The 57,111-nt window shown below is 64.2% G+C and carries 49 protein-coding genes, 1 tRNA gene, 1 pseudogene and 1 riboswitch (1 of these 52 only partly in view); of the genes and pseudogenes, 24 read left to right on the top strand and 27 right to left on the bottom strand.

Annotated elements, in window-relative coordinates; genetic code table 11:
• Positions 1-795 carry the 5' portion of an O-succinylhomoserine sulfhydrylase gene (locus CK220_RS25455; protein WP_095814154.1) on the bottom strand. The gene continues 396 nt to the left of window position 1, outside the view, so 795 of the gene's 1,191 nt are visible here — the first part of the coding sequence; it begins with the start codon at positions 793-795; its stop codon lies beyond the left edge, outside the window.
• A 56-nt stretch (positions 796-851) separates the two neighbouring features.
• Positions 852-929, bottom strand: a riboswitch (SAM riboswitch).
• Between the two features lie 134 nt (positions 930-1,063).
• On the opposite strand from CK220_RS25455, the gene CK220_RS25450 reads away from it, so the two are divergent.
• Positions 1,064-2,158 (top strand): 2'-deoxycytidine 5'-triphosphate deaminase, encoded by a 1,095-nt coding sequence (locus tag CK220_RS25450; RefSeq protein ID WP_095814153.1) that lies wholly within the window; start codon positions 1,064-1,066, stop codon positions 2,156-2,158.
• Positions 2,159-2,242: 84 nt separating this feature from the next.
• Positions 2,243-3,010 (top strand): ABC transporter substrate-binding protein, encoded by a 768-nt coding sequence (locus CK220_RS25445; RefSeq protein WP_095814197.1) that lies wholly within the window; start codon positions 2,243-2,245, stop codon positions 3,008-3,010.
• A 48-nt stretch (positions 3,011-3,058) separates the two neighbouring features.
• Here the strand turns inward: CK220_RS25445 and araD1 are convergent, their stop codons facing one another.
• From araD1 to chvE, 4 genes are all read right to left on the bottom strand, one after another.
• Complete coding sequence (gene araD1 / locus CK220_RS25440) at positions 3,059-4,048, bottom strand: AraD1 family protein (protein ID WP_095814196.1); 990 nt, start codon at positions 4,046-4,048, stop codon at positions 3,059-3,061.
• Positions 4,049-4,255: 207 nt separating this feature from the next.
• The gene (gene mmsB / locus CK220_RS25435; protein WP_095814152.1) at positions 4,256-5,548 is read right to left on the bottom strand and encodes a multiple monosaccharide ABC transporter permease; all 1,293 of its coding nucleotides are present in this window, start codon (positions 5,546-5,548) and stop codon (positions 4,256-4,258) included.
• Positions 5,545-7,080: a multiple monosaccharide ABC transporter ATP-binding protein gene (gene mmsA / locus CK220_RS25430; RefSeq protein WP_095814151.1), complete on the bottom strand. Its 1,536-nt coding sequence runs from the start codon at positions 7,078-7,080 to the stop codon at positions 5,545-5,547. Before mmsA ends, mmsB begins: the two co-directional genes overlap by 4 nt.
• A 188-nt stretch (positions 7,081-7,268) precedes the next feature.
• Positions 7,269-8,339: a multiple monosaccharide ABC transporter substrate-binding protein gene (gene chvE / locus CK220_RS25425; protein ID WP_095814150.1), complete on the bottom strand. Its 1,071-nt coding sequence runs from the start codon at positions 8,337-8,339 to the stop codon at positions 7,269-7,271.
• A 292-nt stretch (positions 8,340-8,631) separates the two neighbouring features.
• On the opposite strand from chvE, the gene CK220_RS25420 reads away from it, so the two are divergent.
• Positions 8,632-9,621: a LysR substrate-binding domain-containing protein gene (locus tag CK220_RS25420; protein WP_095814149.1), complete on the top strand. Its 990-nt coding sequence runs from the start codon at positions 8,632-8,634 to the stop codon at positions 9,619-9,621.
• 445 nt (positions 9,622-10,066) lie between these two features.
• On the opposite strand, the gene CK220_RS31625 is transcribed toward CK220_RS25420, so the two are convergent.
• Positions 10,067-10,381, bottom strand: coding sequence for a hypothetical protein (locus tag CK220_RS31625; RefSeq protein ID WP_141245225.1), 315 nt, complete (start codon positions 10,379-10,381; stop codon positions 10,067-10,069).
• Between the two features lie 21 nt (positions 10,382-10,402).
• Here CK220_RS31625 and CK220_RS25410 point away from each other — a divergent pair, with 21 nt between their 5' ends.
• Complete coding sequence (locus CK220_RS25410) at positions 10,403-10,876, top strand: hypothetical protein (protein ID WP_095814147.1); 474 nt, start codon at positions 10,403-10,405, stop codon at positions 10,874-10,876.
• 87 nt (positions 10,877-10,963) lie between these two features.
• Here the strand turns inward: CK220_RS25410 and CK220_RS25405 are convergent.
• A tRNA-Gly gene (locus tag CK220_RS25405) sits at positions 10,964-11,037 on the bottom strand.
• A gap of 190 nt (positions 11,038-11,227) precedes the next feature.
• On the opposite strand from CK220_RS25405, the gene CK220_RS25400 reads away from it, so the two are divergent.
• From CK220_RS25400 to CK220_RS25390, 3 genes are all read left to right on the top strand, one after another.
• Complete coding sequence (locus CK220_RS25400) at positions 11,228-12,163, top strand: hypothetical protein (RefSeq protein WP_141245224.1); 936 nt, start codon at positions 11,228-11,230, stop codon at positions 12,161-12,163.
• Positions 12,142-12,897, top strand: coding sequence for a glycosyltransferase (locus CK220_RS25395; protein WP_095814145.1), 756 nt, complete (start codon positions 12,142-12,144; stop codon positions 12,895-12,897). The genes CK220_RS25400 and CK220_RS25395 overlap by 22 nt, the downstream gene beginning before the upstream one ends.
• 150 nt (positions 12,898-13,047) lie before the next feature.
• Positions 13,048-13,311, top strand: coding sequence for a DUF6460 domain-containing protein (locus CK220_RS25390; protein ID WP_095777454.1), 264 nt, complete (start codon positions 13,048-13,050; stop codon positions 13,309-13,311).
• Positions 13,312-13,322: 11 nt separating this feature from the next.
• Here the strand turns inward: CK220_RS25390 and CK220_RS25385 are convergent, their stop codons facing one another.
• Positions 13,323-14,225 carry a histone deacetylase gene (locus CK220_RS25385; RefSeq protein WP_095814144.1) on the bottom strand — a complete coding sequence of 301 codons (903 nt, stop codon included), beginning with the start codon at positions 14,223-14,225 and terminating at the stop codon, positions 13,323-13,325.
• A 123-nt stretch (positions 14,226-14,348) separates the two neighbouring features.
• Here CK220_RS25385 and CK220_RS25380 point away from each other — a divergent pair.
• Positions 14,349-15,676, top strand: a pseudogene (locus CK220_RS25380) (MATE family efflux transporter).
• On the opposite strand, the gene CK220_RS25375 reads toward CK220_RS25380, so the two are convergent.
• Entirely contained in the window at positions 15,669-16,748 is a 1,080-nt protein-coding gene (locus tag CK220_RS25375) for a quinone-dependent dihydroorotate dehydrogenase (protein WP_095814143.1), read from the bottom strand. The pseudogene CK220_RS25380 and the gene CK220_RS25375 sit on opposite strands and share 8 nt — an antisense overlap.
• Positions 16,745-17,092, bottom strand: a complete 348-nt coding sequence (locus tag CK220_RS25370) for a DUF952 domain-containing protein (RefSeq protein WP_095814142.1) — start codon at positions 17,090-17,092, stop codon at positions 16,745-16,747. Before CK220_RS25370 ends, CK220_RS25375 begins: the two co-directional genes overlap by 4 nt.
• A gap of 114 nt (positions 17,093-17,206) precedes the next feature.
• On the opposite strand from CK220_RS25370, the gene CK220_RS25365 reads away from it, so the two are divergent.
• Together CK220_RS25365 and CK220_RS25360 are read left to right on the top strand one after the other, a co-directional pair.
• Positions 17,207-17,644, top strand: a complete 438-nt coding sequence (locus CK220_RS25365) for a hypothetical protein (protein WP_095814141.1) — start codon at positions 17,207-17,209, stop codon at positions 17,642-17,644.
• A 114-nt stretch (positions 17,645-17,758) separates the two neighbouring features.
• Positions 17,759-18,418 carry a response regulator transcription factor gene (locus CK220_RS25360; protein WP_095814140.1) on the top strand — a complete coding sequence of 220 codons (660 nt, stop codon included), beginning with the start codon at positions 17,759-17,761 and terminating at the stop codon, positions 18,416-18,418.
• Here the strand turns inward: CK220_RS25360 and CK220_RS25355 are convergent, their stop codons facing one another.
• Positions 18,419-21,904, bottom strand: coding sequence for a PAS domain-containing hybrid sensor histidine kinase/response regulator (locus CK220_RS25355; RefSeq protein WP_095814139.1), 3,486 nt, complete (start codon positions 21,902-21,904; stop codon positions 18,419-18,421).
• A 249-nt stretch (positions 21,905-22,153) separates the two neighbouring features.
• On the opposite strand from CK220_RS25355, the gene mscL reads away from it, so the two are divergent.
• Positions 22,154-22,576, top strand: coding sequence for a large conductance mechanosensitive channel protein MscL (gene mscL, locus CK220_RS25350; protein WP_066996877.1), 423 nt, complete (start codon positions 22,154-22,156; stop codon positions 22,574-22,576).
• 104 nt (positions 22,577-22,680) lie between these two features.
• On the top strand, positions 22,681-23,847 hold the full coding sequence (locus tag CK220_RS25345; protein WP_095814138.1) for a pyridoxal phosphate-dependent aminotransferase: 1,167 nt from the start codon (positions 22,681-22,683) through the stop codon (positions 23,845-23,847).
• A 147-nt stretch (positions 23,848-23,994) separates the two neighbouring features.
• Here CK220_RS25345 and hemA read toward each other — a convergent pair whose 3' ends face one another.
• The gene (gene hemA / locus CK220_RS25340; protein WP_095814137.1) at positions 23,995-25,272 is read right to left on the bottom strand and encodes a 5-aminolevulinate synthase; all 1,278 of its coding nucleotides are present in this window, start codon (positions 25,270-25,272) and stop codon (positions 23,995-23,997) included.
• 281 nt (positions 25,273-25,553) lie between these two features.
• Between hemA and galE the strand changes: the two genes are divergently transcribed.
• Complete coding sequence (gene galE / locus CK220_RS25335; protein ID WP_095814136.1) at positions 25,554-26,549, top strand: UDP-glucose 4-epimerase GalE; 996 nt, start codon at positions 25,554-25,556, stop codon at positions 26,547-26,549.
• Between the two features lie 158 nt (positions 26,550-26,707).
• Entirely contained in the window at positions 26,708-27,964 is a 1,257-nt protein-coding gene (locus tag CK220_RS25330; RefSeq protein WP_095814135.1) for a D-amino acid dehydrogenase, read from the top strand.
• Positions 27,965-28,202: 238 nt separating this feature from the next.
• Here CK220_RS25330 and CK220_RS25325 read toward each other — a convergent pair whose 3' ends face one another.
• The 7 genes from CK220_RS25325 to CK220_RS25295 all read right to left on the bottom strand — a co-directional run bounded on the left by CK220_RS25325 (position 28,203) and on the right by CK220_RS25295 (position 35,392).
• On the bottom strand, positions 28,203-29,561 hold the full coding sequence (locus CK220_RS25325; protein WP_095814134.1) for an FGGY-family carbohydrate kinase: 1,359 nt from the start codon (positions 29,559-29,561) through the stop codon (positions 28,203-28,205).
• Positions 29,558-29,872: an L-rhamnose mutarotase gene (gene rhaM / locus CK220_RS25320; protein ID WP_176479203.1), complete on the bottom strand. Its 315-nt coding sequence runs from the start codon at positions 29,870-29,872 to the stop codon at positions 29,558-29,560. Before rhaM ends, CK220_RS25325 begins: the two co-directional genes overlap by 4 nt.
• A complete protein-coding gene (locus CK220_RS25315) occupies positions 29,872-30,873 on the bottom strand; it encodes an ABC transporter permease (protein WP_095814132.1) in 1,002 nt (333 codons plus the stop codon). The genes rhaM and CK220_RS25315 overlap by 1 nt, the downstream gene beginning before the upstream one ends.
• A complete protein-coding gene (locus tag CK220_RS25310; protein WP_095814131.1) occupies positions 30,870-31,847 on the bottom strand; it encodes an ABC transporter permease in 978 nt (325 codons plus the stop codon). The genes CK220_RS25315 and CK220_RS25310 overlap by 4 nt, the downstream gene beginning before the upstream one ends.
• A complete protein-coding gene (locus CK220_RS25305; RefSeq protein ID WP_245429396.1) occupies positions 31,844-33,400 on the bottom strand; it encodes a sugar ABC transporter ATP-binding protein in 1,557 nt (518 codons plus the stop codon). The genes CK220_RS25310 and CK220_RS25305 overlap by 4 nt, the downstream gene beginning before the upstream one ends.
• 131 nt (positions 33,401-33,531) lie before the next feature.
• On the bottom strand, positions 33,532-34,527 hold the full coding sequence (gene rhaS, locus CK220_RS25300) for a rhamnose ABC transporter substrate-binding protein (RefSeq protein ID WP_095814129.1): 996 nt from the start codon (positions 34,525-34,527) through the stop codon (positions 33,532-33,534).
• A gap of 55 nt (positions 34,528-34,582) precedes the next feature.
• Positions 34,583-35,392 (bottom strand): DeoR/GlpR family DNA-binding transcription regulator, encoded by an 810-nt coding sequence (locus CK220_RS25295; protein ID WP_095814128.1) that lies wholly within the window; start codon positions 35,390-35,392, stop codon positions 34,583-34,585.
• Positions 35,393-35,579: 187 nt separating this feature from the next.
• Between CK220_RS25295 and CK220_RS25290 the strand changes: the two genes are divergently transcribed.
• The 3 genes from CK220_RS25290 to ggt all read left to right on the top strand — a co-directional run bounded on the left by CK220_RS25290 (position 35,580) and on the right by ggt (position 40,953).
• On the top strand, positions 35,580-37,682 hold the full coding sequence (locus CK220_RS25290; RefSeq protein ID WP_095814127.1) for a bifunctional rhamnulose-1-phosphate aldolase/short-chain dehydrogenase: 2,103 nt from the start codon (positions 35,580-35,582) through the stop codon (positions 37,680-37,682).
• Between the two features lie 89 nt (positions 37,683-37,771).
• A complete protein-coding gene (gene rhaI / locus CK220_RS25285) occupies positions 37,772-39,064 on the top strand; it encodes an L-rhamnose catabolism isomerase (RefSeq protein ID WP_095814126.1) in 1,293 nt (430 codons plus the stop codon).
• 149 nt (positions 39,065-39,213) lie between these two features.
• Positions 39,214-40,953 (top strand): gamma-glutamyltransferase, encoded by a 1,740-nt coding sequence (gene ggt, locus CK220_RS25280; RefSeq protein WP_095814125.1) that lies wholly within the window; start codon positions 39,214-39,216, stop codon positions 40,951-40,953.
• Here ggt and CK220_RS25275 read toward each other — a convergent pair whose 3' ends face one another.
• The 3 genes from CK220_RS25275 to CK220_RS25265 form a co-directional block, all read right to left on the bottom strand.
• Positions 40,954-41,208 carry a hypothetical protein gene (locus CK220_RS25275; RefSeq protein WP_170950361.1) on the bottom strand — a complete coding sequence of 85 codons (255 nt, stop codon included), beginning with the start codon at positions 41,206-41,208 and terminating at the stop codon, positions 40,954-40,956. It abuts the gene before it with no gap.
• A 251-nt stretch (positions 41,209-41,459) separates the two neighbouring features.
• Positions 41,460-42,809, bottom strand: a complete 1,350-nt coding sequence (locus tag CK220_RS25270; RefSeq protein WP_095814124.1) for a sigma-54 dependent transcriptional regulator — start codon at positions 42,807-42,809, stop codon at positions 41,460-41,462.
• Complete coding sequence (locus CK220_RS25265; protein ID WP_245429395.1) at positions 42,806-44,671, bottom strand: sensor histidine kinase; 1,866 nt, start codon at positions 44,669-44,671, stop codon at positions 42,806-42,808. The genes CK220_RS25270 and CK220_RS25265 overlap by 4 nt, the downstream gene beginning before the upstream one ends.
• A 237-nt stretch (positions 44,672-44,908) precedes the next feature.
• On the opposite strand from CK220_RS25265, the gene CK220_RS25260 reads away from it, so the two are divergent.
• Both CK220_RS25260 and CK220_RS25255 read left to right on the top strand, forming a co-directional pair.
• Positions 44,909-46,243: a dicarboxylate/amino acid:cation symporter gene (locus tag CK220_RS25260; RefSeq protein ID WP_095814195.1), complete on the top strand. Its 1,335-nt coding sequence runs from the start codon at positions 44,909-44,911 to the stop codon at positions 46,241-46,243.
• 208 nt (positions 46,244-46,451) lie between these two features.
• Positions 46,452-47,033 carry a histidine phosphatase family protein gene (locus tag CK220_RS25255; protein ID WP_095814122.1) on the top strand — a complete coding sequence of 194 codons (582 nt, stop codon included), beginning with the start codon at positions 46,452-46,454 and terminating at the stop codon, positions 47,031-47,033.
• Positions 47,034-47,149: 116 nt separating this feature from the next.
• Here the strand turns inward: CK220_RS25255 and CK220_RS25250 are convergent, their stop codons facing one another.
• The 3 genes from CK220_RS25250 to CK220_RS25235 form a co-directional block, all read right to left on the bottom strand.
• Complete coding sequence (locus CK220_RS25250) at positions 47,150-47,914, bottom strand: pseudouridine synthase (RefSeq protein ID WP_095814121.1); 765 nt, start codon at positions 47,912-47,914, stop codon at positions 47,150-47,152.
• Between the two features lie 216 nt (positions 47,915-48,130).
• On the bottom strand, positions 48,131-48,715 hold the full coding sequence (locus CK220_RS25240; protein ID WP_245429394.1) for a hypothetical protein: 585 nt from the start codon (positions 48,713-48,715) through the stop codon (positions 48,131-48,133).
• Between the two features lie 9 nt (positions 48,716-48,724).
• A complete protein-coding gene (locus CK220_RS25235; RefSeq protein ID WP_095814119.1) occupies positions 48,725-49,165 on the bottom strand; it encodes a hypothetical protein in 441 nt (146 codons plus the stop codon).
• A gap of 356 nt (positions 49,166-49,521) precedes the next feature.
• Between CK220_RS25235 and CK220_RS25230 the strand changes: the two genes are divergently transcribed.
• The 5 genes from CK220_RS25230 to CK220_RS25210 are packed head-to-tail and all read left to right on the top strand — an operon-like array spanning position 49,522 to position 55,168.
• Positions 49,522-50,775, top strand: coding sequence for a sarcosine oxidase subunit beta family protein (locus CK220_RS25230; protein ID WP_095814118.1), 1,254 nt, complete (start codon positions 49,522-49,524; stop codon positions 50,773-50,775).
• Between the two features lie 13 nt (positions 50,776-50,788).
• Positions 50,789-51,058: a sarcosine oxidase subunit delta gene (locus CK220_RS25225; protein WP_095814117.1), complete on the top strand. Its 270-nt coding sequence runs from the start codon at positions 50,789-50,791 to the stop codon at positions 51,056-51,058.
• Positions 51,055-53,934: a sarcosine oxidase subunit alpha family protein gene (locus tag CK220_RS25220; protein WP_095814116.1), complete on the top strand. Its 2,880-nt coding sequence runs from the start codon at positions 51,055-51,057 to the stop codon at positions 53,932-53,934. Before CK220_RS25225 ends, CK220_RS25220 begins: the two co-directional genes overlap by 4 nt.
• The gene (locus CK220_RS25215; protein WP_095814115.1) at positions 53,927-54,451 is read left to right on the top strand and encodes a hypothetical protein; all 525 of its coding nucleotides are present in this window, start codon (positions 53,927-53,929) and stop codon (positions 54,449-54,451) included. Before CK220_RS25220 ends, CK220_RS25215 begins: the two co-directional genes overlap by 8 nt.
• A gap of 51 nt (positions 54,452-54,502) precedes the next feature.
• Positions 54,503-55,168 (top strand): TetR/AcrR family transcriptional regulator, encoded by a 666-nt coding sequence (locus CK220_RS25210; RefSeq protein ID WP_095814114.1) that lies wholly within the window; start codon positions 54,503-54,505, stop codon positions 55,166-55,168.
• Positions 55,169-55,236: 68 nt separating this feature from the next.
• Here the strand turns inward: CK220_RS25210 and dhaL are convergent, their stop codons facing one another.
• Entirely contained in the window at positions 55,237-55,845 is a 609-nt protein-coding gene (dhaL, locus tag CK220_RS25205) for a dihydroxyacetone kinase subunit DhaL (protein ID WP_095814113.1), read from the bottom strand.
• 5 nt (positions 55,846-55,850) lie between these two features.
• Positions 55,851-56,858, bottom strand: coding sequence for a dihydroxyacetone kinase subunit DhaK (locus tag CK220_RS25200; protein ID WP_095814112.1), 1,008 nt, complete (start codon positions 56,856-56,858; stop codon positions 55,851-55,853).
• Positions 56,859-57,111: the final 253 nt, after the last annotated feature.

Genomic DNA, 57,111 nt, shown 5'->3' with positions numbered 1-57,111 from the left:
CTGGCGCACGCGCAGCGGCAGCGTCTCGAGGCCTTTCAGCAGCGTCCATGCGTTGAATGGCGACAGGCTCGGGCCGGTGTGCCGGAAATAGTCGTGCAGGTTCTCGTCGATCCACTTCTTGTCCGACAGGATGACGCCGCCGAGGCAGCGGCCTTGTCCGTCGATATGCTTGGTCGCCGAGTAGACCACGATATGGGCGCCGAGCTGCAGGGGCTTCTGCTGCAGCGGCGTCGCAAAGACGTTGTCGACGATCACGCGCGCGCCGATCGAATTGGCGAGGGCGGCGACAGCAGCGATATCGACCACTTCCAGCGTCGGGTTGGTCGGGCTTTCCAGGAAGAACAGCTTGGTGTTCGGCCTGACCGCCTTTTCCCAATTGGCGATGTCGGTGCCGTCGATCAGCGTCGCCTCGATGCCGTAGCGCGGTGCCAGCGTCTCGACCACCCAGCGGCAGGAGCCGAACAGGGCCCGCGCCGCAACGATGTGGTCGCCGGCCTTGACGCTGCAGAGCAGGGCGGCGGACACTGCGGCCATGCCGGAAGCGGTGGCGCGTGCGTCTTCCGCGCCTTCCAGCGCGCACATCCGCTTCTCGAACATATCGACGGTCGGGTTGGCGTAGCGCGAATAGATGAAGCCGGGCTCCTCGCCCTTGAAGCGGGCTTCCGCCGCTTGCGCCGTCTCATAGACATAGCCCTGGGTGAGATACATCGCCTCCGCGGTCTCGCCGAAGCCGGAACGCAGCGTCCCGCCATGCACGAGTGCCGTCTGAGGCTTCCAGTTACGCGTCTTGGTCATCGCCCTGCTTCCAAACACAAAAAAACCGGCCGCGACGTCGCAACCGGTCCATACGGCCTTGCGGCCCGACGGTCCTTTAGCGACTTGTTTAACGTGGCTGCAAGCCGACCGGCCAAATCACCACGGGATAACGACCCTTTAGACCCGCACCGCGCTTGCGTCAATTGCCGGCTTGATTAAGAGGGTTGTACCAGGCAGCTTCCGCAAAAGTGTCCCGCGGTTTTGCGACAGGAACTGCGACGATAATGACAGCGCCCGGAGCCAGACATTGCGGCAGACAGGCATTCTTCCCGATCAGGACATCGCGGCGCTCTTCCAGTCGGGCGCGCTGAAATCGCCGCGCGCGCTCGACACCAACCAGATCCAGCCGGCCAGCCTCGATCTGAGACTGGGCGACAAGGCCTTTCGCGTGCGCGCCTCCTTTCTGCCCGGTCCCGATCATCTGGTGGCCGATAAGCTGGACCGGCTGAAGCTGCATGAGATCAACCTCGCCGAGGGCGCGGTGCTGGAGACGGGCTGCGTCTACATCGTGCCGCTGCAGGAAAGCCTGGCGCTGCCGGCGGAAGTCTCGGCTTCGGCCAATCCGAAGAGCTCGACCGGACGGCTCGACATTTTCACCCGCGTCATGACCGACCGCGGCCATGAGTTCGATAAGATCGCCGCCGGCTATCATGGCCCGCTCTACCTCGAGGTCAGCCCGCGCACCTTCCCGATCGTCGTGCGCGCCGGCTCGCGCCTGTCGCAGATACGCTTCCGCACCGGCAACGCGGTGCTGTCGGAGAATGAGTTGCGTGACCTCCATCACGCCGAGATGCTGGTTGCGACCGAGCCGCCCAACATCTCCGGCGGCGGCATTGCGCTCTCTATCGATCTCGACGGCGACAAGGACGGCCTTGTCGGCTATCGCGGCAAGCACCACACCGGCCTCGTCGACGTCGACAAACGCGCCGCTCAGGATGTGGTCGACTTCTGGGAACCGCTCTACAAGAGCGGGGCCGGCGAGCTGGTGCTCGACCCGGACGAGTTCTACATCCTGGTCTCTCGCGAAGCCGTGCACGTGCCGCCGCTCTATGCCGCCGAGATGACGCCTTTCGATCCGCTGGTCGGCGAGTTCCGCGTCCACTATGCCGGCTTCTTCGATCCGGGCTTCGGCCATTCCGCCGCCGGCGGCAGCGGCAGCCGCGCGGTGCTCGAAGTGCGCAGCCACGAGGTGCCGTTCATCCTCGACCACGGCCAGATCGTCGGCCGCCTCGTCTACGAGCATATGCTGAAGCGGCCGCAGGCGCTCTATGGCAGCGAGCTGGGCTCCAACTATCAGGCGCAGGGGCTGAAGCTCTCCAAGCATTTCCGCGCCGCGCGCTGATCGCCGCAAGCTGTGCTTGCCTGGCTTGGCGCGCCGTGCTTGGCTGGGTCTGACCATGTAGCACCTGAACGCAAGGGGATGAAAATGCGGACATCCAGATGGATCCTGTCGGCCGCGGCCGCCGCCATGCTGGCGCTCGGCGTCGGTTCGGTAGACGCGGCCGAAAAGATCAAGATCGGCACCGAGGGCGCCTATCCGCCCTTCAACACCATCACGCCGGACGGCAAGGTCGAGGGCTTCGACATCGACATCGCCAATGCGCTCTGCGCGCAGATGAAGGTCGAATGCGAGATCGTCACCCAGGATTGGGATGGCATCATTCCGGCCCTGCAGGCCAAGAAATTCGACGCCATCATCGCCTCGATGAGCATCACCGAGGAGCGCAAGAAGCAGGTCGCCTTCACCCACAAATACTATACCACGCCGCTTTCGCTGGTCGCCCTGAAGGACAGCGACATCGCCTCGACCGAGCCGGCCTCGCTTGCCGGCAAGACGGTCGGTGCCCAGGCCTCGACCACCCAGGCCAACTACGCCCAGGACGTCTACGCCAAGGCCGGCGCCGAGGCGAAGCTCTACCCGACCCAGGAAGAGGCGGTCACCGATCTGCTCAACGGCCGTCTCGACGCCGTCATCTCGGACAAGTTCGTGCTGGTCGACTGGATGAAGAAGGCGAGCGACGGCTGCTGCAAGCTGGTCGGCGACGTCAAGGGCACCGAGACCGAGGCCGGCATCGCCGTGCGTCTGGAGGACACAGCGCTTCGCGACAGGCTGAATGCGGCAATCGACGCTATCGTTGCCGACGGCACCTACAAGAAGATCCAGTCGAAATATTTCGACTTCGATATCTATTGAGGTTGAGCAGACTTTCCTTCTCCCACAAGCGGAGAAGGAAAGGCGCCCTTACAGCGCCTTCACCGCCACCTTGATCGGCTTTTCGATCTCCAGCGGGTTGCGCAGCGGCAGGCCGAAATCCCTGGCCTCGATCTCGAACGTGTCGCCTTCCTCGGTCCTGACGCCGTCTGCGAACGAGAGTGTGGCGGTGCCGAACATGTGCACATGCACGTCGCCCGGCTGGCGGAAGGCCGAATATTTGAAGTGGTGGTGCTCGAGATTGGCGATGGTGTGCGACATGTTCGCCTCGCCCGAAAGGAACGGTTTTTCCCAAAGCACTTTGCCGTCGCGCCAGATTCGTGAAGAGCCCCTGATGTCGGCGGGCAGCTCGCCGATCAGGATTTCCGGTCCGAACGAGGCGTTGCGCAGCTTGGAATGGGCGAGGAACAGATAGTTCACGCGTTCTGTCACATGGTCGGAGAATTCATTGGACAGCGTGAAGCCGACGCGGAACGGCGCGCCGTCGTCGCCGATCACATAGATGCCGGCAATCTCCGGCTCCTCGCCGGCGTCCTGCGCGAAGGCTGGCGACATCAGCGCGGCACCGGGCGCCACCGCCATGGTGCCGTTGCCCTTGTAGAACCATTCCGGCTGCACGCCGATCTGGCCCTTGGCCGGCTTGCCGCCCTCCAGCCCCATGCGGAACATCTTCATGGAATCGGTGAGCTGCTCCTCGCCGTCGCTGAGCTTCTTGTGCATGGAATCGCGCGTCGCGGCGGAGCCGAGATGCGTAAGCCCGGTGCCGGTAAGGTGGAGATGCGCGGGGTCGGGATGGTTGATTGGCGACACCAGTCGTCCCTTCTTGTAGACGGCGTCGAGGTCGACCGTCTCGCCATAGCCCTTGCGCTCGATCAGCGCCTCGAGCCCGGTGCCGGTGCGGGCTGCCTCCATCGCCAGCGAATAGACGCTGCGCGCGCCGTTGATGATCCGGGTCTTGCCGCCGCTGCGGGCAACGACGCGGATCGTCTCGGCGTCGTCGAGGATCTGGGAAATCAGCATGATGAACCCTCTCTCTTTTGCCTTGGCCCGGCTGCCCATGGCAAACCTTGACCGGCGCGGCCCGGAACCGATCCGCGCCACGGTTGAAACTCTTCGTCCGGATTGCACTCGCGAGCCTGGTCCTTCCAGGACTTCTTTGCGCCGACGGGTTGCCGGCGGCTTCGCGATCTAGAACCCGTATGCCTCCTTAGTCCTTGCCTCCGGCCTCTACGCCTTGTTCTTGTTGTAGACGTCGAAGATGACGGCGCCGAGCAGCACCAGGCCTTTCACCACCTGCTGCCAGTCGACATTGACGCCCATGATCGACATGCCGTTGTTCATCACGCCCATGATGAAGCCGCCGACCACGGCGCCGATGACCTGTCCGACGCCGCCCATCGCCGAGGCGCCGCCGATGAAGACGGCGGCGATCACGTCGAGTTCGCTGCCGAGGCCGGCGGCCGGGACGGCCTGGCCGAGGCGAGCGGCGATGATCAGTCCGCCGAGCGCCGACAGCACGCCCATGTTGATGAAGACGAGCAGCGTCAGCCTTTCGGTGTTGATGCCCGACAGCTGCGCCGCCTTGGAGTTGCCGCCCATCGCATAGATGCGGCGGCCGATGGTCATGCGCTTGGTGACGAAGACGAACAGCGAGATCAGCACGCCCATCACCAGCAGCACCACCGGCAGTCCCCTGTAGCTGGCGAACTGGAAGACCAGGAACAGCGCCAGCGCGCTGCCGACCAGCGTCTTGATGACGAACAGCGGGAAGGGCTCGGCCTCATAGCCATGCCGTTCGCGCTTACGCCGTGTCCTGAAGCCAAAATAGGCATAGGCCAGCACGGCGATCAGACCGAGCACGATCGTCGTCATGTGCAGCGTAAGGCCGCTGCCGACGATGGTCTTGCCGGCGGCATTCACCGTCGGCGGAATGAGCGTCAGCGGGCCGATGAGGTCCGGGATGAAGCCGGAGCTCAACGCCTTGAAGCTGTCGGGAAGCGGGCCGACCGAAGAGCCGCCGCCAAGCAGCGCCTGGCAGATGCCGCGGAAGATCAGCATACCCGCCAGCGTCACGATGAAGCTCGGTATTCGGTGATAGGCGATCCAATAGCCTTGCGCCGCGCCTATGCCGCCGCCGACGATGAGGCAGATGATTGAAACCACCAGCGGATTGCTGAGCGGACCGAGCGGCCAGATCACCATCATCATTGCGGCAAGCGCGCCGATGAAGCCGGCGACCGATCCCACGCTGAGGTCGATATAGCCGGCGACGATCACCAGCAGCATGCCAAGCGCCATCACGATGATGAACGAGTTCTGCTGCACCAGGTTGCTGAGGTTGACCGGTTTGAACAGCGTGCCGGACGTCGTGTACTGGAAGAACAGCATGATGACGATCAGCGCGATGATCAGGCCGTATTCGCGCAGGTTCGTCGTCAGCGCCGAAACGGCGACACGCGGACCATGCTTGACGTCTTCGGCGACGCCGCTCTGCGGCGCGGGAGCGCTTTCTGTGCTCATGAGGCTTTTTTTCCTTCTCCCCGAACGATGGCGCGCATGATCTTTTCCTGGCTGGCGTCGCTTGCCGCCATTTCGCCGACGATACGCCCTTCGTTCATGACATAGATGCGGTCGGCGATGCCGAGCAATTCCGGCATTTCCGACGAGATGACGACGATTGCCTTTCCCTCGGCGGCGAGGCGGGCGATGATCGTATAGATTTCGTACTTGGCGCCGACGTCAATGCCGCGCGTCGGTTCGTCGAGGATCAGCACTTCCGGGTCGGCGAACAGCCATTTCGACAGCACCACCTTCTGCTGGTTGCCGCCCGAAAGATTGCCGGTCAGCTGATAGACGCTGGATGCTCGGATGTTGGTCTTCTTGCGATAGTCGTTGGCGACGCTCATCTCGCGCATGTCGTCGATGACGCCGCGGCTGGAGACGCCTCCCAAATTGGCGAGCGTGACGTTGTGCTTGATGTGGTCGATGAGGTTGAGGCCAAAGGTCTTGCGGTCCTCGGTGACATAGGCGATCCGGTTCTCCACCGCCTTGCTAACCGTCGAAAGATCGAGAGGCTTACCCCTGAGCAGGACTTCGCCGCTGATATGCCGGCCGTAGGAACGGCCGAACAGGCTCATAGCGAATTCGGTGCGGCCGGCGCCCATCAGCCCGGCAATGCCCACCACCTCGCCTTTGCGCACATTGAGGTTGACGTGCTTGATCACCTGCCGCTCGGCGTGGATCGGATGGTACACTGACCAGTTTTTCACTTCGAAGATAACGTCGCCAATCTGCGGCTCGCGCGGCGGATAGCGGTCGTCGAGCGAGCGGCCGACCATCGAAGTGATGATGCGGTCCTCGCTGATTTCCTTCCTGGGCAAGGTCTCGATGGTGCGCCCGTCGCGGATCACCGTCACCTTGTCAGCAACGCGGTTCACCTCGTTGAGCTTGTGCGAGATCAGGATCGAGGTCATGCCCTGGCGCTTGAACTCGAGCAGGAGATCGAGCAGCGCCTGGCTGTCCTTTTCGCTGAGCGACGCCGTCGGCTCGTCGAGGATGAGGAGCTTCACTTCCTTGCTGAGCGCCTTGGCGATCTCGACCAGCTGCTGCTTGCCGACGCCTATATTGGTGATCAGCGTCTTGGGATCTTCCTTCAAGCCGACTTTGTCGAGCAGGGCCTTGGTGCGCTTCTCGTTGGCGTTCCAGTCGATGACGCCATAGCTGGCGTGCTCGTTGCCGAGGAAGATGTTCTCTGCGATCGACAGCATCGGCACCAGGGCAAGCTCCTGGTGGATGATGACGATGCCGATATGCTCGCTGTCATGGATACCCTTGAAGTGGCATTCCTGGCCGCGAAAGACGATCTCGCCTTCATAGGTACCGGTCGGATAGACGCCCGACAGCACCTTCATCAGCGTCGATTTGCCGGCGCCGTTCTCGCCGACGATGGCGTGGATTTCTCCTTCCTCGACACTGAGGTTGACGTTCGACAGCGCCTTGACGCCGGGGAACGTCTTGGTGATGTCGCGCATCTCCAAAATCGTCGAGCTCATCAGGAATTCGCTCCCTGGCGCATGCCTTCCCATTTCCGGAAAGCGTTATGCGCGTAATCAACATACTGCAGTCCGGCTCGCGCCGCGATGGCGCATGGCGCTGCAGAAGCCGGCAAAAACAATACCGGGGTCGCTTCTGAACGAAAAGGGGCCCTGCGTCGCGCAGGACCCCTCCCTTAAAGGCTGGATTACTTCAGCTCGTCGGCCTTGATGTAGCCGGAGTCGACGACCAGCGCCTGGTAGTTCGACTTGTCGACCTCATGCGGCGTCAAGAGGATCGAGGGAACGACCTTGACGTCGTTGTTGTAGGTCTTGGTGTCGAGGCCGTCCGGCTTGCCGCCGGAGAGCACCTTGTCGACCAGCTGCACGGTGGCCTTGGCCAGCTCGCGGGTATCCTTGAACACGGTCGAATACTGCTCGCCCGAGATGATCAGCTTGACCGAGGCGGTCTCGGCGTCCTGACCGGTCACGATCGGCCAGGGCTGAGCTTCCGTGCCGTAGCCGACAGCGCGCAGCGAGGCGGTGATGCCGCGCGACAGGCCGTCATAGGGCGACAGAACGCCATCGACACGGCTGCCGTCCGAGTAGTTGGCCGAGAGCAGGTTGTCCATGCGGGCCTGGGCGGTGGCAGCGAGCCAGCGCAGCGTGCCGACCTTGTCCATGCCCATCTGGCCCGACTTGATCTTGATCGAGCCGTCATCGATCAGCGGCTGCAGGACCGACATCGCGCCGTTGTAGAAGAAGAAGGCGTTGTTGTCGTCGGGCGAGCCGCCGAACAGCTCGACGTTCCACGGCTTGGTGTTCGGGAAGCGCTCCTTGAGGCCCTTGACCAGGGAATTCGCCTGGATCACGCCGACGCCGAAATTGTCGAAGGTGGTGTAGTAGTCGACGTTCGGGGTCTTCTTGATCAGGCGGTCATAGGCGATGGTGACGACGCCTGCATCATTGGCCTTCTGCAGCGCATCGGCCATGGTGGTGCCGTCGATCGAAGCGATGATCAGCGCCTTCGGGCCTTTCGTGATTTCGTTTTCCAGCTGGCTGAGCTGGTTCGGGATGTCGTCCTGCGCATATTGCAGGTCGACCGTGTAGCCGAGCGCTTCGAGCTGGGATTTGACGGCGTCGCCGTCGTTGATCCAGCGCTGCGAGGTTTTGGTCGGCATCAGCACGCCGACGAGGCCCTTGTCGGCGGCGTGCGCCGAATAGGTCGTGGCGGCAATGCCAAGGGCCGCGACGGCGGCCAGCGTCTTGATAATCTTCACATTACTCTCCCTGGTTGATGGACGCGACACCTCGGGGCTTCGCGGGCCGCGCAGTCGAGCAGGAGCGCAATCGCGCCTCTGTCGGCTTTATCGATCTCCGGTATCCTCCCAATCGGCCCCGCGACGCAGTTTCAATCGATACGATTTTGCTCGTTGCCGATCGCTGCGTCTCGGAACGCGCGAAGGGTGTGTTCCTTTGACATAACTGTCAAATGCGATCTTTGCTGGTTGCTATACCGAAACTGGTATGATTTAGCGCAGGGCAGAGAATTGCCGGAGAGGCTGGGAAATCATGGCGGCGTTGCGCGATCTTGACGCGATTTCAGGAAGTTACGAGAAGCTTCCGGGAGATGGGGAAACGCTCCTGCGCAGCGGCTTGAGCCTGCGCCATATGCGGATGATCGCCGCCCTCGACGATCACGGACGGGTGAGCGCCGCCGCCCAGGTCATGAATATTTCCCAGCCGGCGGCCTCGCGCATGATCGCCGAGATGGAGGCGGTGCTCGACGTGAAATTATGCGAGCGGCTGCCGCGCGGCGTGACGCTGACCCCTTACGGCCAGGCGCTCGCCAGGCGCGCCCGCTCGATCCTGCTCGAAATGCGCGAAGCCGACCGCGAGATTTCGGAGCTTAAGGCAGGCAAGGGCGGCTCGGTGTTTCTCGGCGCCGTGACCGCGCCGGCGATCGAGCTGGCGGTGCCGGCGATTCGCGAGATCCGCCGCATCTATCCGCGCATCGAGATCACCATGCAGGTCGAGACCTCGAACGTGCTCGCCCGCGAGCTGATCGCGTCCCGCCACGACTTCATCATCGCCCGCATTCCCGACGACCTCAATCCGCGGCTGTTCGAATCGCGCGTCATCGGCATCGAGAAGGCCTGCCTCATCGTGCGTCGCGGCCATCCGCTTGCCAGCGGCGGGATGGTCGGCCTGGAGGAGACGGCCGCCTATGACTGGGTCTTCCAGTCCGGCGGCTCGCCGCTGCGCCAGGCGATGGAAAGCAATTTCCTCAACCGCAACATCCCGCTTCCCGACCGCATCCTCAACACCTCTTCGCTGCTCTTGACGCTGGTGATGGTGGCGCAGTCCGACGCCATCGCCCCCGTTTCGGTCCAGGTGGCCAAGTTCATCCAGAGCGGCGACGGGTTGTCCGGAGCGATCGATGTCGTGCAGACCGAGTTCGACATCGAGGTCCGGCCCTACAGCCTGATCACGGTCAGGAACCGGGTGCTCTCGCCCGCCGCCAAGATGCTGCACGACTTCATCCTGCGCGAAGTGGGGTAATGGAACGAGAATGCTACCTGCGCGTTCAAACAGATCGGCAGCTCACTGGAGCCCGTTTGGGTGAGGGAACGACCTGCCGATGCTGAACTATCGGGAGGTCTTTGATGGAACGTCGCTTGTTTCTAACTGGAATGCTTGGCGTTGCGGGGGCAGCGGCAATTGCAACCCTGGCTGGCCCCAGCAGAGCGGTTGCCGGAATTCCAAGCGGCAACGGAATTCTCGATGAACTCGATAAGGCGGATGCCGCCGTCTTCGAGGATGGAGACGAACGAGCTGAAGTGGAGCAGGTCTACCATCGTCATTGGCACCGCGGGCGTCGCCGCCGCAGACGGCGCCGCGTCTGGAGACGGGTTTGCCGCCGCTACTGGCGTCGTGGCCGCTGGCGTCGCCGCTGCTGGCGCGAACGTGTTTGGATTGGCTTTTGGCTTTAGGGGATCATAGCGGTTCAGCTTTGGATAGAGCCGCTTACCCGCTGTAAAGAACTGTTTTTACGCACAACCGGTCCAGAGCCGGCCGCCGCAAGGTGGCCGGCTTCTGTTTCGCCATAAATCGCGCGGCTATCCTCTTCGACGGCCCAAGCCCCTGCTGCTTCCAGCGCGTCTTTCGTTTTGGCCCCTTTCGGCGAACGAGCCCGCTCCCTTCGCAGTGCGGTCAAAAAAGCACGTTGATTTTCCAGGTCCCCTGCTGTTGAGAGGGTGCGGGCAGTGGGCGAATCTGGATCTTCGATGTTTTCAAAGCTGCCTGTTGTTAACCATCTCAATGTTAGCCTTGGTCTCGCCGGATGAGCGAGGTCACCAATATGCACGCCGATCTGCCGCGCGCGGGGGTTAAGCGGAGGCTGATAGCCAAGGCGCTAGCGTTCCTCGCCGCCGTCCTGACAATGCTGCCCGCAAATGCCGAAACGGTGCAGGAAAATCCCGGCGGTCAGATCGTGATCTTCGCTTTGCACGTCGCCGAGCTGCGCGCCGCGAACGAGCCGGTGGAATTTGACGGCGCCTGCGACAGCGCCTGCACGCTCTATTTGTCTTTGCCCGCCGAGCAGCTTTGCATCACGCCGCGCGCATCATTCGGCTTCCATCTGCCTTACGGCGTCGGCGCCCAGCAGAATGCGGCTGCCGCGGAGTACCTGATCTCGCAATATCCCGATTGGGTGCGGGAGTGGATCGAGGAACACGGCGGCCTGTCGCACACCATTGTGCGGATGGAAGCGGCCGATGCCGCAAAGCATCTTCCCCTGTGCGGCGTGCTGGCCTGACCGCAAACGGCAACGATCGCGTTCGCCTTCGGCCGCTTAAGGACGCTCTGCCTGATCGCACCGACCGGATGGCACTGGAGTGAGGGATGGAGCGGGTAGCGGGAATCGAACCCGCGCGTTCAGCTTGGGAAGCTGACAGGCTACCATTACATCATACCCGCGCAGCAGCCTCGTTACCATGATGCCCCCGCATCTAGCAATCGGCGATGCATTGAAAGCCGAGAGCGATCCACCGGCGCTTTGACGCCGCGCCGCAACATGGTAAGGCTCGCGCGTTAAGGGTGGGGACCCAGCTTGGAAATCAATGTTCGGAAGAGGAAGCGAGCCTCTCGCTCCGGAAGAGCCTTTGCTTTGGAAGATCTCGGATTCCTGCTGAGACTTCCTGTTTTTGTATTCGTCTCTCTTTTCGTGCCTGAGAAGAGATGGCGCAGTGTCTGCCTTTGGCTGGAGCGGCTGAAACGGGCGCCTGAGTCTCGGCGCGACGTCGGTGCGCAACCGGACCTTGCCGCCTTTGGCATAGCCGGCCGTGAAGACCGGCTCCGAGTCGACGCTATGCGCAGCGAACACAACATCCAGATCCTGAGGGAGTGGCTCGTCGGCTGGCGACCCGAGATCGAACTTCACGGCGCCGAGCATCTCGAAGCGGCGAGCAGCAAGGGTCACGGGGCCGTCCTGTGGATCGCGCATTTCGCCTTCAATGCGCTTGCGGCGAAGATGGCGTTCGCGAAAGCCGGCTTCGACGTCTTTCACGTCAGCAGGCCCGAGCATGGTTTCTCGAAATCGCGCTTCGGCATCCGGTTCCTTAACCCTATCAGGACCATCGTCGAGCTCAGATATGCGGCGGGCCGTATCGTGATAGACCGCGCCAATCCGGCCGCCAGCATGAACGAGGCGAGGCGGTTGCTTCGCCAGGGCAAGTTTGCGTCTATCACCGCGGGCGCCTGGGAGGGTGAGCTGCTGGTGCGTGCGCGGATCGGCCAGTCGGCCATTGAACTGGCCGGCGGCGCGCCCCGCTTGGCCAGAATCGCGGGCGCTCCGCTGCTGCCGGTCTTCGTCGTTCGTGACGACAGCACAGGCAAGATACGGGTGACCGTGGAAAAGCCGATCGATCTTGATCGGGGCCAGGACAAGGCCGAACTGATCCAGAGCGCCGCGCAAGACTTTGCCGATCGGCACCTGGCCTATCTGAAGGCCAGTCCCCACCAGTGGCGCGACTGGGGCAAGTTAAAGGCTCACCAAGGCACCTTGATCGAGATGGAAGCCGGATGCCTCTCTTCAGCATTCTGATAACCGACGACGGCAGCGAGCACCTTTCCGGGCTCGTTGCCGAAAACATCCACTCGCTCACGGCTGCTCATCCCGGCGAAGAGCACCGCCTGTTCCGGGAAGCGGCATTAGCGGAGTTCATTTCAACGCATTTCGGGGCAGAGGTGCTTTCGGCTTTCAGGACGCTGCGACCTTATTCATACAAGGCGGACCTCGCCAAATATTGCCTGCTCCATGAGCAAGGCGGCCTTTATGCCGATCTCTCCTATTTCTTCCTGCGCGGCGTGCCGCGCGCCAATGGAAAATTGTCGATCTTTCGCGATTTCCTCAGCTCGACCCCTTGGGACACCAGCATCGGGGTTGTCGCCGCGCCGGCTCGCCACAAGGCGCTGGCCAAGGCGATCGAGCTTGTCTGCGCCAATGTGAAACGGGAATATTACGGGCCGACTGCGCTCTGCCCCACAGGCCCGACCTTGTTCGGCAAGGCCGTCGCGCTGACCTGCGAACCGGAAGACCTCATCGTCGGCGAAGCCGTCAGGTCGGTGCCGCCTGCCGCGGCTCTTCAGCCTTCCGCGGATTTCGGCCATTGCCTCAGCCATGATGGCGAGCCGATCGCGATCAAGCGCAAGCGGGGCGGCAAGCCGATATCGCAACTCGGTGTCGGCGGCGGCAACCGCTACAACAGGCTGTGGCGCTCCAGGGAAGTCTACCGCGACCGGCCGCTTTGGGCCCGCATCTTCCGGTGGCGAATCTGACCGTGCGAGCCACGTGTACCGGCTGGATCAGGCTGTTAAGGCCACCAGCGGGATAGCTTCGCGCCGCGGCCTTCGGCTTGATGCCGGGTAAACGAGTGCGTATTTCTGAGGTCACGCCCCGAATCGGGCAGCTCGAACCGGAGAACGGCCTTGTCCGCACTGACACGCTTTCTCGGCGATACGCCACTCAGGGTGCTTGTGAAGCTGCTGGTGGTTTCCTTCCTCGTCGGCCTCGTCATGCACGCTTTCGGCTGGTCGCCGATGGACGTGCTCTATGGCATCCGCCAGTTCTTCATCGACCTGTGGAATCTCGGCTTCCATACTATCGACCGCTTCCTGGGCTATATCCTGCTCGGCGCCGCGATCGTCGTGCCCGCCTTTATCCTGCTCAGGATCGCGAGCTACAGGAAGTAGTCTGGCGAGCGTCAGTCATAGGCGGCTGCGACCTCGAACAGGATGGCGTGGCGCGCGGCAAGCGCCGGCACGTCGCTCGAATAGCCGCCGCCGATGACGCCGCACAGCGGGATGCCGGCCTTGCGGAAATGGCTGATGACCATCTCCTCGCGGCCGCGCAGGCCGTTGTCGGTCAATGTCAGCCGGCCAAGCCGGTCCTCGGCATGGACATCGACGCCGGCATTGTAAAAGACGATGTCCCAGCGCCGTCTTGCGCAAAGCTCTGGAAGAATGACGCGGAGCCGGCCGAGATAGGCGGCGTCGCCGGTGCCGTCCGGCAGCGCGATATCGAGATCGGAGGCGATCTTGCGCGCCGGATAATTGCGTTCGCCATGCATGGAAAAGGTGAAGGCGCGCGGCTCATCCTTCAGAATGTCCGCCGTGCCGTCGCCCTGATGCACGTCGAGATCGACGACCAGGATGTTTTCGACGGCGCCCTCCGCAAGCAGGACCAGGCAAGCCACTGCCACGTCGTTGAAGGTGCAGAAGCCCGCGCCTTGGGCGCGCTTGGCATGATGGCTGCCGCCGGCGGCGTTGCAGGCTATGCCGTGTCTCAGCGCCAGCCGCGCCGCCAGCACCGTGCCTGCGGTTGCTAGCTGCGCTCTCAGTGACACGCGCTGGCCGACCGGGAAGCCGATCTCGCGCTCGATCTTTTCAGGCACCTGGCAAGCGAGCACCTGGTCGACATAGTCGGCCTCATGCGCGAGCTTGAGCCACGCCGCAGGCGCCGGTTCCGGCATCGAAAGCGCTCCCGCTGCTGCCAGCCCGCGGCTGCGCAAGGCCTCCATCAGCAAAGGATATTTGCTCATCGGAAAGCGGTGATTGGCGGCAAAGCCGGCGTCATAGTCGGGATGGTGGACGATCTGCAAAGGCATGATGAGGCTGCCTGCGCCAGAGCTGGAATTCGGTTGGCCGTCACCCGATGGCGATTGCGCGGCAGCGGCAAACTGGGGCACATCGGCCGTTCGATCAAGCCGCAATGAGCAAGGCAGCGATCCTTGGACAAGGGTGCGACCCACATCAACGCCAGGACCTTCATCGTCACCAACCGGTCGGTGCTGACGATCGCTGTGCCGATGACGCTCGCGTATTTGACGACGCCGCTGCTCGGCATTGTCGACACCGCGGTGGTCGGGCGGTTGGGCGATGCGGCTCTTCTTGGCGGACTGGCCGCAGGCGCGCTGGTCTTCGACGTCGTGTTCACCACCTTCAACTTCCTGCGTTCCGGCACCACCGGCCTCGTCGCCCAGGCTTTCGGACGCGGCGATCCGCTGGAGGAGCAGGCGGTGCTCTGGCGGGCCGTGCTGATCGCGGTCGTCGCCGGCGTGGTGCTTGCAGCACTTGCGCCGCTCTTTGCGGTAGCCGGCCAGTGGTTCATGGGCGCCGAGCCGCGTGTCAGCGAGGCGATGTCGGTCTATATCCGCATCAGGCTCATTGCCGCGCCCTTCTCGCTCATCAACTACGCCATCTTGGGCTACGTGCTGGGGCGTGGCGAGGGCGGGATAGGGCTGATGCTGCAGGCCGTGCTCAACGGCATCAACATCCTGCTCTGCTTCCTGCTTGGCCTCGAGCTCGGCTGGGGCGTCGCCGGCGTTGCCTGGGCGACCGTCACCGGCGAGTTCCTGGCCATGCTGCTCGGCCTTGCCATCGTGCTGAGGCGGTTCCGAAAATTGGAGCGGCCGTCGCGCCGGCGCATCCTCGACCTGCCGGCCTACCGGCGCATGCTGTCGCTCAACCGTGACATCATGATCCGTTCCTTCTCGCTGCTTGCCGCCTTCGCGCTGTTCACCAGACAGGGCGCGCAGTTTGGCACGGTCACGCTCGCCGCCAATGCCGTGCTGATGAACTTCTTCCTCGTCGCCGGCTATTTCCTGGACGGCTTTGCCACCGCAGCCGAGCAATTGGCCGGCCGCGCCATCGGCGCGCATGCGGCCACCCCTTTCCGGCAAGTCTGATCTGGGGCTTTGGCCTGGCGGCTGTTGCCAGTCTTATCCTGCTGACGGCCGGCGCACAGCTGGTGGCGCTGGTGACGACCGCTCCGGAGGTCCGCGCGGTCGCGGATGCCTATCTGCCCTGGGCCGCCTTCACCGCGCTGAGCGGCGTGCTCGCCTTCCAGATGGACGGCGTCTTCATCGGCGCCACCTGGTCGCGCGACATGCGCAACATGATGCTCTTGTCCTTCCTGGCCTTCACCGCGGCGATGATCACGCTGGCGCCCGCCTTCGGCAACAACGGCCTATGGGCCGCGCTGCACGTCTTTTTGCTGGTGCGCGGGTTGAGCCTGTTGATGGTGCTGAGGCTCAGAGTACGCAAGGCGTTCAGCTGATCAGCTTTGAAGCCCAGCGCTCGCAAGCCGAGTCGCGCAAATCTCGGATCGACTTCAGCCGCTCGCGCTCCACAAACCGCGCCATGCCGGCAACGAGGCGTCCGGGCAACGCCGGCCCGGCATAGACCATGCCGGTGTAAAGCTGAACGAGGTCGGCGCCGGCTCGCATCTTCTCCAGCGCGGTTTCCGCCGAGTCGACGCCGCCAACGCCGATGATGGCCATCTTCGGGCCGAGCAGCTTGCGTATGCGGGCGAGCACTGCTGTCGAGCGCTCGAACAGCGGCCTGCCAGAAAGGCCGCCCGTCTCGCTGGCGAAAGCAGTGCTGCGCAATCCCGTCCGCGCAAGCGTCGTGTTGGAGACGATGACCCCGTCGATCTTTTTCTCGATGACTTCGGCGGCGATGTCTTCCAGTTCCGCTTCGGCGAGGTCCGGCGCGATCTTGAGGAAGACAGGCGGCTGCGCGGACGCAGCCGCGCGCGCCGCCACTACGCGCGCGAGCAACTCGCCGAGTTGCTCGCGCGCCTGCATGTTGCGCAGGCCCGGCGTGTTGGGCGAGGAGATGTTGACCGTCAAATAGCTGGCAAGAGCCGCGAAGCGGGCGACGCCACGCTCATAGTCGGCAATGCGGTCGGCGCTGTCCTTGTTGGCGCCGATGTTGACGCCGACGATGCCGCCGCGCCCCTTGCGCGCCGCGAGGCGCTTTTCGGCAGCGTCATGGCCTTCATTGTTGAAGCCGAGTCGATTGATCACAGCCCCGTTCGCAGTCAGCCGGAAGATGCGCGGCTTGGGGTTGCCCGGCTGCGGCAGCGGCGTGACCGTGCCGACCTCGGCGAAGCCGAAGCCGAGTTTGAGCAGCGCATCCGGCACTTCGGCGTTCTTGTCGTAGCCGGCCGCCATGCCGAGCGGATTGGGGAAATCGAGCCCGCAGACGCTGACCTCGAGTCGCGCGTCGCGCGGGGGAGGCGAGGCGACCGGCAGGCCGCAACGCAAAGCCGCGATCGACAGGCCATGCGCCGTTTCCGGATCGAACGAGAAAAGCAGCTTTTGGCCGATCCGGTCGAGCACGCTCATTCGTCCTCCAGCGGCGGGAATTCGTGGCCGCTGGCGCCGAGCGGCAACGGCTTCACCCAGAGAACGGCGTCGAGAGAGAGCGCGGCGTAGAGATGCGGGAACAGGGCGCCGCCGCGCGACACCTCGTATTTCAGCGCGTCGCCCAGCTTTGCCGCGTCGATCGCGATCAGCAGCAGGTCCGTCTGCCCGGCGAAATGCCTGGCCGCCGTCTCGCGCACTTGGGCAGCGGTGGAGAAGTGGATGAAGCCGTCGGCGATGTCGATCGGCGCTCCGGTGAAGCGGTCGTTCCGTTCCGCTTCGCGCCACATGGCTTCAGGCGCGATCTTGTAGATAAACTGAGACATTGGCGCGCTATAGTCCGAACGAACCTTGGGGGAAAGGGTGCTTCCGAACTCTTCCCCATTTCAGGCGCAAACCTGTGATATTCTTGGCTCAACGGCTCATGGAGGATAAACAACATGCGTCTGCAGCACATTCTGATCCCGGCGGCGCTTTGCTCGCTGGTCGCCGCATCGGCCTATTCCGAGGAGACGGACCGCTATCGGCTCGAAAAGTCCGCTAACGGCTATGTCCGCATGGACACCCAGACCGGTGCCATGTCGGTCTGCGAGGAGCGCTCCGGTCAGCTCGTCTGCAAGATGGCTGCCGACGAGCGCTCCGCCTTCCAGGACGAGATCGACCGGCTGCAGAGCACGGTGAAGGCACTCGACGAGCGCGTCGCGAAGCTTGAGAACTCGCTCTCCGCCCGGCTGGAGTCCCAACTGCCGAGTGAGGAGGATTTCAACAAGACGATGAGCTACATGGAGCGCTTCTTCCGCAGCTTCATGGATATCGTCAAGGACATCGATAGGCAGGAAGGCGACGGTGGCTCGAAGCCCAGCCCGCAAAAGACCTGAGCTCCCGGGAAAAAGCCTGCGCGCGGCCTTTGCTGCTTGAAAACGCGCCGCGCCGCCGCATAATCGTTCCGATCCCGTAAGAACCACATACAACGGGGATCCGGGGAGGAATATTTGCCGTCGGGCCACACTTTCGTCATTGCCGACGACCATCCGCTGTTTCGCGGCGCCCTGAAGGAAGCGCTTGCCGGCATAGGCGACGTCGCCGCTATCCACGAGGCCGGCGATTTCGAAAGCGCCAAGGCGCTGGTCGTGGCCAATGAAGACATCGACATGGTGCTGCTCGACCTGTCGATGCCGGGCGCCAGCGGCCTGTCCGGACTGATCTCGCTGCGCGGCATCCATTCGTCGGTGCCGCTGGTGGTGGTGTCGGCTCATGACGATCCCGCCACCATCCGCCGCGCGCTCGATCTCGGTGCGTCCGGCTTCATCTCCAAATCCGCCAGCATGGAGGAGATACGCAGCGCCGTGCAGGCCGTGCTTGCCGGCGATATCGCAGCACCCGCCGGCATCGAACTCGGCGTCGAGCGGGATCCGGAGATCTCCGATCTGATCAAGCGCCTGCAGGCGCTGACGCCGCAGCAGACGAGGGTGCTCGGCATGCTGGCCGAAGGCCTGCTCAACAAGCAGATCGCCTATGAGCTCGGCGTCTCCGAAGCCACCATCAAGGCGCATGTCTCCGCCATATTGCAAAAGCTCGGCGTCGACAGCCGCACCCAGGCGGTGATCCAGCTTTCCAAGATCGGCGGCGACCCGCTGCAGCCGGTGGGCTGATCACTCCGCCGCTGGCGCCAGTGCCCTGACCCTTGCCATCATCGAGCGCAGCACGGCAGGCTTCAGCGGCTTGTTGATCACAGGCACGTCGAGCTGGCCAGCCGCAGCGCGCACCTCGCTGGAGCGGTCTGCGGTGACCAGCACGCAGGGCAGGTCCTGGCCGTAGGCGGCGCGCAGCCTGGCGATGGCGTCGAGCCCGGTGCCGCCGTCGAGATGATAGTCGGCGAGCACCACATCCGGCCTTGCCGCGCCGGGGCGCATCAGGTGCTGCGATCCCGAAGCGGTCTCGACGCTGCAGCCCCAGCCTTCGAGCAGCAGGCGCATGCCGTCGAGGATGCGCGCGTCATTGTCGATGCACAGCACATTGAGTCCGGCAAGTGAGGATGGCGCGCGCGCGGGGGCCTTTGCCATCTCGCGCGGCGGTGCCGCGATCGCGGCGACCGGCAGGATGACGGAAAAACGCGTGCCCTTGCCGGGGTTGGAGAAGATGCGGATTTCGAGCCTCAGCACCCTGGCAATGCGGTCGACGATGGAGAGGCCAAGGCCAAGGCCTTCGGCCTCGCGCGCGCCTTCGTCCAGCCGGGTGAATTCGTGGAAGACGGTGTTCAGCTTGTCGCCGGCAATGCCGATGCCGGTGTCGATCACCTGGATTTCGGCCAGCTCGCCGCGCCTTCTCACGCCGACCAGTATACGGCCGTCGCGCGTGTATTTGATCGCATTCGAAACGAGGTTCTGGATCAGCCGGCGAAGCAAATTGCGGTCGGTCATCACGCCGAGCGACGACGGCATGATTTTCAGGCCGAGCTTCTTTTCGGCGGCGAGCGGGCGAAAATCGTTGCCGATCTGGCCAAGCAGGCCGCCGAGGCTGAAGGCGGTGTCCTCGGGCTTCAACGCGCCGGCGTCGAGCCGCGATATGTCGAGCACCGCGCCGAGGATGGTCTCGACCGATTCCAGTGAGGATTCGATGTTGGTCGCGGCCCTGCCGGCCGGTCCCTTGCCGGCCTTCTCGATCAGCGAGGAGCAATAGAGCCTGGCGGCGTTGAGCGGCTGCAGGATGTCGTGGCCGGCGGCGGCGAGAAAGCGGGTCTTGCTGAGATTGGCTTCCTCGGCAAGCATCTGCGCCTGCGCCAGCTCCTCGTTGACGCGGGTAAGCTCGGCGGTGCGGCTCCTGACCCGCTGCTCCAGCGATTCATTGGCCCGCTTCAGCGCCAGGTCCTGCTCGACGCGGCCGGAAATGTCGGCATAGGTGGCCACAATGCCGCCGTCGGGCATCGGGTTGGAGCGCAGCTCCAGGATGCGGCCGCTGGTCCTGAGCTCCATCTGCCAAGGACCGACGAAGCTGGTCAGCCGGTTGAGCATCGTCACCCGCTGGTCGGCGGCGATATCGCCGCGCTCGGCCAGATGCCGCAGGATCTGGTCGAGCGACACGCCCACCTGGCCCATCTCGTCGGGCAGATCGAACAGCGCCCGGTATTGCCGGTTCCAGCAGATCAGCCGCAAATCCCGGTCGAAGACGGTGATGCCCTGCTCCATCTGGTCGAGAGCGATCTGCAGCAGGTCGCGGTTGTGCTGCAGCGCCTCGGTGGCGTCGTCGAGCAGCCGGAAGGCGTCCTTGGAGTCGCGGTCGTTGCGGCGGAACAGCAGCGACAGGATCAGCCGCGCCGACGACGAGCCGACGGCGCTCGCCAGCAACTGCTCCGAGAAACGGATGACGTCCATGCTGGCCTGTTCCTTGCCGTGCAGGGAGACGTTCGCGTTCTTCTCGAAGGACTGGAAGGAACGCTCGGTGCGCTCGACGCCGAGATAGCGGGCAATCGTGTCCTTGAGGTCGTTGACGGTGACGGCGGTGCGGAAGCGGCGCAGGCTTGGCATCGGGCCGGCTTCGCGCGGCACGAAGATTGCCGCCTGGATGCGCTCCAGCGGCACCGATGCGCGGGACAGCGTACCCATCACGAAGAATAGCGTGTTGACCGACAGGCTCCACAGCACGCCATGGTTCAGCGGCTCGCCGACGGTGCCGAACAGCGCCTGGGGTCTCAGCGCCTCGAAGCCGAACAGGCCATGGACGACAAAGTCGGAGCCGGGACCGACCAGCGAAGGGAGCAGCAGCGTGTAGCCCCACACTGCGATGCCGGCGACCATGCCGAGCGCGGCGCCGCGGCCATTGGCGCGGCGCCAGATCAGTCCGCCGATCAGCGCGGGGGCGAATTGCGCGATGGCGGCAAACGACATCAGCCCGATCGAGGACAGCCGCGCGCTGTTGGTGCTCTCGCGATAGTAGAGGAATGCGATGAACAGCATGATGAAAATCGACGCCCGCCGCACGTTCAGGATCAGCGTCGACCAGTCTTCGTTCTCCGAAGACGTGGTCTTGAGCAATCGACGCACGAACAGCGGGATGACGAGGTCGTTGGAAATCATGATCGACAGCGCCACGCTCTCGACGATGACCATGGCGGTGGCCGCCGACAGGCCGCCGATGAAGGCGATCATCGCCAGCACGTCGTGGCCGCTGAACAGCGGCAGCGACAGCACGTAGAGGTCGCTGCTGGTCCTTGCGCCGACCAGCGACAGCCCGGCAAATGCGATCGGCAGGACGAACAGGTTGATCGCCACGAGATAGAGCGGAAACACCCAGGTCGCGGTGCGCAGTTCCGCTTCGCTGCGGTTCTCGACAATGGTGACGTAGAACTGGCGCGGCAGCATCAGGATGGCGAAACCGCTCAAGGTCGTCAGCACCAGCCAGGTGGCCAGGGACGTGTTGTAGCCCATCGCCTGGCGCACGTCGGCATTCGCGGCGAGCGTCGCCAGCATGTCGCCGGGACCGCCGAAGATGAGGAAAGTTACCATCAGGCCGATGGCAAGGAAGGCGGCGAGCTTGACCACGGTCTCGACCGCGACCGCCAGCACCAGCCCGTCCTGGTGTTCGGTGGCGTCGGCGTGGCGGGTGCCGAACAGGACCGCAAACAGCGCCAGCAGCATCGCCACCACCAGCGAGATGTCGCTTACAAAAGGATCAAAGGAGGGCGGCGATCCCGTATAGTGCTCGATCATCAGGCTGACCGAGCCGGAGATCGCCTTAAGCTGCAGTGCGATATAGGGCACGGCGCCCACCGTGGCGATCAGCGTCGCGATCGCCGCGACGGCAAAACTCTTACCGTAGCGGGCGCCGAGAAAGTCCGCAATCGAGGTGATCTTTTCGCTCTTTGCCAGCCGGACGATGCGGTTGAGCAGCGGGAAGCCGAACACGAAGACCAGCACCGGGCCGGTGTAGATGCCGAGGAATTCGAGACCCCGCTCGGAGGAGAGCCCGACCGAGCCGAAGAAGGTCCAGGAGGTACAGTAGATGGCGAGGCTGAGCGCATAAATGGAGGGCCGCGCGCGGCCGAGCCCGGCTGCTACCGAGCGCCGGTCGCCGACGCTGGCGATCGCAAAAAGCAGCGTCACATAGGCGATCGCGATGATGACGACGAACCAGCCTTGCATGGTTCGAACTTCCTCCCTGACCGGCTCCTCGCCCGGTTATCAAACGCAACCACAGCTTGGCCCTCAAGTCCACCGCGGCTTTCGGCGCATAGGTGCGCGGTGACGCCCGGAAGCGCGAGCCGGTCAGGGACAAACCGGTGGCCTCGCCCTTTTTCCGGTTTTGCAACTGGGGGTTTTTGTTATTGTGGCTTCGGGTCGGCGCCGGAGAGCCGGGGCGGCAGCGCGGCCCGTCATGGCAAGGAGGGTCGGATGCTGAAAGAATTCCAGGAATTCATCTCCAAGGGCAATGTGATGGACTTGGCCGTCGCCGTCATCATCGGCGCCGCCTTCGGCAAGATCGTCGACTCGCTGGTCGGCGACATCATCATGCCGATCATCGGCGCAATTTTCGGCGGGCTCGACTTCAACAATTATTTCTTTGGGCTGTCCTCCAATGTCCATTCGGCCACGCTGGCCGAAGCCAAGAAAGAGGGCGCGGTTTTCGCCTATGGCAGCTTCATCACCGTCGTGCTGAATTTTCTGATCCTTGCCTTCATCATCTTCCTGATGGTCAAGGCGGTGAACAATCTGCGCAGACGGCTGGAGCGAGAGAAGCCCGCGCCTGCCGCCGCGCCGCCGCCGGCGGATGTCCAGCTTCTGACTGAAATCCGCGACCTGCTCGCCAGGAAGTAATGCATCCAACTTTCTTCGCTGGACCAAAACCCCGGCCGCTTGCGGCTGGGGTTTTCCGTTCAGCGATCTGGTAAGAGCGCAGCAAAACGAGCCCGGATTTGTCCATGACCCTGATTGAGACCTTGCGCGCCGAAGCCCGTGCTGCCCCCGAAAGCGGCATTGTCGCCGTCGTCAATCACGGCCGCTTGCGCGAAGGCCTGATCCCGCTATGGGCCGGAGAGGGCGACCTGCCGACGCCTTCCTTCATCAGCGATGCCGCCGCAGGCGGCCTCGCCAATGGCGAGACCTTCTACACCTGGCAGAAAGGCATTCCCGAGCTCAGGCAGGCGCTCGCCCGCTACTATGCCAGGCATTTCGGCCAGCGCTTCGCCGAGGAAGAATTCATCGTCACCGGCTCGGGCATGCATGCCATTCAACTGGCTATCGACGCGATCGCCGGCAGCGGCGACGAGGTCGTCTATCTCTCGCCGGCCTGGCCGAATTTCGCCGCCGCCGCCGGTGTTGCCGGCGCTGTTCCCGTGCCGGTCACGCTCGACCAGTCAGGCAATGGCTGGTCCTGCGATGTCGACAAGATCGCATCTGCCGTCACGCCGCGGACCAAGGCGCTTTTCATCAATACCCCCTCGAACCCAACTGGCTGGACCGCCGATAAGGAAACGCTTCAAGCGATCCTCGATCTGGCCCGCACGAAGAAGCTTTGGATCATCGCCGACGAAATCTATGCGCTGTTCCACTATGGCCACGGCCGCGCGCCGTCTTTCCTCGATATCGCAACGGCGGAAGACCGCATCCTGTTCGTCAACAGCTTCTCCAAGAACTGGGCGATGACCGGCTGGCGCGTCGGCTGGATCAAGACCCATCCGGCGCTGCAGCAGGTGTTCGAGAACCTGATCCAGTACTCGACCTCGGGCGTCGCCCAGTTCATGCAGCGTGGCGCGGTTGCGGCCCTCGACGAGGGCGACGGCTTCATCGTCGAGCAGGTCGAGCGGGCACGTGCGGCGCGCGATCTGGTCTGCGACGTCCTGGGTGCCACCGGCAAGGCGCGCTTCACCGTGCCGCAAGGTGCGTTCTATCTGTTCTTCACCGTCGACGGCATCACCGATTCCCGCGCCGCCGCCTTCGACATCGTCGACAACGCCAATGTCGGCCTGGCGCCCGGCACGGCCTTCGGCCCCGGCGGGGAGGCCTTCCTCAGATTATGCTTCCACCGCCGCCTCGATCAGCTCGAGGAAGCGGCAAATCGCCTGGCGAAATGGATGAAGACGGTCTGAACCGCCAGAAGCCGGATTGAAACTCGCTCAGGTGAATCAGCCGGTGCGGGTTTCGAGAACCGGAGCGCAGCGGACATTCAGGTCCGTGAGCACCGGAAGCGCAGAAAGTTGCAGCGGATGGCCGCCGGAGCGAGTTTCAATCCGGCTTCAGCCGCCTGATTTCGGCACCAGGAGTGGAATAATCCGGTCGCTCTTGGCGACGACGGGGCGGCCTGAGGCGGCATAGGGGATGCCGAGCGCGTCCCAGGTCTCGACCAGCGCGTCCTGCAGTTCGGCGATCAGCGCGTCCGAATGGAAGGGTGTTGGCGTGATGCGCAGCCGTTCGGTGCCGCGCGGCACCGTCGGATAGTTGATCGGCTGGATGTAGATGCCGTGGACGCCAAGCAGGCGGTCGCTCGCCATCTTGCAAAGCTCCGGATCGCCGACCAGCACCGGCACGATATGGGTGGCCGATTCCATCACCGGCAGCCCGGCCGCGGCAAGCACCTGCTTGGTCCGCGCTGCCTGGCGCTGCTGCGCGTCGCGCTCGGCTTGCGAGCGCTTCAGATGCCTGATCGAGGTCGTGGCGGCCGCCGCGATCGCCGGCGGCAGCGCGGTGGTGAAGATGAAGCCCGGCGCATAGGAGCGCACCGCATCGATGACGGCGCTCGTGCCGGTGATGTAGCCGCCCAGCGTGCCGAAGGCTTTGGCCAAAGTGCCTTCGATGATATCGATGCGGTCGGCAAGGCCCTCGCGCTCGGTGATGCCGCCGCCGCGCGCACCATACATGCCGACGGCATGCACCTCGTCGATATAGGTCATGGCGTTGTAGCGCTCGGCGAGTTCGACGATCTGCTTGATCGGCGCGATGTCCCCGTCCATCGAATAGACGCTTTCGAAGACGATCAGCTTGGCGCGCTCGCGCCCTGCCGCCTGCAGCAGGCTCTCCAGATGCGCGACGTCGTTGTGGCGAAAAATCTTCTTTTCGGCGCCGGAACGCCGCACGCCTTCGATCATCGAGGCGTGGTTCAGTTCGTCCGAGATGATCAGGCAGTTGGGCAAGAGCCTGGCGATGGTCGAGATCGAGGCTTCGTTGGAAACGAAACCGGAGGTGAAGACCAGCGCCGCCTCCTTGTCGTGCAGGTCGGCGAGTTCATGCTCGAGCTCGACCAGCGGGTTGGACGTGCCGGAAATGTTGCGGGTGCCGCCGGCGCCCGAGCCCATCCGGCCTGCCGCGTTCTGGAAGGCGGCGATGACGTCCGGGTTCTGGCCCATGCCGAGATAGTCGTTGGAGCACCAGACGGTGATTTCCTGGGCGCGACCGTTGGAGCGCCAGATGGCGCGCGGAAACTTGCCCACGATGCGCTCGAGGTCGGCGAAAACGCGGTAGCGCCGCTCGGCATGGAGCTGGTCGATCGCGTCTTCGAAGAACCGCTGGTAGTTCATGTCGGCTTCCCAATTTTGCGCCGGATCATAGTCACGGGCCTATGTTACGTCCACCGCGCCGCACCGGTCAAAATGCCACGCCCCGCGCCTGTTCCTAACGATGCCGGATCATGGCCTATTCCCGGGGATGTGAACCAGTTTTGTTTCGGTACGATGCCTCGGGCGGGAGGAACTGTTACAGACTTAACACTAAAATGGGAGGCTAATGGGCTTACGGCGGGGTTTCCAGCATGGCGGCTGTTGAGACAGTTTCCGAAAGATCTAGATCAGCGAGGTAAGCGATGACGGTTTTGGTGACGGGCGGTGCCGGCTATATCGGCAGCCACATGGTCTGGGAGCTTTTGGACGCCGGCGAAAGCGTCGTCGTGCTCGACCGGCTTTCCACCGGCTTCGAATGGGCGGTGGCGCCCGAGGCGAAGCTCGTCGTCGGCGACGTCGCCGATCGCGAACTGGTCGGCCGGATCATCCGGGAAAACAAGGTCGACGCCATCATCCATTTCGCCGGCTCGATCGTGGTGCCGGAATCGGTCGCCGATCCGCTGGGCTACTACGAGAACAACACCTGCAAGACCCGCACGCTGATCGAAACCGCTGTGCGCGCGGGTGTGCGGCATTTCATCTTCTCGTCCACCGCAGCCGTCTATGGCGGCGCCGGGCTGGAGCCGGTGCGCGAGGATGCGCGGCTGGCGCCGGAATCGCCTTACGGCCTGTCCAAGCTAATGAGCGAGTGGATGCTGCGCGATGCCGCGATTGCGCACGACATCCGCTATACGGCGCTGCGCTATTTCAATGTCGCCGGCGCCGATCCCAAGGGACGCACCGGACAGTCGACGCCCGGCGCCACGCATCTGATCAAGGTCGCCTGCGAGACGGCGCTCGGCAAGCGGCCATTCATGCAGGTCTTCGGCAAGGACTATCCGACGCCGGACGGCACCTGCATCCGCGACTACATCCATGTCAGCGATCTGGCGGCGGCGCACCGGTTGGCGCTGCAGCGACTGCGCGATGGCGGCGAGAGTCTCGTCGCCAATTGCGGCTACAGCCACGGCTATTCGGTGCTGGAAGTAATCGACAGCGTGCGCCGCGCCTTCGGCCATGATTTCGACGTTCGCATGGGTGAACGACGACCGGGCGACGCCGCCGCCGTGGTCGCCAATTCCGACCTTGCCCGCAAGGAGTTCGGCTGGACGCCGCAGCGCGACGACCTCGACCAGATCGTCAAGGATGCGCTGGCCTGGGAACGCATCCTGACGACCAAGAACTCCGTTCGAAACTGAGCAATTCCAGGACAAGTGTGTAGCGCTTTTCCGTCCGGAATTGCGTAACGAGACTGACCTGTTGGGCCAAGGGCTCGTCCGGCGCGTTTAGACGCGGTATTGAGGCGCATGCGGTGGTGCGCGGAGGCGCACTATTGGAATGATCCTTGAGGGACGGCATGAAGGTCTTGGTGCTCGGAGCCGGCGTGGTTGGCACGGCGGCCGCTTACTATCTGGCCAAAGACGGCCATGAGGTGACGGTGATCGAGCGCCATGAAGCGGCAGCGAGCGGCACCAGCCAGTCCAACGCCGGCCTGGTCTCGCCGGGCGACGCCACCGCCTGGGCCTCGCCGGCGGCGCTGAAGACCTTTCTGCGCGCGCTCTGGAACCATGACCTCGGCATCAAGGTCCGGCTGCGCCTTGATCCCTATTTCTATGCCTGGAGCCTGCGCTTCCTGCGCGAATGCACCTTGGCGCGCCTGCGCGCCAACACCGACGTCAAGCTGAGGCTCGCGCTCTATTCGCGCGACTGCATCAATGCGCTCTCGGAGGCGACCGGCATCCACTACGACGAACGCAGGAAAGGCATCCTCTACTTCTTCCGCTCGCAGAAAAGCTTCGACACCGGCACCGACAACTACCGCTATCTCGGCGAGCACGGCCTGCCGATCGAGATCGTCGGCCGCGACCGCCTGGCCGAGTTGGAGCCGGGCCTTGCCGGCGTGAAGGACAAGATCGCCGGCGGCATCTATTCGCCGATCGACCAGACCGGCGATTCCAAGCAATTCGTCGACAAGCTTGCCGCCTATGCGGCCGAGAAGCTCGGCGTCAGGTTCCTGTTCGGCACGACAATCGAGGGCCTCGACATCGATGGCGACCGGGTGCGAGCCGTATTGACCTCGGCCGGACCGGTTGCGGGCGACGCCGTCGTCATCTCGATGGGACCGGAAAGCGGCCTGTTCGGACGCCGCTACGGCCTCGACCTGCCGGTCTACCCGGTGAAGGGCTACACAGTGACCGTCCCGCTCGAGGACGAGAGCAAGGGCCCGACCATGGGCGGCGCCGACGAAGACCGGCTGATCGGCTATTCGAGGCTGGGCAACCGCCTGCGTATGTCCTCGACGGCGGAATTCACCGGCTTCGACCGCAGCTTCAAGCCGCGCGATTTCAGAACCATTCTGGAAACCGGCAAGGATCTGTTCCCGGGCGCCTTCGACGAGAAGAAGGCTTTGTTGTGGGCAGGCCTGAGGCCGATGATGCCGAGTTCCGTGCCCATCTTCGGTCAGGCGAAATACCGCAACCTCTATCTCGACACCGGCCACGGCCATCTCGGCTGGACCATGGCTTGCGGCTCGGGAAAATTCCTGTCCGACCTCGTCGCCGGCCGCAAGCCGGAGATCGATCCACAAGGGTTGCTTTACGCGACAGCGGCCTGAGATTTTAACTTGCGGCGTGTTTGGCGAGTCGCCAATTGCCGATGCTGGCGCCGCCCCTCGTCCGCCTGCCGGCACTTCTCGCCGTAGAACGGGGAGAAGGGAACTGGCCGCAATGCCGAGGCCCAACACCGACAACTGGCGAGACTGTCGACGACAGCGTCTTTCTCCCGTCCCTATACGGGGAGAAATGCCCGGCAGGGCAATAAGGGGCGGCGCCAACCTGTCAGATTGTGGTCGATTATGTCTGAACGGCCAGCTGCCACGCCCCTGCATAGTCGCCCCAAGCCGGATCGGCCTGAGGTTCGGTGCGTTCGCCTTTGCTCACAGCGGCAGCGCCGTCCGAAGCCAGCAGGGCGGCACCGACGCTCGTTCCGGTCGATGTCTCCGACGCAACGACCGGCCTTCCCGTCGCTGCCGCCAGCATGCAGATGAAAAGAGGGTTCCGCGCGAACGGTCCCTCGACGGTGGTCGGCCCGTCACCGCCGATCAGCTCCAGACAGGTCGCGGTCATCAGCGCCAGATAGAACGAGATGGCGGTGAAGCGCTGGCCGGGGGGCAAGCCCTCGGCGTTGACCCATTGCGCGGCACGGTGCGGGAACGGCCCGGACCCCTCTTGGGTTGAAGGCAGCAGCAAGGCCTGGCGTGCCAGCACGGCGGCAACATCGGCCTTGGTCCAGTCCTGCGGCTGGCCCTCGGTCAGCAGCGAAAACTCGCGTCCGCCCATGAAACGCGCCGACGGTACGGGATCGCCAAGCGCATTCACATTGACCAGCGTGTCGCGCGCCGCATCGAGCTTGACCTTCTTGCCGCCGACCGCCATCGACACCACCCATGTGCCGGTCGAAACGACGCAGAAGGGCGGCCGATCCGACAACAGATGCGGCAGCAGCGAGGCGTTGGAATCGTGCAGGCCGCAGAACACCGGAGTCGCGGGGTCGAGCCCTGTCAGTCGGGCAATCGCCGGCAGGATCGATCCGAGCCTGTCCTTCGCCGGGCGCACGGGCGCCATCAGCGGACGCCAGCCCATCTTGTCGATCAGCGAGGAATAGTCGGACGTCCAGGGGTTCCACAGATCGGTATGGCAGCCGAGCGACGTGGCTTCATTGGCGGCGACGCCGGTCAGCCGCAGCGCCCAATACTGCGGATACATCAGCATCGCGGCGGACTTGGCGAATTCCACTGGAAAGCGCTTCTGCTGCCAGAAGAATTGCGCGCCGAGATTGAGGCCGATCGGCAACCGCGGCGTGCCTGTTTCGGCGAAGGGCGGGCGCACGGCGTCGTAGTCGGCCGCAAGCTGGTCGGGGCCGTCGAATTCATAGTCGAGCACCGGCAGCACCAGTTCGCCGGCGGCGTCGACCAGCGCCCCGGTCGCGCCATGCGTGGTGATCGAGATCGCATCGATCCGCCGTTCGCGGTTGAGATCGGCGAGGCTGTTCAGGATGAACGTCCACAGCGCCTCGACATCGTGATGCGGGTAGGGCGCCTGCCGCACCGGCGCGTTCGCGGTGCGGCGCAGCGCGATCTCGCTCGGCGTCGTGAGATCGACCAGCGCCACCTTGGCGTTGGTCTTGCCGATATCGATGACGGCGACAATCATGCCATATGGAACATGGTTTCCAGCGGCACCGCCACCGGCTCGTTGTCGGCCTTGGTTTCCATGGTGTCGGCCATATGCGCCCACCAGCGCTGCATCAGAGGATGCTTGGGCAGGTCGGCCATGCCGTGATCGTCACGTCGCCACAGCACGCCGAACAAGATGCTGGTCTCCTCGTCGAGATGGATCGAATAGTCGGAGACGCCGGCCTCTCTCAACAGCGCCACCAGTTCAGGCCAGATCTCGTCATGGCGGCGCTTGTACTCGGCCTTCATGCCCGGATTGAGCTTCATCTTGAAGGCATATTTTTCCATCAGGCGAAGCGTCCTTCGCGCAGGCGCCGCCAGACGATGGGCAGCGCAATGACGATGATCAGCAGCAGGCCGATGAAGATCGACATGACGATGCCGGGCACGTTGAGCAGGCCGAGGCCGAACGTCACCAGCCCCATGATGAAGGCGGCAAGCACCACGCCGAGGATGCTGCCGGCGCCGCCGAGGATCGACACACCTCCCAGCACCACCATGGTGATCGCCTCCAGCTCATAGCCCTGCGCGATCGACGGCCTTGTCGAGCCGAGCCGGGACGTGATCAGCACCGAGGCGATGCCCGACATCAGCCCGGTGAGGCAGAACAGGATGAACTTGATGCGGTCGACGCGCACACCGGAGAACTGGCAGGCGACCGAATTGTTGCCAATGGCAAAGACGCGCCGGCCGAAGCTCGTGCGATGCAGCACGAACCAGTAGACCAGCGCCGCGAGAAGGAACAACGCCAGCTCGAACGAGAAAACCCACCAGACATAGCCCTGGCCGAAGAAGGCAAAACTCTCCGGATAGCCCTTGTACGCCTGGTCGCCGAGGATGATGAAGGCGATGCCGCGGAACAGGCTCATCGTGCCGATGGTGACGACGATCGACGGCAGGCCGAGCCTGGTGACGAGCAATCCGTTGAAAGCGCCGCAGCCGAGCCCAGTGACGACGCCGATCGCGACCAGCACCGGCGTGCCGGCGCCCGCCTGCACCGCCATGCCCATCATCGTCGAGGCGAGCGCGACGATCGCGGCAACCGACAGGTCGATCTCGCCCGAAATGATCAGCAGCGCCATTGCGAGCGCGATGAGGCCCTTTTCAGTGAAGTTGAAGGTGAGGTCCGACAGCGACCAGGGATCGAGGAAGTAGGGCGAGGCAAGGCTGTTCACCGCGAAGATTAGGACCGCGATGACGACGAGCAGCGCCTCCCAGGAAAAGATCGCCGAAGAAAGCGGCTTGTCGAGCCGGTCGGGAACATGACGCGGGGCAGGGGTGTCCGTCATGCCGCTTCCGCATTTCTGAGGATGATGCGGCCCTGCCGGCGTTCGCCGCGCGCGTTGAGCACCACGGCCAGGATGATGGCGCTTCCCGAGATCGCCATCTGCCAGAAGGGCGAGATGTTGATGACCGGCAGCGCGTTGGAAATGATGCCGAGGAACAGGGCGCCGAGCACCGCGCCGCCAACCGAGCCTATGCCGCCGGCAATCGAGATGCCGCCGATGACGCAGGCGGCGATGATGTTGAGCTCATAGCCGTTGGCGACCTCGACCGAGGCGATCACGTAGCGCGAGATCCATAAGTACCCGGCGAGCCCGCCGATCATGCCGGAAATGCAGAAGACGATGAACTTGGTGCGGCCGACATCGATGCCCGCATAGACCGACGCAGTCGGGTTGACGCCGATGGCATAGATCGAGCGGCCGACCTGCGTGCGCGTCATCGCCAGGAAGAACAGCGCGATGACGAGAAGCGCGATCCACGACAGCATCGGCAGGCCGAGGAAGGCGGCGCGCTGGAAGTTGATGAAGTCGGGGCTCATCTGGTCGGCGTTGACCCAGGCGCCACCGGAGACCACGAAGGTGGCGCCGCGATAGATGGTGAGCGTGCCCAGCGTCACCACGATCGAAGGAATGTTCAGCCGCCACACCAGGAAGCCGTTGATGGCGCCGAGCACCAGCCCGACGGCCAACGCGATGACGATCAGCACCGGGATCGGGATCGCCGGATGGGCGGCGTTGAGCATCGCCACCACCATGCCGGTGAAGCAGAGGTTGGAGGCCATCGAGAGATCGATCGAGCGCGTCAGGATCACCACCATCTGGCCGAGCGCCAGGATCATCAGGATCGAGGTGTCGTTGAACACCTGGCGCAGATTGGCGGGGTCGGCGAAGCCCGGGAAGCGGGTCGAGATCAGGCCGATCAGCACTGCGATGCCGGCGAGCAGCCAGATCTCGCGATATTTGAGGAAGTTCTTCATGCCGCAATCCCCGCTGCCGTCCGGACCAGCGTCTCGGCATCCAGCCCCTTGTTGTCGTAGGTCGCCGCGATACGGCCCTCGCGCATGACCACCACCCGGTCGGACATGCCGAGGATTTCCGGCAGCTCCGACGAGACCATGATCACCGAGAGGCCTTGCGCGACGAGCTCGGCCATGAAGCCGTGCACGGCGGCCTTGGAGCCGATATCGATGCCCTTGGTGGGTTCGTCGAGGATGATCACCTTCGGCGTCGTGGCCAGCCATTTGGCGATGACCACCTTCTGCTGGTTGCCGCCGGAAAGCGTGCCGACATCCTGGCTGAGCGACGAGGCGCGCAGGTCCAGCCGCTCGGTGTAGGAGCGGGCAAGCGAGAATTCTTCCGCCAGCTTGAGCACGCCGGATTTCGAGGTGCGCGCAAGCGAAGGCAGCGACACGTTCTGGAAGATCGGCAGGCCGATGACGACACCCTGCTTGCCGCGCTCTTCCGGCACATAGACGATGCCGGCCTCGATCGAATCGGCTGCCGATTTCGGCGCGATTGAGTTGCCGTCCAGCGAAATCGTGCCGCGGCTGGTGCGGGTAATGCCGGCGATCGCCTGCATCACTTCGCTGCGGCCGGCACCGACGAGACCATAGAAGCCGAGGATTTCGCCCTTGCGCAATTCGAAGCCGATATCGTCGAACTCGGTCGGGTGCGACAGGCCGGAGACCGACAGCACCGGCGCGCCGATCTTCGGCTCGCGCTGCGGAAAAATGTGGTCGACGTTGCGGCCGACCATCATGCGCACGATCTCGTTCTGGCCGGTGTCTTTCAGCAGGCCTTCGCCGACCATCTCGCCGTCTCGGAAGACGGTGTAGCGGTCGGCGATGCGGTAGATCTCGTCGAACTTGTGGCTGATGAAGAGCACCGCCTTGCCTTCGCTCTTCAGGAATTCGATCAAGAGGAAAAGCTCCTCGATCTCCTTCATCGAAAGTGCGGCGGTCGGCTCGTCCATGATGACGATGCGCGCGTCGATCGACATCGCGCGAGCAACGGCTACCAGATGCTTGTTGGCGATGCCGAGGTCCTTCAGCCGAGCATCGGCGTCGATATGGCCGGCGCGCATCGTCTCCAGCACTTCGCGCGCGTTTTTGCGCATGGTGCGCCAGTCGATGGTGCCGAAGCGGGTGCGCGGCGCATGGCCGAGGAAGATGTTTTCGGCGACCGAAAGGTCGTCGAACAGCACCGTCTCCTGATGGATCGCGGTGATGCCGTGGCCGAAGGCGGCATGCGCGCTGGGCAGCGTCGTGGCCAGGCCGTCGATGCTGATTTCGCCGGCATCGGGCTGGTAGATGCCGGTCATGATCTTGACCAGTGTCGACTTGCCGGCGCCGTTTTCGCCGATAAGCGCCGTCACCTGTCCGGGGTAGAGCGATAGGCTGACATTGTGGAGCGCCCGCACGCCCGGGAAACTCTTGGATATGCCTGAGAGCGTCAGGCGCGGGGCCACTTTGCCCCCCCGCTCGTGGGGAGGGTCGCGAACAACGTGAGCGGGGTAGGGGTTGTCTAGCATATCAAGTTAAGGTCCTGGTGCATGGAGGTGTCGTCACCCCCGCCCCGTCTCGCCGGTTTTGCTTCGCAACACCGCCTCGCCGACCCTCCCCCCTTGGGGCCCCCTTGGGGGGAGGGTCGAAGCTCCTCAGATCAATAGATCTTGGAGAACTTCTCGATGTTGGTCTTGTCGAACTGGAAGGGCGGAGCCATCGCAGCCGAGTTGGTGTCGTCGAGCGTCACTTTGCCGACGCGGCCGATCGACAGCGTGGCGCCGGGCTTGGCCTCTTCCTTCTTCACCGCCAGGTCATGGGCGAGATAGATCGCCGAGTAGCCGAGGTCGATCGGGTTCCACAGCGCGACCGCCTGGCTGGCGCCGTTGTCGATGAACTTCTTGAACTCCGACGGCAGCGCGAGGCCGGTGACGTTGACCTTGCCGATCAGGTTCTCGTCGGTGACGACCTGCGCGGCGGCAACGACGCCGACGGTGGTCGGCGCGATGATCGCCTTGAGGTTCGGATAGGATTTCAACAGGCCCTTGGCTTCGTCGGTGCTCTTGGCCGAGTCGTCATCGCCATAGACGGTGGCTACCAGCTTGATCTTCGGGAACTTCTCCGGCAGCACCTTCTTGGCCGCTTCGATCCAGGCATTCTGGTTGGTGGCGGTCGAGGATGCCGAGAGGATGGCGACATCGCCGCCTTCCGGCAGGTAGTCGGCGGCGAGCTTGATGATGGTCTCGCCGATCAAGTTGGTGTCGGACGGGTTGAGGTGAAGCTGGCGGCCTTCCTTGGCGACGCCGGAATCCCACGAGATCACGGTGATGCCGCGATCCATCGCCTTCTTCAGCACCGGCACCAGCGCATCGGCGTCATTGGCCGAGACGGCGATGGCGTTGACCTTCTGCGCGATCAGCGAGTTGATCACCTCGATCTGCGCTTCCGCCGTCGCCTTGGTAGGACCGGTATAGATGACGTCGACATCGCCCAGTTCCTTGGCCGCTTCCTCGGCGCCCTTGTTGGCGGCGTCGAAGAAGCCGTTGCCGAGCGATTTCACGACCAGCGCGATTTTGACGTTCTCGGCATAGGCGCCATTCACGAACATTGCGGCGGACAAGGCCGCCGTTACCAGCAGTTTCTTCAAAAAGCTCATCGAATATCCTCCCTTGAGCGTTGCATTCCATCGCCGCTGCGGGTGCGAGTTGTCCTCAGGCCTGCAGTGAAGATTCTTCCTTGTCGCTTGACTGTTTGCGGGCGACGATCAGCGCCACGCCCGCGGTTTCCAGCATCTTGGCTTCGCGGTCGTCGATGCCGTCGTCGGTGATCACGGTGGTGATGCGCGACAGCCCGCACAGGATCAGGCTGGAGCGCTTGCGGAATTTCGAGGAATCGACCAGCACCACCAGCTCGTCGGCCTGGTCGATCAGTTTCTGCTCCGCCTGGATCAGCAGCGGGTCGCCTTCCATCAGCCCGAGCGGCCCCAGGCCTTGCGCGCCCATGAACATGCGGCGCGCATAGAAATTGCGCGTCACGTCATTGTCGAAGGGCGACAGGATGATGTTCTGCTCGCGATAGATCGTGCCGCCCGACAGCATCACCGTGTTCTTCGAATGCTTGAGCAGATGCTCGGCGATCGGGAACGAGTTGGTGAAGATCGGCATGCGGCGGCCGGTCAGGAAATGCACCATCTGGAAGGTCGTCGTGCCGCCGTTGATGATGATCGGCTCGCCGTCCTTGCACAGGTTCACCGCTTCCCGCGCGATCGCCCGCTTCTGTGCGGCGTTCAGCGTCTCGTTGACAGAGAAGGGCCGGCCGGCAAGGCCGATGACTTGCGGCGGTGAGATCGCCTCGGCGCCGCCGCGCACCCGGCGCAGGCGTTTTTGCACATGCAGGGCCGCGATATCGCGCCGGATCGTCGCCTCGGAGGAGTCCGTCAGGTCGACCATTTCCTGCACCGTCACCACAGGCTTTTCCTGGACGGCGGACAGAATGATCCTGTGGCGCTCTTTCTCGTGCAATGGTTCCTCCCTGCTTGGCTATCAGGCACCAGAAAACGCGCAGTGTCAATCATTTCCGATCACATATTTTCATTGTGCAGTGCAATATGATCGGTCTTGATCGTTTTTGATTGACAAGAGCGCCTGTTGCGTAGACATTCCAGCCAAAACGGACTGCGCCCTTTTAGCGTCCCAAGGGAGGATACCTATGCTCGACAAGCGCTCTGGCTCGCGCCTCGCCAATCTGTGGGACGATGCAAAGGCCGAAGGGATGAGCGGTCCCGAGCTTCTGGTCTATCGCTCGAACACGCTGGGTTCCGACAAGCGCGTCACTAATTATGGCGGCGGCAACACCTCGTCCAAGGTCTGGCAGAAAGACCCGCTGACCGGCGAGGACGTCGAGGTGCTGTGGGTCAAGGGCTCGGGCGGCGACAGCGCCTCGATCAAGCTCGACGGGTTTGCGACCCTCTACATGGACAAGCTGCGCGCGCTGAAGGGCCTCTATCGCGGCGTCGACCACGAGGACGAGATGGTGGGCTATCTGCCCCACTGCACCTTCAACCTCAATCCGCGCGCGGCCTCCATCGACACGCCGCTGCATGCCTTCGTGCCGAAGGCTTGCGTCGACCACATGCATCCCGATGCTATCATCGCGATCGCCGCGGCGAAGGATTCCAAGGCGATCACGAAAGAGGTCTTCGGCGAGGCCATCGGCTGGCTGCCCTGGAAACGGCCGGGCTTCGAGCTCGGCCTCTGGCTGGAGAAATTCTGCCGCGAGAACCCCGACGCAAAAGGCGTGGTCCTCGAAAGCCACGGCCTTTTCACCTGGGGCGACACGCCGAAGGAATGCTACGAAACGACGATTTCAGTGATCAACCAGGCGATCGACTGGTTCGAGCGTAAATCGCAAGGCAAAGCGATCTTCGGCGGCGAGGTGGTGAAGTCGCTCGACGCACCGGCACGGCGCGCCATTGCCGCGAAACTCATGCCGAGAATCCGCGGCCTGATCTCGGAAAAGAGCCATAAGCTCGGCCATTTCGACGATCAGCCGGCGGTGCTCGAATTCGTCAATTCGAAAGACCTGCGGCCGCTGGCGGCGCTGGGGACCTCCTGCCCGGATCATTTCCTGCGCACCAAGATCCGGCCATTGGTAATCGAGTTCGATCCGGCAAAGCCGGATGTCGACGCCGTCATCGCGCGCCTCGCCGACGACATTGCCGCCTATCGCGTCGGCTACCAGGCTTACTACGACAGCTGCAAACATCCGGACTCGCCCGCCATCCGCGATCCGAACGCGGTCGTCTATCTGATGCCGGGCGTCGGCATGTTCACCTTCGCCGGCGACAAGGCGACAGCGCGCATATCGGGCGAGTTTTATGTCAACGCCATCAACGTCATGCGCGGCGCCTCGACCGTCTCGTCCTATGTCGGCCTGCCGGCACAGGAGGCCTTCGACATTGAATACTGGCAGTTGGAAGAAGCCAAGCTCCAGCGCCTGCCGAAGCCGAAGGCGCTGGCGGGACAGATCGCGCTGGTCACCGGCGGGGCCGGCGGCATCGGCCGCGCCACCGCCAGCCGCCTGTTGCGCGAAGGCGCCTGCGTCGTGCTCGCCGATATCGACGAGGCCGCGCTTGCCGGCGCTCACGAAGAGCTGTCGAGGGCCTACGGAAAGGACTTCGTCCGCCCGGTGCGGATCGACGTGACCTCGGAAGATCAGGTCGCTACAGGTTTCGCCGAGACGGCTGTCCAGTTCGGCGGCATCGACATTCTGGTTTCCAATGCCGGCCTGGCCTCCTCGGCGCCGATCGAGGAGACGACGCTGGCGTTGTGGAACAAGAATATGGACATCCTGTCGACCGGCTATTTCCTCGTTTCGCGCGAGGCCTTTCGGCTGTTCCGCGCCCAGAAGATCGGCGGCAACGTCGTCTTTGTCGCCTCCAAGAACGGGCTCGCCGCTTCGCCCAACGCCGCCGCTTACTGCACGGCCAAGGCAGCCGAGATCCATCTGGCGCGCTGCCTGGCGCTGGAAGGTGCCGAGGCGCAGATCAGGGTCAACGTCGTCAATCCGGACGCCGTACTGCGCGGCTCCAAGATCTGGAGCGGCGAATGGAAGGAACAGCGCGCCGCCGCCTACAAGATGTCGACCGACGACCTCGAGGAGCATTACCGCTCGCGCTCGATGCTGAAGCGTTCGGTCTTCCCGGAGGACATCGCCGAGGCGATTTACTTCTTCGCCTCCGACATGTCGGCCAAGTCGACCGGCAACATCGTCAATGTCGACGCCGGCAACGCGCAGAGCTTTACGCGGTAGGCCTTCCTTCTCCCCGTTGTGCGGGGAGATGGTGCCGGCAGGCGGATGAGGGGCGGCGCTGGCCGAACGCATTCTTGGGAGGAATTGCAGTGTCCGAACAGATTATCTCGGGTGACCTCGTTGCCAAGCACAACGCTGCCCGCAAGCCCGACCTCGAGCGTGACTACGCCTCGCTCGGCGAGCGCCTCGACCGGTGCGGCATCGCCATCGATGCGATCCGCGACGAGGTGGAAAAATTCGGCGTCGCGATCCCGTCCTGGGGCGTCGGCACCGGGGGCACGCGCTTTGCCCGTTTTCCCGGCGCCGGCGAGCCGCGCGACATCTTCGACAAGATCGAGGATTGCGCCGTCATCAGCCAGCTGACGCAGGCGACGCCTACCGTCTCGCTGCATATCCCGTGGGACAAGGCCGATCCGAACCGGCTGAAGCAGGCGGCGGCGCGTTTCGGCCTTGGCTTCGATGCGATGAACTCCAACACCTTTTCCGACACGAAAGACCAGAAGCTCTCCTATAAATTCGGCTCGCTATCGCATGCCGATGCCGGCACGCGCCGCCAGGCGGTCGAGCACAATCTCGAATGCATCGAGATCGGCAAGACGCTGGGGTCGAAGGCGCTGACCGTATGGATCGGCGACGGCTCGAACTTCCCCGGCCAGGTCAATTTCGCCAAGGCCTTCGAGCGCTATCTCGACGCCATGCGGGAAATCTATGCCGGCCTGCCGGACGACTGGCGGCTGTTCACCGAGCACAAGATGTACGAGCCGGCCTTCTATTCGACGGTCGTGCAGGATTGGGGCACCAACTACATCATTGCCAAGGGGCTCGGCGACAAGGCATTCTGCCTCGTCGATCTCGGCCACCACGCGCCGAACGTCAACATCGAGATGATCGTGTCACGGCTGATCCAGTTCGGCAAGCTCGGCGGCTTCCATTTCAACGATTCCAAATACGGCGACGACGATCTCGATGCCGGCTCGATCGATCCCTACCGGCTGTTCCTGGTCTTCAACGAGCTGGTCGATGCCGAGCTTTCCGGCGCGAAAGGATTCCATCCCGCGCATATGCTCGACCAGAGCCACAACGTCACCGATCCGATCGAAAGCCTGATGCTGTCCGCGGTCGAGGTGCAGCGCGCCTATGCGCAGGCGCTGCTGGTCGACCGCAAGGCGCTGGAAGGTTTCCAGGAAGCGAATGACGCGCTGATGGCGACGCAGACGCTGAAGACTGCCTACCGCACCGATGTCGAGCCGATCCTCGCCATGGCGCGGCTCAGGACCGGCGGCGCCATCGATCCGGTCGCCGCCTATCGCCAGGCCGGCTACCGGGCGAAGGTCGCGGCGCAAAGGCCGGCCGTTGGCGGTGGCGGCGGCGGGATTGTTTGAGGCGAATCCGGGATCACCTCCGACAAATCTCACAATTGGCGGCGCCTGCCTTGAAAAGAGAACCCCGGGCAGAGCGGCTACTTCAATTGTTATTGGACTAAACCGCTCCAACCGTCTTTCCTGGGCGTCCCCCGCCTTGGAGACCTGCCATGCATCTCACCCGCCGGACGCTGATCGCCGTCAGCCTTGCACTCACTGTTGCCTTCACGCCATCGACCGCCGTTTTTGCGGCTTCGCCGGCTCCCGCCAAGGGCGAGCACGGCATGGTGGTGACCGCCCAGCATCTCGCCACCGAAGTCGGCGTCGACGTGCTGAAGAAGGGCGGCAACGCCGTCGATGCGGCGGTCGCCGTCGGCTATGCTTTGGCGGTCGTCTATCCCAACGCCGGCAATATCGGCGGCGGCGGTTTCATGACCATCCGCTTGAAGGACGGCCGCTCGACCTTCATCGATTTTCGCGAGCGCGCGCCGCTTGCCGCGACCAAGACCATGTATCTCGACAAGGACGGCAAGCCGATCAAAGGTGCCAGCCTCGACGGTTATCTCGCCGTCGGCGTGCCTGGTTCGGTGGCCGGCTTCGAGATGGCGCGCGAGAAATACGGCACCTTGCCCAGACAGGACCTGATGGCCCCGGCGATCGCCTATGCCAAGGACGGCTTCGTGCTCAACCAGGGCGACGCGGCTTCCTTCGCCGGCAGCGCCGACCGTCTGGGGAAGGACCCAGCCGCCGCCGGCATCTTCCTGAAAAAAGACGGCAAGCCCTATGGCATCGGCGAGAAGCTAGTTCAGTCGGACCTTGCGGCCTCGCTCTCGGCGATCTCCGAGAAAGGGCCCGATGCCTTCTACAAAGGGCCGATTGCCGACGCGATCGTCAAGGCGAGCGGGGCCAAGGGCGGCATCCTCGCCAAAGGGGATTTCGAGCAATACGCGGTGCGCGAGCTGAAGCCAGTGACCTGTTCCTATCGGGGCTACGAGATCATCTCCTCGCCGCCGCCGAGCTCGGGCGGCGTCATCATCTGCGAAATCCTCAATGTGCTCGAAGGCTATCCGCTGTCCTATCTCGGCGCCGGCTCTGCCGAGACCGTCCACGTCATGGTCGAGGCCATGCGTCATGCCTATGTCGACCGCAATTCGGCGCTCGGCGACCCGGATTTCGTCGACAATCCGGTCTCGAAACTGCTCGAGAAGGGCTATGCCAAGGACATCCGCGACAAGATCGATCCGTTCCGCGCCGGGGTCTCGAAGGACCTGATGCCCAAGGGCTTCGGCGAGTCGAAGGAAACCACCCATTATTCTATCATCGACAAGGACGGCGACGCGGTAGCCGTCACCTATACGCTCAATGGTTCTTTCGGCGCCGGCGTCGTCGCCGACGGCACCGGGATCCTGCTCAACAACGAAATGGACGATTTCACTCAGAAGCCGGGCGTGCCAAACCTTTACGGACTGGTCCAGGGCGAGGCCAACGCCATCCAGCCGAAGAAGACGCCGCTGTCCTCGATGAGCCCCACTGTAGTCACGAAGGACGGCAAGCCGTTCATGGTCATCGGCAGCCCGGGCGGCTCGCGCATCATCACCATCACGCTGGAGGCGATCGTCAACGTCATCGACCACGGCATGAACATCCAGGAAGCGATCGACGCGCCGCGCATCCACCATCAATGGCTGCCCGACACCGTCTATGTCGAGCCTTTCGGGCTTTCCCCCGACACCGAAAGGCTGCTTGCCGGGATGGGCTATCATCTCGATCTCAGCGACCAGACCTGGGGCCAGGCGGCCGGCATCCTGGTCGGCGGCAAGAGCCTGGCGGAGATCGAGAAAGGCGGCGGCGCCCGCTATAACGGAGCCATCGACAGCCGCGCCGCTTCCGGCGAGGCGCTGGGCTACTGACTATACCACAAGGGTAATGGTCGAGGCAATCAGCAGCACCGCGGCGATGCCGACGAACAGCGCATAAATGCGCGGCCGGTCAATCAGCAGCGCGTTGCCCGAAATCCAGGCCGAAGTGGCGCCGCCCAACGCAAACAGGAAGCCGTTGCGGTGGCCGAAGGTCATCGAGGCGGCCATCAGGCCGCCGATGATCAGCGCGCCGAACACGATGATGACGGCAACGGCATATTTTTCGAAATCATTGCCGCTGCCCATCGCCGGTCCCATGGCGTTGAGATTCGGCAGATCGTCCGGATCAAAGGGGCTGGCCGAGCCGTATTCGTCTTGACCGAGGGATTCGCGCATCATTCGTTCTCCGCTGAGCGGCAACAAACCATCAACGCTTGCCAAGTGCAACCGGCAACGCCACCGCCATCATGCGTTCGCCGCCCGGTTGGTGCCAACGTGCCACGGTTTCCTGGATAGCCTCAACGCCGGGGGCTTCGATCGGGTTCCACAAGCTTGATCTATCTGGAAAAATCGCTCCGCACGATCCCATGCCGCTGCAGCTTGTCGTAGAAGGTCTTGCGTGGAATGCCGAGCGCCTCGATCGTGCGCCGGACATCGCCGCCATTGCGGCCAAGTGTCTCGCGGATGATCTCGGCCTCGTAGCGCTCGAGCCGTTCCGGCAAAGGCATGGAGACGTCCGAATCTGTCGGCTGGGCGGCAGCGCTGCTGCCGATCTCTTCCAGTCCGAGCACGAAGCGCTCGGCAAAATGGGCGAGCTCGCGGACATTGCCGGGCCAGTCGTGTTCCCGCAAATGGCGCTGGACGGCGGCCGGTGCTGCGGGCACCCGGCGGTGGAAGCGGGCGGCGGCACGCTCGGCGAAGTAACCGAACAGCAGCGGCACATCCTCCCGGCGCTCGCGCAGCGGCGGGATCGAAAGCGTCACCACGTTGAGCCGATAATAGAGGTCCTCGCGGAAATTGCCGCGCTGGCCGGGATCGCCGAGATCGACCTTGGCGGCGGCAACGACGCGCAGGTCGACCGGCCGGATTTCGTTGGTGCCGAGTGGCGTCACCTCGCGCATTTCGAGCACGCGCAGCATCTGCACCTGAGTGGAGGGCGGCATGCTTTCGATCTCGTCGAGGAACAGCGTGCCGCCGCTCGAATGCTCGATGCGGCCGACGCGCTTCTTCTGCGCGCCGGTGAAGGCGCCGGGCTCATGGCCGAACAACTCGCTTTCGATCACCGTCTCCGGCAGCGTGCCGCAATTGAGCGCCACGAAGTTGCCCTTGGCGCGGCGGCTCCAGCGATGCAGCAGGCTCGCCACCACCTCCTTGCCCGAGCCTGTCTCGCCGGTCACCAGCACATCGACATCGGTGTCGGCGATCTGTCTCAGCGTGCGGCGCAGCCGCTCCATCGCCGGTGTCTGGCCGATCAGCGGCAGGCCTTCCTGCGCCTGCTCGGCCGCTTCGCGCAAGGCGCGGTTCTCCATCACTAAGCGGCGCTTTTCCGCGGCGCGCCATACACTTTGCGCCAGCCGGTCGGCCGCGAAGGGCTTAGTGATGAAGTCATAGGCGCCGTCCTTGATCGCCTTGACCGCCATGGCGATATCGCCATGTCCGGTGACGAGGATGACGGGGATATCCGGGTCAAGATCGACCACCAGGTCGAAAAGCTGCAGGCCGTCCATTTCGGGCATGCGGATGTCTGACACCAAAACGCCGGCAAAGCCGGCATCGAGGCCGGCAAGTGCCTCGCTTGCTGAGGAAAAGGCGGACACGGCGAAACCGGCAAGTTCCAGCGTTTGTTTTGTCGCCTTGAGCAGTTCGCTGTCGTCATCGATCAGGATGACCGGATTGCCGTCTGTCATGTCCGGTCAGCCTTCGAGAGATGGATGGTGAAGCGGGTGCCGCTCCCGCTGCTCGTCACCTCGATCCGCCCGCCATAGTCGGCGACGATGTCCTTCGAGATGACGAGCCCGAGCCCCAAGCCCTTTTCCTTCGAGGTGTTGAAAGGCGTGAACAGCGATTTCAGGATCGCCGGCGGTATGCCCGGTCCATTGTCGGACACGATCAGCGCGACGCCGTCGGCGGTTTCCGCAGCGGACACTTCGACCCGAGCGCCGTCACGACCTTCGAGCGCTTCCAGCGCGTTCTGGAACAGGTTGATCAGCACCTGCTCCAGCCGCAGACGGTTGCCCATTACTTTCAGCGTCGGCGGCGGCAGCCTGATCGCCAGCGCGTCCAGTCGCCCGGCAAAGCGGCTCCTGAGCAGAACCACGGCGCCTTCGATGACGCTGTGCAACTCGACCGGCTCGGCCGCGGTGCGGCCCTTGCGGGCGAAAGCTTTCAGCTCCTCGGTGATGGCGCCGATGCGCTCGGTCAGTGCGGCGATGGCGCCGAGATTTTCCTCCGCCGGCGCCGTCTGCTTGCGTTCCAGGAAAACGCGCGCGTTGTCGGCATAGGCTCGGATGGTCGCCACCGGCTGGTTGATCTCATGCGCGACGCCCGCGGCAACCTGCCCGAGGGTCGCGAGGCGGTTGGCCTGCACCAGCTCTTGCTGCATGACCTGCAGCTTGGCTTCGGTGCTGCGGTGGTCGGTGATCTCGGCCTGCAGCCGGTCGCGCGCGAGGCTGAGATCCTGCGTGCGCTCGACGACGCGCCGTTCGAGTTCGGCGCGCGCCGCCTGCTCGGCGGCGATCCGCATCTGCGCGGACTGCCGGCGCCACAACAGATAGGCGGCCAATGCGAGCAGCGGGACAAGGACACCGAGGGCCAGCAAACGCATTTCGCGCTGCGCCGCCGCGATCGGCGCTTCCGCCGGGACGAGATAATCGAGGCGCCATGGTGTCGACGGCACGGCGGTGGACAGCCGCAGATATTCCGCGTCGCTGCCGCCGGGCGTGATGGCGTGAACCAGGTCGACATCGGCGTTGAGTGGCTGCGGCCTCGTGATGGGCAAGGGCACCAGCGGCGCCTCGCCGAACTGCTGACTGGCGCGGATGTCAGCCGTGACCGAAGCGGCCAGCGGCGCCCTCGTCATGAAGCGCCAGGAGGGCACGCTGGTGATCAGCACCACGCCATGCTCGTCGCTGACATAGGCCGGCCGGTTCGCCTCGTGCCAGTCGGCTTCGAGCTGGTCGAACTCCATCTTGACGACGACGACGCCGAGCGGTGCCGCCGCACTCCCGACGCGGCGCGAAATGTAGAGGCCCGGGCGCTTGCTGACATTGCCGAGCGCGAAATACTCGGCCGTGCCGGACTGCATCGCGCCAGAGAAGTAGGCGCGAAAACCGTAGTCGTTGCCGACGAAGCTCACCGGCTCGCGCCAGTTGCTGGAAGCGATGGCCAGCCCGTCCGGGCCGGTGACGTAAAGCACCGAGGCCTTGGTGCCTGAAACCAGCCCTTCGAGCTTGCGGTTCAGCACGTCGATCGAGGCGGGGCTGCGCTCAGCGAGCGCGTCATGTACCTGCTGGTCTTCGGACAGAAGCAGCGGCAGCGCGCGCGGATTTTCGAGCACCGCACGCAGCAGTGCGACCTTCAGATTGGCATCGGTGCGTCCTTGCGCCGACAGCGCCTCGATCTCGGTCGAGCGCCCGTAGAGGCCGGCGCCATAGAGGGCTGCCAGAACGATGAGAAGCGCCCCCGCTGCAAACAGCAGCCAGGCGCGCCGCGCCCGCCCGGCGAGCAGTTCGGGCGTCGAAACGAGGGTAGCGGTGGGGCGTTGCAGCATGGCCCATTTGTGCATGATTTCGCACAAAGCACAATTCGATCTATGCGGATCGTCGCACTGTTCTCTCGAAAGGCAAGGAGCGTCCGGTCAGAAAAACAAACAAAATCAATGCTTCGTGTCTCAAAGCCGAATCTGGCATGGCCGTTGCAAATGCATCTGCAGCAGCCGCGAGGCTGTGGAGGTCAACTGCCCTGGGAGGTCGAGCTTCTCGATCGGGGCCGAACGGAGGACATCATCATGCAGACGGCAATCGCTGCCGCGGAACCGCGCGGCAAAGTTCCCTTTTACCGGCATCTTTACGTGCAGGTCCTGGCGGCGATCGCCGCCGGCATCCTGCTCGGCCATTTCTATCCCGACATCGGCGCCTCGCTGAAGCCGCTCGGCGATGCCTTCATCAAGCTGGTCAAGATGGTGATCGCGCCAGTGATCTTCCTCACCGTCGCGACCGGCATCGCCGGCGTCTCCGACCTGCACAAGGTCGGCCGGGTCGCCGGCAAGGCGATGATCTATTTCCTCGTCTTCTCGACGCTGGCGCTCGTCGTTGGCCTGATCGTGTCGAATGTCGTCCAGCCCGGCGCCGGCATGCACATCAATCCGGCGACGCTCGACGCCTCGAAGGTCTCGACCTTCACCGAGAAGGCGCATGATACGACGATCGTCGGCTTCCTGATGAACATCATCCCCGACACCATCACCGGCGCCTTCGCCCAAGGCGATATCCTGCAAGTGCTGTTCTTCTCGGTGCTGTTCGGCGTCGCCCTCGCTTTGGTCGGCGAGCGCGCTCGCCCGGTGGTCGACTTCCTGCAGGCGCTGACGGCGCCGATCTTCCGCCTGGTCGCCATCCTGATGAAGGCGGCGCCTATCGGCGCCTTCGGCGCCATGGCCTTCACCGTCGGCAAATACGGCATCGGCACGATCGCCAATCTCGCCTTCCTGATCGGCACCTTCTACCTGACGTCGCTGCTCTTCGTGCTGGTCGTGCTGGGCGCGGTGGCATGGTACAACGGCTTCTCCATCCTGGCGCTGATCCGCTACATCAAGGAAGAACTGCTCCTGGTGCTCGGCACCTCATCGTCGGAGGCAGCACTTCCCGGCCTGATGGCCAAGATGGAGCGCGCCGGCTGCAACCGCTCGGTGGTCGGTCTCGTCATCCCGACCGGCTATTCCTTCAACCTCGACGGCACCAACATCTACATGACGCTGGCAGCGCTGTTCATCGCCCAGGCGACCGACACGCCCCTCACCTTCGGCGATCAGATCCTGCTTTTGCTCGTTGCCATGCTGAGCTCCAAGGGGGCTGCCGGCATTACCGGCGCTGGCTTCATCACTTTGGCCGCCACGCTTTCGGTCGTGCCGTCGGTGCCGGTTGCCGGCATGGCGCTGATCCTCGGCGTCGACCGCTTCATGTCGGAATGCCGTGCGCTCACCAACTTCGTCGGCAATGCCGTCGCGACCATCGTCGTGGCGCGCTGGGAAGGCGAGCTCGACCAGCAGCAGTTCGCCGCCGCCATGGCCGGCCAGTTGCCGGAGGAGGCAGACCTCGCGCTCTCAGGTGGCCTGCAGCCAGCCTGAGCGACCGAAGCAATTCCAGGAAAACTGTCCAACGGTTGGCTCAGCGACTTCGCGTAGCTTTCCGTCCGGATCGCCCAGACAAAAAGAGGCATCCTCCCAAGCCGGAACAGGCCGTGGCTCCGCCGCGGCCTGTTCTTTTGGCCGGACGCCGCATAGGGTGGCGCGGGCCGACATTCTTGCCGGCGCATCCAAGCGTGAGGGCCGGCGAATGAGCAGCGCGTTTCCCGAGATCTACCTTGTCCGCCATGGCGAGACGGAATGGAGCGCCTCGGGCAAGCATACCGGCCGCACCGACATTCCGTTGACCGCCAAAGGCGAAGAGGCCGCGCGCGGCGTTGCTGACCGCCTCAAGGACCAGACCTTCCAGGCTGTCTGGTCGAGCCCGTCGCAGCGCGCCTTCGACACCTGCCGGCTGGCCGGCTTCGGCGAGCGCGCGCTCAACAAGGCCGACCTGCAGGAATGGGACTACGGCGCCTATGAGGGCGTGACGACCAAGGAAATCCTTGCCGGACGTCCCGGCTGGCAATTGTTTCGCGATGGCTGCCCGGGCGGCGAGGCGGCAGCCGATGTCGGCGCCAGGGCCGATGCGATCGTGGCCGAAATCCGGACGGCGGCCGGCAATGTGCTCATCTTCTCGAGCTCGCATTTCCTGCGCGTGCTTGCGGCGCGCTGGATCGGCCTGCCGCCGGAAGGCGGCGAACATTTCGTCCTCGATACCGCAAGCCTCAGCGTCCTCGGCTATGAGCACGACCTGACGGAGCCGGTTGTTCGCAGGTGGAACCAGAAGTAGCTTCGGTTGGATACCTCGGCGGTTGGCCGAGGCGTCTCAGCTTCGTCATCCTATGGTCTGCGCGCGTCGCTTCGCTCCTTGCTTCGCCATAGGATGACGAAGCTGAGACGTTTCGGCTAGACTCTGACCATCGCCAGTTCTTCACTCGTAAGGTGCCGTGCCTTGCCCTTCGCCAGATCTCCGAGCTGCAGTGCGCCAATCGCCACCCGCACCAGCCTGAGCACCTCGATGTCGAAGGCGCCGAGCATGCGGCGGATCTGGCGGTTGCGGCCTTCGTCGAGCACGATCTCCAGCCAGGCCGTGCGCCCGCCGCTGCGCAAGAGCGCGATTGAGCTTGCCGTAAGCGATTCACCGTCGACGACAGTGCCTTGGCGGAACCGCTTGAGCATCGCCTCGTCAGGGGCGGAGGCGATCTGCACATGATAGGTTTTAGCGACATGCGAGACGGGGTCGAGCAGGGCGTTCGCCCAACTCGTGTCGTTGGTCATCAACAGCAGACCTTCGCTGGCCTTGTCGAGGCGGCCGACCGGCGACACGAAGGGCAGGTCGAGATCGGCAAGGCAGTCATAGACGGTGCCGCGTCCTTCGGGGTCGTCGCGCGTGGTGACCAGCCCGCGCGGCTTGTTGAGCATCAGATACACTTTTCGTTCTGCGGCGACCTGTGCGCCATCGACCGTGATGCGGTCGCGATCCGGATCGACGCGCAGCGACGGGTCGCGTGCTACCTTGCCGGCAACGCGCACGCGTCCCTCGGCGATCATCAGTTCCGCCTGCTTGCGCGAGCAGAATCCAAGCTTCGACAGCGCTCGGTTGAGGCTGACTTTTCCAGCGATGGGTCGTCGCGGGAATTCGGGAAGCTGTCGTAGGGGCTTACGGGTCATCGGCCGACAGATGCCATGCCGGGCGACGCCGGCGCAACCTGGCGCGCCGTGCTTGGACTTTTCGCCTTGTCTTCGCGGGCATTCAGCCGGCTGCTGCAATGAAGAGGCCACCCCGCACCGTCTGTCTCGATGACGCCTTGGCCGAGACCTTGCTGCTGCTGGGCGCTTTCCGCCGGCGCCATGCTTCTCATCAGCTGGCTGTCGAACGCAGTCAAATCACGGTTCCGGCGGAGCGCTCAGCCGCCGGTAAGGGACGCCGTCGAAGGTTGCCGTCACGAAGCTCTTCACCGACATCTTGCGCTTGCGGCCGTCGCTGCAGGCATAGACCGGCCAGCCGGCTTCGCTGCATTCGCTGGCCGCGCAGATGCGGGCAAGGCAGTTGCCGACAGTCAGCCGGAAGCCGCCTTTCCCGGCGAAGCCCTGCAGCAGGCTGCCATCGGCCGAGCGCCATGTCCGCTGGCGAAATTCCGGCCGCAGGGCCAAAGGTTCGAGGGGGGCGGCGAGATTGGCGGTGCCGGTACGCGCGATGAGCTGAAGACGGTAGCGGGCCATCCCGGTCGTATAGGCGGTTACCAGGTCGGACTCACCCGAATACGCGGACGCCAGACCGGAGCGGTCGAAGAGAGGAGCCAGTCGCTCGCCTGCTTCTGCTGGCCTCACAAGGGCAACAAGGGCGACAAGGGCCAAACAAGCGCGCACCATTTCGATTTCCAGCAGCCATGCATCTCCGGCCTGCCAGCGCCCCCGGCTGCCTTCCACACCATCCCGCCAATTGCTGCGCGGTGCAAGCCGCTGCGCCAATAACCGGTCTCAGCCATTGGATGCCGGCGGCAGTTCGAACAGGGTGGCGCCATTCTCCTGTCCCCGCTCGACATAGCCGATGAGCCGAAACCATTTTGCCACGTCCGGTCCATCGAGCCAGCTGCGCGAGTGCACGGGCAGATTGCCGGCGAGCGCCTGGATGTGGCGGATGTGACGCCTGCAGAAGCGAACGGTTGCCGCTCTGAAGAAGTCCTCCTGCGCGGCAAACAGTGTGTCGGCCGCGTCGCCATGCTCATGCCAGGCGATGATCGCGACGGCCTTGTCGCCCTCGACCAGCGCATGCGCCCGGCCTTCCTTCAGGTTCATCATCAGATTGTCGTAAGCGGCCTTGCTGTCCTTGCCGGCCGCCAGGTACTCGTCCGACATTCGCTTGGACAGGCCGCGGAAAACATCCTCGAGATCTCCGACCGTCGCTGCGCGTGCTCTCATTTCTCCTCCTGACAGCCCGGCGGGGAGTTTGCCCCATAGAAGGGGGAGCACCAAGCAAATGAAATCCGCCATGCGCCTGACACGCGCAAATGCATTTCACTTGGCCCGGATGGCCGGTACCCCGCTCGTGCGACGCGCGGCTCGATTACCCAATGGACACAGGTGTCCATTCAAGCTAACTTCGCGCCGCGCGAAGGTCGACGATTTTTGTCGAACCGCGGCAGGACGGGATGGGTCATGGACTTTCGAGGACGGGACGAGTTGATTGCGCCGGTTTGGTATTGCGCCGCCGATATGGCGTCTCGGGGTTTCTTGGCACCATTGCGATATCGCGCACGTGACGCGGGCCGGAGCGCATGACAAGGCACTATTCAGCGCTTTCACTGTTCAAGGAAGGCGTCGCCGGCCAGACGGGCTGGGAGCAGGCCTGGCGCTCGCCGGAGCCCAAGCCGCGTTACGACGCCATCATCATCGGCGGTGGTGGCCACGGCCTCGCTACGGCTTACTATCTCGCAAAGAACCACGGCGTCACCAATGTGGCGTTGCTCGAGAAAGGCTGGATCGGCGGCGGCAACACCGGCCGGAACACAACCGTGGTCCGCTCAAATTACTTCTACCCCGAAAGCGCGGCGATCTACGGACTGGCGCATAGTCTCTACAAGAGGCTGTCGAAGGATCTGAACTACAATGTGATGTTTTCCGCGCGCGGCATTCTCACCCTCGCGCATAGCGAAGCGGGAATGGAAACCGCTGCCCGGTCCGTCAACGCCATTCAGGTCAACGGCATCGATTGCGAATTGTTCTCGGTCGAGGACGTGCGCCGCGTGGTGCCGATCTACAATTTCGCCCCGGATGCCCGCTACCCGGTCTATGGCGGCACCTGGCAGCCGAGCGGCGGCACTGCCCGTCATGACGCTGTCGCCTGGGGCTATGCGCGCGCCGCCAGCCGTCTCGGCGTCGACATCATTCAGAACTGCGAGATCACCGACTTTATCATCGAGAACGGGCGCTGCCGCGGCGTCGTCACGTCGCGCGGCGCAATCCGGGCCGAGCGTACGGGGATGGCGGTGGCCGGCCACTCGTCGGTGCTGGCGGCCAAGGCGGGGTTCCGGCTGCCCGTCAATTCCTACGCGCTGCAGGCCTGTGTATCCGAGCCGGTCAAACCGATTATCGACACGGTGGTGATCTCGCCGGATACGGGCGTCTATGTCAGCCAATCGGACAAGGGCGAACTGGTGATCGGCGGCGCGCTCGACCGCATCCCGTCCTACGGCCAGCGCGGCAATTTGCCGGTGCTGGAAGGCGTGATCGCAGGCATGCTCGAAATGTTCCCGATCTTCGGCCAGCTGAAGATGATGCGGCAATGGGCAGGCATCGTAGACGTCGTCCCCGATTCCTCTCCCATCATCGGCGAATCGCCGTTGCCCGGCCTTTTCCTCAATTGCGGCTGGGGCACGGGCGGCTTCAAGGCGATTCCCGCCGGCGGCACGCTGCTTGCCCATTTGCTTGCCACAGGCAGGCACCACGACATCAGCCGGCCTTTCGATCTCGACCGCTTCGCCCGCGGCCGGCTGATCGACGAGGCGGCCGGCTCCGGCATTGCCCATTGAAGGTTTAGTAAAGATGCAGCTCTTTCCCTGTCCGTTCTGCGGGCCGCGCGAAGAAAGCGAATTTCACTATGGCGGCGAGGCCGGCAATTTGCGGCCCGACGGCGGCGACGTGACGGCCGAGCGCTGGGCCGGCTACCTCCACATGCGCGACAACCCGAGGGGCTCGACCCGCGAAATTTGGATGCACCTGACCTGCGGCGAGTTCTTTGCGATGAGCCGCGACAGCGTCAACCACAAGGTGTCGGGTTCCTCCGTGCTCGGCGAAGCGGAGCACGGTGCATGAGCGCATCGCGTCTTGCCAATGGCGGCAGCGATATCGATCGGGCCCGTCCGCTGAGCTTCACTTTCGACGGCGCGCGCGTCGACGGCTTCGCCGGCGACACGATCGCCTCTGCCTTGTTGGCAAGCGGCCGGGCGATCGTCGGCCGCAGCTTCAAATATCATCGGCCGCGTGGCATCTGGGGATCCGGCGTGGAGGAGCCCAACGCGCTGGTCGATATCGAGAGCGCCGGCGGCCGCGTGCCGAATGCGCGGGCAACGACCGTGCCAGCGCGGGACGGCCTCACGGTCAAGAGCGTCAACGCGTCGCCGACGGCGCTGGCCGACCGCAACGCGGTGCTGGACCGCCTTGCCCGTTTCCTCCCCGCCGCATTCTACTACAAGACCTTCATGTGGCCGGACTGGCACCTGTTCGAGCCGCGCATCCGCGCCATGGCCGGGCTCGGCATCGTCGACCGCAATTGGAAGCCGCGTCAGGTCTCGGACCAGATCAACCATCATTGCGACATCCTGGTGGTCGGCGCAGGACCGGCCGGCCTCGCCGCGGCTTCTGGCGCGGCGGCAGCCGGGCACTCGGTCGTCCTGGTCGACGACCGGACGCATCCCGGCGGCTCGCTGCGCCACCGTGCTGGCGAAGTCGACGGCGTGGAGGGTGCGGCATGGGTCGATGCGACGGTGGCCCGGCTGAAGAGCAGCGGGCATCTCGTGCTCAGCGATACGACCGCCTTCGGCTTCTATGATCACAATCTGGTCGCGCTCAACCAGCTTCACCGCGACGGCCGACCCGACACGCTGTGGCGCGTGCGCCCGCGCCGCATCGTGCTGGCGACGGGCGCGATCGAACGGCCGGTTCCGTTCGCCAACAACGACCTTCCGGGCATACTGTCCGCTGACGCGGCGTTGAGCTACCTGCGCAGGCATGGCGTCCTTGTCGGCTGGCAGGTCGTGGTCGCAACCAACAATGACAGCGCCTACGAGCCGGCCTCGGCGCTGGCGGCGGCCGGCGCTTCGGTGACGGTGGTCGATTGCCGGCGTGAGGGCGGCGCGCAGGCGAAGACCGGCATTCGGGTCCTCGACGGACGCACCATTGCGGCGGCGCGCGGCCGCAACGCCGTTCAGGGTGTTCTGCTCGACGACGGTACGGCCCTTGCGGCCGATTGCGTGCTCGTCTCGGGCGGCTGGACACCCACCGTGCATCTGTTCTCGCAGGCGAAAGGCAAGCTCGCCTGGAGCGATCAACTGGCGGCTTTTATTCCCGGAGAAGCTATCGAGGGGATCGGCGTAGCCGGCGCGGTGTCCGGCACGGCGTCGCTTTCCGAAACCTTGGCCAGCGGCCTGGCGGCACTCGACGGGTTCGGCTCATCGTCGTCGGCACCTCGCAGCACGGGTGTGGAAAGAACGCTTGGCGTCGTCAGCCTGTGGCCGCAGCCCAAAGCCAAGGGCCGCATCTGGATCGACTACCAGAGCGACGTCACTGCCAAGGACGTCGAGCTGGCGGCGCGGGAGAACTTCGTCTCCGTCGAGCACCTGAAGCGCTATACGACGCTCGGCATGGCGACCGACCAGGGCAAGACGTCGAACCTGAACGGCCTGGCGCTGCTGGCCGATGTCACCGGCCGCCCCATTCCCGAGGTCGGCACCACCACCTACCGGCCGCCCTTCACGCCTGTGCCGTTCGCCAGCCTGGCGGGAGCGCGCCGGGGCAGCATGCACGTCCCGGTCCGCCGCCTGCCGCTGGAGGCAAACCATCGCGCCGCGGGTGGCGTATTCCAGGAATACGGCGGCTGGCTGAGGCCGGCCTATTACGGAAGCGGCGAAGCCGGAGGCACGATCCAGCAGGAAGCGCGGCGCGCCCGGCAGTCCGTTGCGCTCTTCGACGGCTCGACGCTCGGCAAGATCGAGGTGATCGGTCCGCGCGCGGCCGAATTCGTCGACTTCATCTATTACAGCACGATGTCGACCCTGAAACCCGGCCATTGCCGCTACGGATTCATGCTGTCGGAAAATGGCGTCGTCTTCGATGACGGCGTGCTGGTACGTTTGGACGAGCACCGCTTCATCGTCTCCTGCTCGTCGTCGCATGTCGCGGCAGTCCACGCGCGCCTCGAAGAGTGGCGGCAGGACCGCTTCGGCCGCGATGCGGTCTATATCCACAACGCCACCGCCCAATACGCCACCTTGACCGTTTCGGGTCCAAATGCGCGCGGGCTCGTAGAGGCGCTCGATCTGGGTGCCGCGCTGGACGATGCTAGCCTGCCGCATATGGCGGTTACCGCCGGCCGCTTTGCCGGCGACGAGGTGCGCATTGCCCGGGTCTCTTTTACCGGCGACCGAAGCTACGAAATCTCCATCCGCGCCGACCGGGCCGAGGTGCTGTGGGCAAAGATGCAGCAGCAGGGCCGCGCGTTCGACGCCGTGCTGCTCGGGCTTGAATCGCTGATGATCCTGCGCGCCGAGAAGGGCTACATCGTCATCGGCAAAGACACCGACGGCAACGTCATGCCGCACGACCTCGGCGTCGCGGGACCGCGGACCAAGCGGAAAGGTGAGTTCGTCGGCCGGCGATCGCTTTTCACCGAAGCGGCGAGCCGAACCGATCGCACTCAGCTTGTCGGCCTGGCTGTCGGCGAAGGCGAGGCGCCGTTGGCGACCGGCGCGCATGGTGTCGAGAAAAGCGGCGGCCGCCTCCGAAGCATCGGCTTCGTCACCTCGAGCTATCAAAGCCCGACTCTGGGGCGCCCGGTCGCCTTGGCGCTCATCGAACGGGGCGCCGCGCGGCATGGCCAAACGATCGACGTCCAGCACCTCGGCGTCGTGCGCCAGGCCACTATCGTCGCGCCCTGCGCCTTCGATCCGGAAGGGAGCCGCCTGCATGCGTAACCTCGCCGAAAAGTGGCCGGCGGCGCCCGACTGGACCACCGCGGTCCTGAACAAGGACGGGATCAGCGTGCGGACGTTGGGCGGGCTGAACCAGCTTCTTATCAGCGGCGACCTGACGGCTTGGGCGCAGGCTTCGGGCCTCGCGGGCGAGGGGGTCGGCGCCGGTGCGGTTGCCAGCGGCGACAAATACATGCTGCGCATCGCGCGCGATCGCATTCTCGCCGTAAGTCAACGGCCATTGCCCGTCGCGGCCGGCTGGCACGAGGACGGGTTCGCGGTCTCGGTCATGGATGCCGGACTGCATGTGTTCGAGATCGAGGGGCCGGGTCTGGCCGGTCTGGTCGCCAAGGGCACGGCGCGCGATCCGGGGCAGGCAAGCCGGTCGGCCTCGGTGCTCTTTGCCGGCGTCACTGTCTTGTTCTATCGGTTTGGCGGCCCTGACCGAGCTCGTCTGCACGTCGATCGCGGTTTGGCACCTTACCTGTGGGAATGGCTCGAACACTCATCAGGATTGTAGTGACGCGGTTTCGCGTCTATCTAGCCGGCGTCTAACCTTGGCCGGGCTGCTATGCTTTCCGATTCCAGTGCTGATCCAGTCGTGCGACGACGGTCCGGTCTGATCGGCAACACCAAGGTGACGCGCGAAGACTGGATGAAGCTAGCGCTGGAGACGCTCATCTCCGAGGGCGTGGAGGCCGTTCGCGTCCTGGGCCTCGGGCAAAAGCTGAACGTCTCCCGCTCAAGCTTCTACTGGTATTTCAAGAGCCGCCAGGACCTGCTGGATCAGCTTCTCGACTATTGGCGCAACAACAACACCCGCTTCATCGTCGAGCAGGCCGGCCGGCCCGCCGCGTCGATAACTGAGGCCGTGCTCAATGTCTTCGAGTGCTGGCTGGATGAGAAGCTTTTCAATCCGCGCCTGGATTTCGCCGTGCGTGCCTGGTCGCGCCAGTCCGCCAAGGTCCATCGTATCGTGAACGAGGAAGACGATGCGCGGGTCGATGCCATCCGGGCGATGTTTTCGCGGCACGGTTACGCAGACACGGAGGCCTTCGTACGGGCGCGCGTGCTGTACTTCACGCAGATCGGCTATTACTCGCTCGAGATCGTCGAGCCGGTGAGCAACCGTCTTTTCCTGACGCCGGCCTACCTGCTAACGCACACGGGCAAAGAACCCCGCGAGGGAGAGGTGGAGGCCTTTGCCGAAAAGATGCTGCCGCGAACCCACGGCTGAGCAAGGCCGGCTGATCGACGCTGCTGAGCGCCACGCCATCTGAACTGAACGGCGGCCGCTCCGGCGACTCAGGCGGTCTTCATCGCATTGCAGATTTCTTCGACCAGCATTGCGGCCGAAACCGAGCCGGGGTCTGGATGACCCAGCGAGCGCTCGCCGAGACGCGCGGCGCGGCCGACGGTGGCGATCATATCGCGTGTCGCTTCTGCTCCCTTGTGGGCAGCGGCGGCGATGGTATCGGCGTCCTGGCCACTGGCTGCCGCGTCCGCGGCCGGCGCCCAGGCATCGAGCATTGTCTTCTGGCCGGGTTCCGCTTTGCCGCGCTGGACGATGCCGTCGCGCATCGCCGCAATGACGGTCCGCAACTCGCCGCTCGGCATCGATCCGCGCGGACCCGCGGCCTTGCCGGCGCGCAGCAGGGCGGTCGCATAGAGTGGTCCGGAGGAGGCGCCGACTGCGTTGAGAAAGCCTTTGGCGGCGGCATTGAACACATCCTGCAGCGTGCCCTCGGCGGCCTGGGCTGCATCGGCCGCGGCCTTCATGCCTTGTTCCATGGCGATGCCGTGGTCGGCGTCGCCGATTACCCCGTCAAGCGCGCAAAGCCTGTCGCGCTCCGTCGCCATCCGCACAGAGAAGGCGTCGAAAAGCGCTTTCAAGTCCCCGGTCGTAAACTCCATCTCGCTCAGCTCCGAAACATGGCGCAGTCGCAGGGGTGGTCGATCATGCGCTGCAGCTCGTCATCGAGATGCATGACGGTGATCGAGGCGCCGGCCATGTCGAGCGATGTGCAGTAGGGGCCGACCAGCGTCTTGTGGACGACCAGCCCGGCAGCCGTCAGGCGTTCCGCGATCCGGGCATTCAGGATGTAAAGTTCCATCAGCGGCGTCGCGCCGAGAGAGTTGACCAGCACAGCGACACGACCTCCGGCCGGCGCCTTCATCTCCGCCAGGATCGCGTCCATGATCTCGTCGGCGACATCGTTGGCCGAACGCAATGGCCCGCGCCGCACGCCGGGCTCGCCATGGATGCCCATGCCGATCTCCATCTCGCCAGCTGGCAGATCGAAGCTTGGCCGCCGCGTCTGCGGCAGGGAGCAGGACGAGAGCGCCACGCCCATGGTGAAAGTGCGGTCGTTGGCGTGACGGGCGATCCGCTCCACCTCGTCCAGCGGCATCATCATATCGGCAGCCGCGCCCGCGGCCTTGAAGATGAACACGTTGCCGGCCACGCCGCGGCGCTTTTGCCGCTGGTCGCGCGGCGCCGACGCGATGTCGTCGGTGGTCAGCACCGTGCGTGCCTCGACGCCTTCTATCTCCAGCAGCTCCGCCGCCATGTCGAAATTCATCACGTCGCCGGCATAGTTGCCGTACATGAATAGGACGCCGGCACCGCCGCTCGCGGCCATCGCCGCGTCGACCGCCGGCTGCGGCGGCGGCGAGGCGAAGACGTTGCCGATCGCGGCGGCATCCGCCAAGCCCTTGCCGACGTAGCCGAGGAACGTCGGCTCATGGCCTGACCCGCCGCCGATCACCAGCGCCACCTTGCCGGCCCGCGGACCATGCTTGGCGATGACCGCACGCGGCGCGTTGTCCGGACGCCAAAGATGCTCGGGATGCGCGGCAATGATGCCGACCAGCATTTCGTCGACCGCCGCATTGCCGTCGTTGATCAGCTTTTGCGTCCGGCTCATTCACACCTCCCTGCAACGTTCTCGGCCGTGAGACTAGAGCAATTCCAGGAAAAGTGTGTAACGGTTTTCCCGTCCCGAATTGCGTGAAAACAAAGAGATAGAGCGTTTTGCGGCGGCGTGGGAGCGTTCTTCTCCTGCTGTCGGTCCAGATGTGATCGCGCAGCGTAGAAGTTGGGTCAGCGGACGTTGTACTTGGCGTCGACCTGGTCGATGGCGGCGACATTGCCGGCCGACCGCCCCTGCGGATCGAAGG

Source organism: Mesorhizobium sp. WSM3860, from assembly GCF_002294995.1.
GTDB lineage: Bacteria > Pseudomonadota > Alphaproteobacteria > Rhizobiales > Rhizobiaceae > Mesorhizobium.
This window is presented reverse-complemented; position numbering and strand designations above follow the sequence as displayed.

Bases quoted from the DNA above. Each gene is read 5' to 3' on its own strand.
- CK220_RS25235 (WP_095814119.1), bottom strand. From the start codon at position 49,165: ATGAGAGCACGCGCAGCGACGGTCGGAGATCTCGAGGATGTTTTCCGC.
- CK220_RS25395 (WP_095814145.1), top strand. From the start codon at position 12,142: ATGCCTCTCTTCAGCATTCTGATAACCGACGACGGCAGCGAGCACCTT.
- rhaS (WP_095814129.1), bottom strand. From the start codon at position 34,527: ATGAGCTTTTTGAAGAAACTGCTGGTAACGGCGGCCTTGTCCGCCGCA.
- ggt (WP_095814125.1), top strand. From the start codon at position 39,214: ATGCATCTCACCCGCCGGACGCTGATCGCCGTCAGCCTTGCACTCACT.
- CK220_RS25290 (WP_095814127.1), top strand. From the start codon at position 35,580: ATGCTCGACAAGCGCTCTGGCTCGCGCCTCGCCAATCTGTGGGACGAT.
- CK220_RS25385 (WP_095814144.1), bottom strand. From the start codon at position 14,225: ATGCCTTTGCAGATCGTCCACCATCCCGACTATGACGCCGGCTTTGCC.
- hemA (WP_095814137.1), bottom strand. From the start codon at position 25,272: ATGAACTACCAGCGGTTCTTCGAAGACGCGATCGACCAGCTCCATGCC.
- CK220_RS25275 (WP_170950361.1), bottom strand. From the start codon at position 41,208: ATGGGCAGCGGCAATGATTTCGAAAAATATGCCGTTGCCGTCATCATC.
- CK220_RS25220 (WP_095814116.1), top strand. From the start codon at position 51,055: ATGAGCGCATCGCGTCTTGCCAATGGCGGCAGCGATATCGATCGGGCC.
- araD1 (WP_095814196.1), bottom strand. From the start codon at position 4,048: ATGCTGATTTCCCAGATCCTCGACGACGCCGAGACGATCCGCGTCGTT.
- CK220_RS25325 (WP_095814134.1), bottom strand. From the start codon at position 29,561: ATGATTGTCGCCGTCATCGATATCGGCAAGACCAACGCCAAGGTGGCG.
- CK220_RS25420 (WP_095814149.1), top strand. From the start codon at position 8,632: ATGGCGGCGTTGCGCGATCTTGACGCGATTTCAGGAAGTTACGAGAAG.
- CK220_RS25230 (WP_095814118.1), top strand. From the start codon at position 49,522: ATGACAAGGCACTATTCAGCGCTTTCACTGTTCAAGGAAGGCGTCGCC.
- CK220_RS25345 (WP_095814138.1), top strand. From the start codon at position 22,681: ATGACCCTGATTGAGACCTTGCGCGCCGAAGCCCGTGCTGCCCCCGAA.
- CK220_RS25410 (WP_095814147.1), top strand. From the start codon at position 10,403: ATGAGCGAGGTCACCAATATGCACGCCGATCTGCCGCGCGCGGGGGTT.
- CK220_RS25200 (WP_095814112.1), bottom strand. From the start codon at position 56,858: ATGAGCCGGACGCAAAAGCTGATCAACGACGGCAATGCGGCGGTCGAC.
- CK220_RS25250 (WP_095814121.1), bottom strand. From the start codon at position 47,914: ATGACCCGTAAGCCCCTACGACAGCTTCCCGAATTCCCGCGACGACCC.
- galE (WP_095814136.1), top strand. From the start codon at position 25,554: ATGACGGTTTTGGTGACGGGCGGTGCCGGCTATATCGGCAGCCACATG.
- CK220_RS25210 (WP_095814114.1), top strand. From the start codon at position 54,503: ATGCTTTCCGATTCCAGTGCTGATCCAGTCGTGCGACGACGGTCCGGT.
- CK220_RS25330 (WP_095814135.1), top strand. From the start codon at position 26,708: ATGAAGGTCTTGGTGCTCGGAGCCGGCGTGGTTGGCACGGCGGCCGCT.
- CK220_RS25370 (WP_095814142.1), bottom strand. From the start codon at position 17,092: ATGTCTCAGTTTATCTACAAGATCGCGCCTGAAGCCATGTGGCGCGAA.
- rhaM (WP_176479203.1), bottom strand. From the start codon at position 29,872: ATGGAAAAATATGCCTTCAAGATGAAGCTCAATCCGGGCATGAAGGCC.
- CK220_RS25305 (WP_245429396.1), bottom strand. From the start codon at position 33,400: ATGCTAGACAACCCCTACCCCGCTCACGTTGTTCGCGACCCTCCCCAC.
- CK220_RS25315 (WP_095814132.1), bottom strand. From the start codon at position 30,873: ATGACGGACACCCCTGCCCCGCGTCATGTTCCCGACCGGCTCGACAAG.
- mscL (WP_066996877.1), top strand. From the start codon at position 22,154: ATGCTGAAAGAATTCCAGGAATTCATCTCCAAGGGCAATGTGATGGAC.
- CK220_RS25355 (WP_095814139.1), bottom strand. From the start codon at position 21,904: ATGCAAGGCTGGTTCGTCGTCATCATCGCGATCGCCTATGTGACGCTG.
- mmsA (WP_095814151.1), bottom strand. From the start codon at position 7,080: ATGAGCTCGACGATTTTGGAGATGCGCGACATCACCAAGACGTTCCCC.
- CK220_RS25375 (WP_095814143.1), bottom strand. From the start codon at position 16,748: ATGAGCGTGCTCGACCGGATCGGCCAAAAGCTGCTTTTCTCGTTCGAT.
- CK220_RS25265 (WP_245429395.1), bottom strand. From the start codon at position 44,671: ATGCTGCAACGCCCCACCGCTACCCTCGTTTCGACGCCCGAACTGCTC.
- CK220_RS25270 (WP_095814124.1), bottom strand. From the start codon at position 42,809: ATGACAGACGGCAATCCGGTCATCCTGATCGATGACGACAGCGAACTG.
- CK220_RS25365 (WP_095814141.1), top strand. From the start codon at position 17,207: ATGCGTCTGCAGCACATTCTGATCCCGGCGGCGCTTTGCTCGCTGGTC.
- CK220_RS25445 (WP_095814197.1), top strand. From the start codon at position 2,243: ATGCGGACATCCAGATGGATCCTGTCGGCCGCGGCCGCCGCCATGCTG.
- CK220_RS25215 (WP_095814115.1), top strand. From the start codon at position 53,927: ATGCGTAACCTCGCCGAAAAGTGGCCGGCGGCGCCCGACTGGACCACC.
- CK220_RS25310 (WP_095814131.1), bottom strand. From the start codon at position 31,847: ATGAAGAACTTCCTCAAATATCGCGAGATCTGGCTGCTCGCCGGCATC.
- CK220_RS25255 (WP_095814122.1), top strand. From the start codon at position 46,452: ATGAGCAGCGCGTTTCCCGAGATCTACCTTGTCCGCCATGGCGAGACG.
- mmsB (WP_095814152.1), bottom strand. From the start codon at position 5,548: ATGAGCACAGAAAGCGCTCCCGCGCCGCAGAGCGGCGTCGCCGAAGAC.
- CK220_RS25260 (WP_095814195.1), top strand. From the start codon at position 44,909: ATGCAGACGGCAATCGCTGCCGCGGAACCGCGCGGCAAAGTTCCCTTT.
- dhaL (WP_095814113.1), bottom strand. From the start codon at position 55,845: ATGGAGTTTACGACCGGGGACTTGAAAGCGCTTTTCGACGCCTTCTCT.
- CK220_RS25225 (WP_095814117.1), top strand. From the start codon at position 50,789: ATGCAGCTCTTTCCCTGTCCGTTCTGCGGGCCGCGCGAAGAAAGCGAA.